Genomic DNA, 57671 nt, shown 5'->3' with positions numbered 1-57671 from the left:
CCACGGTGAGATTGAGGCTGAAGGTCAGGAGTCCCATGGCGGGCGAGTCTAGTGCCACTGGGGCAACGGATCGCTGTTTTACTGGGCTGGACACGTGTCGCATCGGCTTGCGACGGTGCCGCCACGGGCGGCGGCCGTATGCGCCTCGACACCCGCGACAGCGACCAGACCAATGTCCGGTTGCAGAGACTGTGGCCGCTTGACTCTCAGGCCGTTGGAGAGATCAGAATCAAGGTCGTGACTCGCGAGAAATCCCAGGAGTTGTGGCCGATCGGCAGGTTCGCGCTGGCCACGGGGATCAGCGTGTCAACCTTGAGACACTACGACGAGATCGGCTTGCTCCCGCCCGCCCATGTCGAGCCTGCCACGGGCTACCGCTACTACCAGCCATCCCAGGTCACGGTGGCATCGACGATCCGGTTGCTGCGAGGCATTGACCTGCCGTTGGAAAGGATCAGTCACCTTCTCGACCTCGGTGACGACGCGCTGCGCACCGTCCTTCGGAGCCACCGGGAGCGTCTGGCCGAGGGGGCTTCCACCATCGCGCGGCGAATCGGTCAGACCGACAAGCTCATCCTGGAGGGGCTCTTCGTGGACAACAACGACATCGCGTTTCACAAGATCATTCCGACGTTCCCGGTCCGCGATGTCTCATCATCGGTCCGGTTCTACGTGGATACCCTCGGCTTCACCCTTGGCGGGCAGACGGGTGAAGAGTTCGCATCGGTGTTCCAAGGCCTGGTCGCCGAAGTCAACATCTACCTTCGGCGCCGGACCGAGCACTTCACCCCTGCCGAGTGCTTCATCTTCGTAGAGGATCCCGACGCTCTGTACGCGGAGTACACCGGCCGGCAGGTACACGTGGTCGAGCCACCCCGGGACGAGGAGTGGGGCTATCGACAGTTCACGATCGCGGACCCAGACGGGCACCGGCTGCATCTGTTCCGCTTCCTTGAAGACTGAGAGAACTATTCACTCGACGTGCGTCGATGCGCCAGCTCGATCAACTCGTGATGTGTCGCAAATGGACGTAGCGGTCGCTCGCGGGTAGATCAACTGGTCTGTGATCACACAGAAGATCTTCGCCGACCGGCCGTCGCGGGTAGAGACCATGACGGGCCTGACCAGCGATCAAGTCGACCGGCTCGTCCTCGACGCCTACGCCGCCGGCGCCCTCGACCTGTCCGGTCGTCGCGCAGTCGGCCCGTACCGTTCCGTGCTGGTCGTACTGCTCTACCTACGCCACAACCTGTCCGAGGCCCTCATCGCAGAGTTGTTCGGCTGCTCCCAGCCGACCGTGTCCCGGCTGGTCGGCAGTCTCATGCCCACAATCACCACGGTGCTCACGGCGGCAGATGACCTTGTCTCCATGGGAGTCGATGGTCTCGCTTCGACTCCCCGCCTGCGTCCACCGCCGGTCGCCCCAGATCGGCACCTCCGCATCACGGTCCGACGGCCCATCAGGCGCCGCTCCTCTTCCTGGTCCGGCGCCTGATGGGTCGTTGCGCTACGCGAAGGCGGTGGTTTTGAGGACCGTCACCGAGTACGCCGGCAGCATCCGCGAGCTCCCGATCGGCGCGTTGTCGTGGTGGCTGCGCAGGCCGCTGTCACCGGGCTGAAAAGAGTGCACCGTGGTGCCCCGGCCGATCTTCTGACCGGCAATGTCCAGCTGTACGCGATGCGCCTGCGTCGGATCGGTGTTGACGAGCAGGACGGCGATGCTGCCGTCGGGCCGTCGGCTGGCGTACGCGAGCACTGAATCGTCCGTCGAAGCGGTCTGCAGCAGCGTCCCGCCACGCCCGGCGACCTCGGTCGCGAGCTGAACCCCGAAGTACGACGGATAGGGCGTGTCGTCGGCCACCTCGCAGCCGGTCGACTCGCACCCGCTGGCGAGCAGGCCAAGGTCACCGGTGGGGAACGACCAATTGTGCAGCGCCCACACATCGACGCTCTCCGCGCCGTTGGCCAGCAGCGACAACGAATGCGCGGCGAGGAACAGCGCGTTGAAAGGTGCGATCTGGTCCGGTCCCGCCACCGTGGCCGAGTTCATCTCGCCGATCATGATGGCCGTTTCCGGCCCGGCATACTCGTCGACCATCGCCCGGGTGTCTGGCAGGATCGCCGGGATCGCGTACTGCGCCGCGGCGAGCAGGTCCGCTGGTGCGCTGCCGAGGAAGCTCGACGGATACCAGTGCAGGTCCACGAAATCGATGGCCTGACCGGCGATGCTCAGCACCGTCTCGTTCCAGTCACGGAAGGGGCTGGGATCCGGTCCGACGACGAACAGCCCGACGCCGATCCTGATGCTGGGATCGACAGCCTTCATGGCCTGCGAGTACGCGACGACGTTGGCGGCGTACGCCTGCGGGCTGCGGTCGGCGTGGGCGTCCGGCTCGAAGTTCATGTCTTCGAAGTAGCCGTTGAGGTAGACCTCCTCGCCGATCTCCCAGTCGCGCACCCCATACCCCTGGACCTGGTTGGCGTAGTGCACCCAAGCGGCCGCTTCGGCGGGCGTCCCGGTGCCGTAGTTGACGTGGACCATCATGTCCGCGCCGGCAGAGCGGGCCACGGTGGCGAACTGGTCGAAGGTGAACTGCGGCGGCAGCGCCGCGTAGTCCGACGGGTGCTCCGCGATGTCGGGATCCGGGCTCAGGGAGCCGTCGGCCCAGTGGTAGAGGTCGCTGATGGGGCCGCCGTTGAAGACCAGCCTGCGCAGACCCGCCTGGCGCAGCAGGCCCGGGACCGCGGCGTGGGTCAGGTTCGGGTTCGACAGGTAGGTGTTGACGCCGATCGCATGCTGGTCGAGCGCCGCGATCGGCCGGTCGGCCCGGACGGTGATCTTCACTGATGTCGCGGCGGCCACCGGTGACGCCAGGCCCGCCGTCAGCGCCAGCACCGATGCAGCTGCCACGGTCGCGTGCATTATCCGTCTCATGTAGATGATCCCTTCCCTCGGTGTTCGCGGTGCTCTGCCATGGTCAGCAGTAACTGCGCAGCGAGCATCGGGAGAAAGAAGGCGCGGTATCCGACTAAAGTCTAGGGTGCGGCGGCCAAGCTCGGATCGAGACATCGCCGCCTGAGAATCGAACGCGACCTGGCCAAAAGGAACAGCCGAATGGACACGGCCCACGCGCCTACCGCCAGGGGGAAGTCCGGCCGGAGTTCGACGGACCGGGAGCGACGGCACAGTCGGCCAGCACGATGAACTGGGCGCTGAAACTTCAGCCCGCCGCGCTGACCGGCGAGAACTTTCGCTGGGACGCGTACAACGCCGCCGGCCGTCTGGGGGCCAATCCGAGTCGTGCAGTGAGACCGCGCCGCGACCGCCTCAGTCCTTGAGGCGGCCGCGGACCGCGTCGGCATCGGCATGCCCCAGCTGATCAAGGATCGCCACCGCGGCCTCCCATGCCGCGCGGGACTCGCCTGGCTGACCGGCGGCAGCGTACGCATCACCGAGGTGGGTCAGCGAATCAGCCTCGTTGAACAAGTCGTGCGACCGCCGGAACAGGTTCACCGCCGTGGTGAGGCACTCGATGGCTTCGGTGTGCTCGCCCAGGTGCAGATGGGCGTAGCCCAAGCTGTCCCAGATGGCGGCCGATCCGGCGGTGTCGTCGAGCGCCTGCGCCAGCTCCAACGCCTGTCCACAGTGGTCCAAGGCGCGACGGTAGTCGCCGAGCTGCGCGTACCCCCAGCCGATGGCGTTGAGGATTCGCGCCTCGCCCACGCGGTGCCCTGCGCGACGATACCGCTCCAGCGCCGTGAACCGGTCTCGTTGCGCAGCGCGATGCCGGCCTTGCAGATGCAGCATCCACGAGCGGCCCATCGATGTGTGGGCGCCGCCGAGCAGGTCGCCCTGCCGGCCGTACAACACCAGCGCAGCTTCGTAATGACCGCCCGCGTCCGCGTACTGGCCCATTTGCGTGTAACCGCGGCCCAGCAGCCGGTGCGCGTATGCTTCGCCGACCGGATCGCCTCCGCGCCTCGCCGCGGCCAGTGCGATCAGCTCCACCGCGATCCAGTCGCGCCAATGCCCTTGATTGTCGAGATAGTCCAGCAGCGTCCACGCCAGCTGCCAGGCTCGCGCGTCTTCACCCGCGGCCCACGCCCGCTCGACCGCCGCCACCAGGACCGCGTGCTCCGCGGCGAACCACGCCATCGCCTGCTCCGCGTCGCTGAAAGTGAGCACCGGCGCGCCTGCCACCACGGGCACCGGCACAATGGGCTCGCGGTGCGGATCCACGAGCATGGCCGCGCGCATCGCCGTGGCCCGATAATGATCGAGTACGCGCACCGAGGCGATCTGCTTCTCGTCTTCGGCCAGCAACTCCGACGCGTACGCGCGCAGCAGATCGTGCAAGATGAACCGGCCGGGCAGGTGCTCGACGACCAGATGGGCCCGGACGAGTTCACCGAGCGCGGCGCGGGCGCGGGCGGCTGGCCACGCCGCGAGGCTGGCCGCCGCCGGAGTTGCGAAGTCGGCGCCGGGCAGGGCGCCGCACAGCGTGAACAGGGTGGCCGCGTCACCTCCGAGGGCCCGTAAGGACCAGGAGAACACCGACCGGACGTCACCGAGCTCGCCTAAGCCGCCGCCGTCCGGCCGAAGATCGGCCGCGATCTGGTCGAGGGGAAACGCCGGGTACAGTGCGGCCCGGGCGGCGACCACGGCCAGCGCGAGCGGGAGCCGCGCGCACTGCGTGGCGATGCGTTCGGCCACACCTGGCACGGCATAGGCCCGGTGCCGACCGATCCGTTCGGCGAGGAGCCGGACGGCGTCGTCGGCGGGAAGCAGGTCGAGCGTGACCGGCTCGGCTCCTTCCGCGGCGACCAGGCCACGAAGCTGGTCGCGGCTGGTGATCACGACGCGGCAGCCCGGTGTCCCGGGTAGCAGCGGCCGCACCTGTTCGGCGTCCCGCGCGTTGTCGAGCACGATCAGGACTCGTTGGCCGGCGAGCAGACTGCGGTAGAGCCCGACCTGCGCCTCGAAGGCGACGGGAATGCGTGCGGCCGGCACTCCCAGCGCATCGAGGAACGCCCTTAGCACCGTGCCGGGATGGGCTACCGCTCCGGCCGGGCCGAAACCGTGCAAGTCGGCGAACAGCTGACCGTCCGGGAAACGATCTCGTACTCCGTGCGCCCACCGGAGGGCCAGCATCGTCTTGCCGACTCCGGCGGTGCCGGTGATGACGCAGACGGCCGCACCGGAATGATCCAGCTGCTGCAGGGCGTCGGACCGGCCGACGAAACCTGGGGCCGGCGCGGGCAGTTGCGCCGGGCGTACCCACGCTTCATGCTCCGTTCCGGCCACCTGCCGGTACGCCACCGTGAGCTCGTCACCGGGTGTGACACCCAGTTCGTCGGCCAGCCGCTCGCTGATGTCGGCGTGTGCTTTGAGGGCGGCGGCACGGTCACCGCTGCGCGCCAGCAGCGTCACCAGCCGGGCGTGCAGCGGCTCATGCAGCGGCTCCTGCGCGGACAGCGTCCGCAGCAGGTCGACGGCCGCATCGTCGCGATCGGCGTACGCGATCGCCGCCTGCAGCCGGCGTCGGCCCAGCGCCAGGGCCGCGGGGTGCGTCCGCAACCGGTCGGGTGCGTCGGCGAGCACCGGACCGCGCCAGCATTTCAGCGCCTCTTCCAGCCGTCCCGCTTCCAGGAGCGCCGCGAACTCGCCGGCGTCCACTTCACCGGCCTCCAACCGCAGCTGGTACCCGTGCCGTGCCGTGTACAGCCGTGGCTTCTCCGGGGCGTCGAGTATTCGCCGCAACCGGCTGACAGCGCTTTGCACCTGTCCGACTGCGCTCCGCGGTGGGTCCGCGCCCCACAGTACGTCCACGATTTCGTCGCGGCCGACCACCTCGCCGGCTTGCACCGCGAGCAAGCCCAGGAATGTCTGCTGAAGGGGCGGGCCGGGTGGGACGGGCGATCCACCGATCCGGATGATCAGCGGTCCCAGAACGCCGATGTGCACCCCAGACCGGCCCCGGCGCAACAGCTCCGTCACTTCCAGCGTCGACAGCCCGAGGCAGGCCGCCAGCCGGGACATCGACTCCGGACGCGGGGTCGCGACCCGGCCGTTCTCCAGATCGCGGACCGCCCGCACGCTCAAGCCGGCTCGCTCGGCGAGCTGCTGCTGCGTCAGCTTCGCCCGCCGGCGGTGCTCGCGCAAGAGCGCACCCAGCAGCTGCGGCCGTGCCTCCACAGCGGAGCCTTTCCTGCTCGACGAGATGGATATCCGGGGCCGAAGCGCCGGCACCGATACGACGCTGTGGCGGTCGTCGGTGGTCTACGACGACGTTCGCCATCGTAGCCGTCGATCCCTGCGACGGCACGTCGGTCTCCTGTGGACATCGGCCCCGCCGGAGTCGGCGAAAACGCCCTGGCCGCGGCCGTCATGCAGGGCAAGCAGCCTGAAGCGGAAGACAACCTCGCCGCGTGACCGGCGACGGCGTACCGGAACGCCGACAGCGCCGCTTCTACCAGTGCCTGGCCGCACTCCGCTACCGCCAACCAGCGGTACGGCACTCGCCGCTTGGGACTTCTGGATGACCATCACTGGTGGTGAGCTGGGTTCCGTCCGGACCGGGTGTCCAGGAAGCACGATCCCGCCGATCGGTGGAGCGCTGCCGGTCGAGACTCCGCGTACGCGCGCCGGAGCCTCATCCTCCCGAGGGCAGCCGCCGGATCATCACGCCGAGGACGCGGTCGCGGCGGACGAGTCCGAAGTAGCGGGAGTCCGTGCTGACCGGCCGGTTGTCGCCGAGCACCACGTAGCAGCCGGCCGGTACGCGGCGGTCGCCGAGCCCGTGCACGTCGGGCCGGGCCCAGTCGGCGGGCAGGTGCTCCCCCGCGACGGCCACCACGCGTTTGAGGAGCAGGGCGGGGTCGGCGGGCAGCCGCATGAGGACGACGTCGCCGCGGCGGGGCCGGCGCGTACGCCGGATGAGGACCCGCTCGCCCGGGCGGAGCGTCGGCTCCATGCTCGCACCATCCACAGTGGCCAGGACGAGTAGCAGCCGGGCCCCGAGGGCGAGGCCGCCCAGCGACGCCACGGCGAGCAGCAGGACCACGATCGCGGGCGTCGTCACGGTACCGCCTGGTATCCGGCCGCCTGCAGGCGGAAGAGCCGGGCGTAGGTGCCGTCCGCCGCGAGCAGGGCGTCGTGCGGGCCGTGTTCGGCGATGCGGCCGTCGGCCAGGACGGCCACAAGGTCGGCGTCCCGCACCGCGCTCAGCCGGTGGGAGATCAGCAGGCTGGTGCGGCCCTCCCGATGCTCCCGGATGCGTTCGTGCACCTCGTGCTCGGCCTCCGGGTCGAGGCCGGAGCTCGGCTCGTCGAGGATCATCAGGTCGCGGCCCGCGCGGACGAGCGACCGGGCGAGCGCCAGCCGCTGCCACTGGCCGCCGGACAGGACCACCCCGGTCTCGGCGTCCGGGCCGTCGTCTCCGTTGTCCATGCCGAGGATGAACGTACGCGTCAACGGCGTGTCGTAGCCGTACGGCAAAGCGGCCAGCCGCTCGTGGACGCCCGCCCGTTCGGCCGCGCCGACGAGCCGGGGGCGGTCCGCCAGTGCCGTCAGGTCGCCGAGGCCGATGTTCTCGGCAGCGGTCATGTCGTAGTTCATGTGTTCCTGGAAGACCGCGCTGATCCGCTCCCGCAGCGACGCCGGCGACAGGTCCCGGAGGTCGACACCGTCCCAGAGGATCTGCCCGCGGGTCGGGTCGTACATCCGGCACAGGAGCTTCACGAGGGTGGTCTTGCCGGCCCCGTTGAGACCGACGAGCGCCACCGCGTACCCGTGCGGGATCGTGAGATCGACGCCCCGCAGGATCCAGGGGTGGTCGTCGCTGTAGCGGAACCAGACGTCGCGCAGCACGATCCCGCGGCGCAGCGCGGGCGCCGGGCGGTCGGCGACCGTGGGCAGGTCGGGCTCGGCCCGTAGCACCGCGACGTAGTGCGTGAACGCCAGCAGGCGCGCCTGGCCGCCGGTCACGGCGGCCGTGAGCCCGGACAGTGCGGCCTGCACGCCGACGATCGCCGCCACGAACATCGACACGTCGCCGACCGTCAGCCCGCCGCCGCGCGCGGTGGTGACGGCCCACCACAGCCCGTACCCGGCGACGCCCGCGCTCACCGCCTTGAGCGCGCCCTGTACCACGGCCTGCCGCGCGTCCACCCGCCGCCGGGCGGCATCGGCCCGTTCCCGCTCCCCCATCATCCGGGTACGCAGGAAGCCGCCGATCCCGAACAGCCGGATCTCCATCGCGGCGTCGACCCCGGTCAGCAGATGGCCGTAGAAGAACTCGCGGCGGTGGAAGCGCTCGACGTGCCATTCGGTCGCCGAGCGCCGCCGGGCGAGGCTGAACTCGGCGAGCAGCACCGGTACCGCCGTGCCCAGTACGACGACTGTCAGCAGCGGGCTGAGGAGCAGCAGCGACCCGAGGAAGCCGGTCAGCCCGAGGACCCCGCTGACCAGGCTCCCCGCCCCGTCGACCAGCTCGGGCAGCCGACGGGCGCTGTCCTGGGCCAGCCGCAGCCGGTCCTGGTACGCGGGGTCCTCGAACCGGCGCAGCCCCGCCTGCCGGCCCAGCGCCGCGAACAGCCGATCCGTGGCGACCCGGCTCGCCGACCGGCCCACCTGTTCGCGGGCGAACCGGGCGGCGACCGGCAGCAGGGCGGTGGCGAGCCCGGCGGCGACCAGCCCGGCGGCCGGAGCCGCCACGGCTGCCCCCGTTGTCGCCAGCCGGTCGAGCACCGCCTTCGTCAGCCAGGCGGTCAGCACCGGCGCGACCGCTACGGCCGTCGTCATCGCGAGGAAGGCCGACAGCCGCACCGGCCCGCACCGCCACAGCAACGCCGCCGCCTCAGCCGCGGCCTCGCGCACCTGCCGGGCGCTGATCCGCCGGCGCGGGCGGGTCGTCGCCACCTCCGGTCAGCTCCCGCTCAACGCCGGCCGGCGGGGCAGATCCGCTAGCCGGGCCCCCGCCGCGACGATGTACCGGCCCGACACGACGTACAGCGAGGGCGTCCACGTGTTGCGGAACGCCTTCGCGACCGGTCCGCCGGGCAGGTCCGCCTTCACCACCCGGGCAACCTCGGCGAGCGCGTCCACCGTCTCCGGGTCGTCACCCGCAACGACCGCGAGGACGTTGCGCCGCCCCTGCTCCCGCGCGTACGCGACGAAGTCCGGCAGCAGCTCGTGGCAGGCCGAACAGCCGGCCGAGAAGAACGCCACCGTCCCCGTCAGCGTCTCCGCGGTGATCGGCTCACCGTCGACCGTGGTGACCTCGAAGGCATCGACGGCCGACCCCGGGCGCAGCCCCGACGACGAGTGGCCGGCGACCTTCGCCTCGGCCTCGGCCCGCAGCCGGCGCAGGATTCCCGCCGTCAGCAGCAGATTGAACACACCGAGCAGACCCAGCGCCACCAGAGCGGCGATGACGACCTGCATGGGCTCCTCCTTCGACAACGCGTACGCCGGGCGGCGGTACGAAGCGCCGCCCGGCTCATCGGTCCGGCTCGTCAGCAGCCGTAGTGGACGAAGGTGTAGGAGCAGCCGCTGTCCGGGCAGCAGTACCGCCAGAACGTGATTCCGCCGAGGCAGACGTCCGCGCCGCTGCACGCGGACGCGGTCGTCGTGCGGACGACCTTCGAGATCAGGCGGTCGACGATGCGCATCATGGCCTTTTCCTTCCCGTTGTGGACCTGGCCTCCGCCGCGGACCGGGATGTCCGGCGCCGTCGGCGGAACTGCCCCCGAAACCTAGACGCCGCCACCGAACGATCTCCTCATCGCGCCGCCGGCCGCCCTGAGCACGGACGGGATTTATGAACCGGCAGTTACGACCGGCAGTTGCGGTACGCTCCCGGCACATCTCACGGGGAGGTTCAACGCTGCAGCGCGTGACGACCGCGCTCTTCGTCCTGGTCGCCGCCGGGGCGGGCCTGCCGGCTCCCGAGCCGCCGACCGCATGGGCGCGCGAGGGCAACCGCACCGGCTGGACGATCTGGTGCCGTTCACACGGGTCCGCCGATCGATGTGATAGGCGGACGTCACCCGGCTATACGCCGCCCGCTAACCGCAGCAGCAGCGGGCGGCGCCAGGTGGGCGCCGGTCCAGGTGCCCCGGCCGCCGCGTGAGGCACAGTGCCTGGTGACCGCGAGGTGTCGGCATGTCGCGCGCCTGTGTAAGCCGTCACGCTGGCTGTCTCCGGGCGCGCCGTTTGGCCAGCGCAGCACGCAGCAGGAACCGCGGTGACGGGGGCACCCACCCGGCTTGTATGGCCATGGCGAGGTCGTCGCGGTTGGCCCAGTGCTCGACGATCATGCCGTCGCGGGTGCGGAACCAATGGGTCTGGGTTACCGCGAACGCCTTGCCGGTGGGCGGCATGACCGTGTCCACGGTGGCGGTGCCCGGCTGGTAATTGACGAAATCACCGGTGTGCCGGCCGGACATGGTCACGTGCAGGACCACCAGGTCGTGCTGCTCGACGGCATCGTGGACCTCGAAGCGCAGATCGGAGAACGCGGCGCGTAGCCATTTTGCGGTGGCGTAGAAGGCCGCTGGCCCGGGCCGGCGAGTGGCCGGCGGCTCCACTGCGGCCTCGCGGTTGACCGCTTCCGGGTGATACACGCGCTCGAACTCCTCGGGGCTGCCGGTGGCCATGAGGTGCATGCTGTGCGCGCACAGTGCGATCGGCCCCGTGTAAGTGCTGGCGGTCATGACCTCTCCTTCATCACGGACTATCTGATAGGGTTAAACCCTACCGAACTCCAGTAGGGACTGACCCTAACGAATATGAGCGAGCCCGTCAACACCCCTAAGCGCCCGTACCACGCCCCGCAGCGCGCGGCGGCCGCCACACGTACCCGACAGGCGGTCGTGGCCGCCGGCAAGGCGGCCTTCGAGAGGCATGGCTGGTCCGGAGCCACCATGCGCGGCATCGGCGACGAGGCCGGGGTATCGGTCAAGACCGTCGAGGCCCTGTATCGCACCAAGGCCGAGCTGCTCCACCACGTTGTCGACTACGCCATCGCTGGCGACCTACGCCCCATCTCGATGCTCGGTCGCGAATCGGTCGCCGCCATGACCGACGCGCCCGACGCATCGGCCATGCTCGACCTGCACGCCCGGCATATCCGTTCCATCGGCGAACGCGCTGCGGCGATCTTCTGGGTCGTCGAGCAGGCCGCGCCGACCCATCAGGACGTAGCCCAACTCTGGGCGCGAATGAACGACAACCGTCGTGCAGGGGCCCGCTGGGCCGCCACCACCCTGCTGGCGAAACCGGATGTGCCACTCACGGTCGACCAGGCATACGCGGAGGAAGTGTTCTGGATCGCGATGGATCCCGGCATCTACCGCAGCCTCACTCTCGGCCGGGGCCTCAGCCCGGCGGGCTTCGAGGCCTGGGCCCGCAACTTCTACCGCAAGATGATTCTGAACTAGTTCTGCTAAGAGCGCGTTCGCTGGATGATCATGCATGTCGGTAGATCTCCAGCTTGATGATCATCTCGAGGTAGTGTCGGAGCGGTCGAGCAGCCCGCAGTAGCCGGTGGACATCGATTCTGGCCGCGGTGCGCCGGTCAGGATCAGGGTGCCGTGCCACGAGCCGACTACCTGCACCGCTGCGTGGTCTCGACGCTGTCGGTGGTTATGGCACCGCTGGGGCTGCCTGACCGACTCCGGCGGCCATCTCGGCCACGGTGTGGGCACGAATGTCATCCTCGTTGCCGTCGCCAGTCCGGCGTACGACGTCACGGATGTGATTGGTGGCGGACTCCGCCAGTCCGTCATACACGGATGCGAACACCTGGCGCGCCCGCGCACGAGGCCAGTTGTGCGGTAGCAGCTCGATGGGCAGCAGCGGGTCAAGTCCCCGGAACCTGCGGTAGGCGTCCATCACCTCGGTCCGCGCTTGGACGGCGGCGACACCGGAGATGCGGCGAGCCGCGGCAGGGGATGCCAGGCGGTTCCACTGCTGGATGAAGTCCCGGTAGCGCTCGGCGATCGCGGGGAGATCCCAGGCTTCGATCGGCCTGCGGTTCGCCGATGTCGGCAGATCCAGACAACTGCTTCGCATGAAGGTGATGGCACTGGAGGCGGCGGCGGCCAGCTTGCGCTGTCGCTCCGGGCTCATCGGCTGGGGTGAGAACCACACTCCGTCATAGAGCGGTGCGAATCCGTGCCACCGCAGGTAGTCCCGGATCGCGCGCCGTTGGTTGCCTTCTTCCTGGGGCATCGAGAATGCAACGACCGTCCATAAGCCGTCCCACGAGTCCGGGCCAGCACCGAACAGGCCGGCCTCGACGCCTCCGGTCACGAGGTCGGCGGCTACCGGCGCGGTCAGACGATAGGCGCTACGCCTTCCGTCCCGCCGGCCTTCGAGGACGCCCCTGCGAGTCAGTCTGCTGATGGTCATTCTGGCGGCGTTGCTGGTCACGCCGAATTGGCCGAGCAGGTCGACGATTGCCGCCGAGGGGAGCCAGGCGCGCCGGCTCAGCGTGTAGTCGGCGATCAAGGTGATTGTCAGCCCCTGGGGGGAGCCTTGCTGGCTGCGTGGGAGCCGGACGGCTTCGGCCGCCCTGTCGGGCAGGATGTCGTCGACGTCGAACACCTGGGGCACGGGCACTCCGGCACGAGTGGGACTGGTGGACCGGTACCGACTGTAGCCGCCTGCAGCACCGCACACAGCCGCGCTCTGGCCGGTCCACTCGTGCCGATTCGTCCCCCGTGACCCGGCCCGCCGTCACAGGTGGCAGAGATTTTGCACCGTGTCGGCGGCGTCCATCCGCTTCTCCATGATCTTGTCCGTGAGCTCGCGCAGCTTCACCCTGTCAGCCTTCGTCGCGTCGAGATCTGCCCGTGCCTTGCGCACCAGCTCCAACTCTTCCCGCAGCGTCGCTTGGAGCTTCGGATCGGTGGCCGCGTCGGCAATCGGGAGGAGCTCCTTCGCATACGCCGTGAGCACCGTCGTCAGATCGTCGACCGCAGTCGGGGTGCCGGCCGGATCGGACAGCTGCTGCATCAGCCGATCGATGACCGGGCGGACGGCTGCAGTGGTTTGGGCCTCGACAGCTGTGAAAGCCTCGCAGGTTGCCTTCTTCTCCGGCGGCACCTGTTTCACCCCGCCGTCTCGGTCTGCCACAGCGGTCGGAGCCGATGGCGGCTGCTCGGAACCACACGATGCCACCCCCATCAAGGCGGCACCAAGAGCTGCGATCGCAGCAATCCGTCGCATGGAATCACATCCTCTCCGGAAAGCCCGGCCACGCAGCAACGTGACCGGGCAGACAGCCGCCGAGCCGCAATGGCGGTCAGCTGGTGGTGACGTCGAGATAGTCGACGTTCGGCGTGCCGGTCGCGGTGGTCGGATCGAGCCGGATCGTGTTGGCGCCGCTGATGAGCGGAACGCTCACGGTCTTCGTGGCCCAGGTCGACCACGCCCCGGTCGGCTCGAACGAAAGGGTCGTCACCGTCGATCCGTTGACGACGAGGTTCACCGGCCGGGCACTGGTCGTGCCGTTGGCGAAGCGGATCGCCATCGTAGCCGTGCCTGCTGCCGAGGCATTGGCGGTGAACTGGGCGTACGCACCGACGGCGTTGCTGCCGTTGCAGAAGCCGGTGCCGGAGTATCCGGAATAGTTGGAGTCGATCGTGCCTTGGCATACCGCCGGTGCCGTCTCGGCCTCATAGCAGGTCGACGGCGTCCCGCCGGAGGTCTTGACGAGGCCGAGGCCGTCGATGGTGAGGGTTCCGCCGCCGGTCCGGATGGTGACGGTCGCAGTACCGGCGGCCAGCGAGATGCCGGCGAGCTCGCGACGAGTCCAGCCGCTGGACGACGGGATGCTGAGCGTACGCGTAGCGCCGGCGGCGTCCGTGACCGACACTTCAGCGCCGCTGATGGTGCCGGCGGTCTTGGCGTACGCCGACAGCGTGTAGGTGCCGGCCGGGATGGTGATCTGCTGCCGCACGCCGGCCGATCCGGAGCCGAGCTGCAGCGCGAACCGGCTGCCGTTCGCGCCGGGGCTGACGTTGGTCACGGTCCCGCCGGTGTTGGCCCATCCGGTCAGAGTCGAGACGGTGACCCGGTCGGCCTGGAAATCCGGGTTGAGGACATAGTTGTTCTGCGGCCCGACTCGCCATTCGCCGGTGACGGCGTTGAACTCCCACTGGCTCACCGAACTCATCTGCGGACGCGATCCCGGCTTGGTCACCGGCATCCACTGGTTGTATCCGATACCGTTCCACGCGAAGTCGGACCAGCGGTCACCGGCGAAGATCACCGTGGTCTGCACGGTTCCCTTGACGGTCACGAAGAATCCGGTCTGGGTCACATGGCTGTAGTCCATCTCGGTGCCGGCCATCGTGTACTCGCTGCTGTAGGTGCCCTGGATGTTGCTGGAGGTCGACTCGATGACGTGGGCGACGGAGCTGTTCCAGCCGTGCAGGTCGGAGGTCGCCTGGTAGTACTTGCCGTCGAGTTTGAACATGGCGTTGCCTTCGCGGCCGGAGGCGTTGTAGCCGATCTGCACGGCTGGTTCGGCGCGAAGCGAGTCGGAGTCGCGCAGCTTCGAGACGAATGAGCGAGCACGACCGGATCGGTTGGAGAAGATGACGTAGTCATGGCCGTCGTCGTCGGTGAAGACGGTCTGGTCGCCGGTGCCGGTGGTGGGTGAGTTGACGATCTGGTTCTGGTAGTACCCGTAGTCGAAATTGTCGGTGGGCGAATCGCCCCGCAAGAAGAGCACGCCGTTGCCGTCCCCGCCGAGTGACGGCAGGTACACCTGCACGACGAGCACATACTTGCCGGTCGTTTCGTTGTAGGAGACGCCGAGACGCCCCACCCAACCGGCCTGGCCGAGAGTGGCTCCGTTCGCCAAGGCGGTCGACCGGGTGGCCACGTTGTTGGCGAAGGTCCAATGGACCAGGTCCTTGGAGGTGTAGACCGGGATGGAGACGAACGACACGTCGCCGCTGTACGCCTTCGTCGGGTTGGCCCGGTAGTACTCGGCACCGGTGTAGTGCACGCCATACCAGTAGTACGTGTCACCGAACTTGAAGACTCCCCCACCCTGCGAATAGATCGGGTTTCCGCTGGTGTCATTCCAGAACGTGTCGTTCGTGATCGTCTCGAACGTCCCAGTGGCGAGCGGTTCCAGCTCCGCGGCGGCGGTCACCAGAGCGGTCTTCACCGCTGCTACGTCAGAGTTGGTCGCTGATGGGTCCGCGGCCACAGCGGTCGCAGTCGTCAACGCCTTGGCGAACGGTGCCCAGGACTTGTCGGAGTAGTCCCCCGGGCGGCGTGCCGCATAGTCGGCGACGAGGGTCTTCAGTCCGCGTACCATCACCAGGCCGTCGGTGGCGGCCTGTAGGCCGGCCTGCGCCGCGGTCCGTGTGTCGCCTTGGTCGCCTTCCTGATCGAGCAGCCTGCCGGCCGCGTCTCTGCGAGCGGCGAACTCGGCCCAGGAGTTGGCGGTGAAGTCCGATGCCCGGTATCCGGCTGCCCGGCTGTACAGCTGGGCCAGGCTGTCGGTGGACACGGCTTGGAGCCGGGTCGGGTTTTCCGCGGCGGCGATGCTCGCCGAGGCCGGCGTGGCCATCGAGACGAACAACGTCGCCGCGATCAGCGTTGCCCATCGTCTCGACGTCGAATTTGATCTTGCGTCCATGATGTGCCTTTCTGGTGTCGATTGGCGCGATGCGGGTGGGGTCCAGGCAGAGATTTCGCAGGCGGCTGGGGATGTCTGGGCGTGATCGGCCGCGCCGCGCGCCCGGCGCGGCCGATCACTGTCGCTGCCCGGTTGCCGCTTTACTTGAGGTACGCCGCCAGGGGGATCTGCTGGTCGCGGAGTGCTCTGGCGACGACTCCGGCGATCTGCCGGGCTCCTGCTGCCTCGAAATGGGTGTGGTCGTTGCAGAAGAACGCGCCCAACGGGCCGGAGGTGTAGTCACCGTTGTTCGGGCAGAACCCGAGCGTGTTGTAGAGGGTGTAGCTGAGCCGATGCAGGTCGATGACCGGTGCGCCGTTGGCACTGGCGGCGTTGTTCGTCTCCGTCACGAAGCCGCGGTTGCCGACGGCGGTGCTGCCCGAGCAGGTGATCGCCGCGACCGGTGTGAGGAAGATCGGATGGGCTCCCCGGGCCTTGGCGGCGGCCGCCATGACGCCGAGTAGTTGCTGGTAGCGAGCCGAGCCGACGTGCCGCGGGCAGGTGCTCGACGAGTCGTTGATCCCGAACTGGATCAGCAGGTAGTCGCCCGCCTTCATGCCATTGGTGGCGTCGAGCATGGCCTGCCAGCGGCTGGAGTACGTTACCGGGCTGATGACGCATTCGCCGGACGAGTCCATGGTGCTGGTGACGTTGGGGTCGTACAACCAGGTCTGAATGCTGCGGCCGCCCACTGCGCTGTTGCGTACGGTCGCGTTGGCGGTGAAGTACTGGGCGAACTGATTGCCCCAGCCGACCGGGCATACTCCGCCCGACGGGTCCGCCATCGTCGAATCCCCGGCCAGCCAGACCGTGACCTTCGGCTGCCCTGCGGTCGGGCTCGCCGAGGGAGGCGCGCACGGCGACGGACTCGGCGTGGCGCCGGTTGTCACGTCGAGGTAGTCCACGTTCGCCAACCCGTTGCTCGTCGTGGGGCTGAGTCGGATGGTGTTCGAACCGGCGTCGACCGGCACGGCGACGGTCTTGGTCGCCCACGTACTCCAGCTGCCGGTCGGATCGAATGCCGAGCCCGAAAGCCGCGTGACGCCGTTCACCAGCACGTCGGCGGGACGGTTGACCGTCGTGCCGTTGGCGTAGCGGACACTGACGCTCGCCGACCCGGCCACCGACGCGTTCACCGTGAACTGCACAGCCGACCCGACCGCATTCGCGCCGTTGCAGAACCCCGAACCGGAATATCCGGGATAGTTGGAATCGATCGTGCCGTCACACGTCGCCGGAGCGACCTCTGCCTCATACCGGGCGACCGCCGCAACATCCACATCCGCATAGTCCACATTGGCCAGACCGTCGGCGGTCGTCGGGCTCAACCGGATCGTATTACCGCCGGCGTTCACCGCGACGGTGAACGTCTTGACGGCCCACGCATCCCACGCACCGGTCGGATCGAACCCGACCCCCGGCTGCACGACCACCCCGTTGACCATCACATCCGCCGGACGACTGGTCGTACCGCCATTGGCATATCGGACGCCCACACTCGCCATCCCAGCTACGGACGCGTTCACCGAGAACTGAACGGACGCGCCCACAGCGTTGGTGCCATTACAGAAACCCGAACCAGAAAAACCCGCCCAGTTCGAATCGATGGTGCCCGTACACACCGCGGGCGACGACTCCGCCTCATAACGCGTGGGTGCCGCCGAAGCCGTGGTCACCGAGAACGCTGTAACCGCCGCGACGGTGCTCGCTAATGCCGTAGCGCAGGCGAGGATCAGCCGAGTTTTCATGTCTCACTCCTGCCGCGTCAGATGTACTGGTCGAGGATCGGGCGCAGGCGTTGCGCGATCTTCACGTGTCCGGCCTCGGTCGGGTGGACGTTGTCGCTCGTGTCGGTCGTCGGGTCGATCCAGCCCGTGGTATCGACGAAGTGCACTTTGCCGTCCCCTGCCGCGGTGCGTGCAGCGACGGCGTTGCGGGTCTCGGTGACGTAGCGGGCTCGGAACACGCCCATCGCGAAGATCTCGGCGTTCGGGTACGCCTGCCTCACCCGTTCCAGCATCACGACGTAGCCCTGCTGGAACTGCGTACTCGTGACGCTGTGGCCGACGTCGTTCGTGCCGAGGTTGATGACGACTGCCGTCGCCTGGTAGGTGGCGAAGTTCCAGTCGTCGTAGGACACCCCGGCCGACGAGCGGCGGAACCAGTCCATCATGCCGTAGCAGTCCTGGCTGACCAGGCACGCGCCGCCCTGGGCGACCTGGCTGTGCCCCGCGCCGAGCCCCTCGGCCGTCAGCCACGGGTACGCCGTGAACGGACGGTCGGCGTTGGGCTGGCCGACGGTGATGGAGTCGCCGATGAACTCCACGAAGTTCCCCGGCCGCCCGATCGCCGTCGTCTGTGCTCCGCTGGCGAGGATGAGCCCGCCGAACACTGGATCGCCGGTGTAGGAACCGGCTTTCTCGCGGTACCCGATCCGGATGGTGTGCGAGCTGCCGGACAGCCCGGTAGCCAGCGAGACGTTGCCCGACACCCCGCGCCGCCATTGCAGGGGCGCCTGATCGATGGAGTAGTACAGGTCGATCGTGTTGCGCTGGCGTACGCCGATGCTGCTGCCGGTGAACCGGGCGTCCAGATAGCCGCCGGCCCACCCCATCGAGAAGTACGCCGGGTCCGACCGGTTCCACCGCCCGTAGTACTGGATGTTCGCGTCCGTAGGCGACCCGTTGCCGCCCACGGAAGTCGCCGTGTCGGCCTCGATGTAGTCGACGTTGGGCAGCCCAGCGCTGGTCGTCGGGCTGATCTGGATCGAGTTCGACCCGGGGTTGACAGACACTGTGGTGGTGGAGGTCGCCCAGGTCGTCCACGCACCAGTGCCGGCGAAGGCGACCGTCGTCGCGCGTACGCCGTTGACCAGCAGGTCCGCCGGACGGCCGGCGGTGCTGCCGTTGGCGAAGCGTACGCCGATCGTCGCCGTCCCGGCCGCGGATGCGGTCACGGTGAACTGCGCCGTCGCACCGACGGCGTTGTTGCCGTTGCAGAACCCGGAGCCGGAGAAGCCGGACCAGTTGGAGTCGATGGTGCCCGTGCACGCGGCTGGCGATGTCTCGGCTTCGTAGCGGATGACCGGCGGCGGGCTGCTGGTCATCTCGACGTCCAGGTAGTCGAGATTGGCGAGCCCTTCGGCGGTGGTCGGACTGAGTCGGATGGTGTTGGTGCCCGCAGGCACCGGTACGGACAGCGTCGTGGTGACCCAGGTCGTCCACGCGCCCGTCGCCGGGAACGACACGTTCTGGATGGTCGAGCCGTTGACGATCAGATCGGCGGGCCGATCCGTCGCACCGCCGTTGGCATACCGCAGGCTGAGCATCGCCGCTCCAGCCGTTGAAGCGCTCACCGTGAACTGGGCGTACGCGCCGGCGGCGTTGGTTCCGTTGCAGAACCCGGAACCGGAGTAGCCGGACCAGTTCGAGTCGATGGTGCCGGTGCACACGGCAGGTGACGACTCCGCTTCATAGCGGATCGATGCTGCCACTGCGGCATTGCCTGGCAGCACCATGACCGCTGCCGCGAGCAGGGTGCCGACGATGAGTGAAGCTTGGATCCTCATGGTTGCCTCCGTGGTGGTCCCGGATCGGAGTGCTCGGGGTGAGGGCGGCCCGGCCGGCTGGGGCCGGGCCACCTGATGGGTCAGCGCAGGTAGCCGACCAGGGAGAGGTTGCGTTCACGGATGCCTTGCACGAGGAGGTCGGCCATCCGGCCGGCGCCGTACTCGGAGAAGTGCGTGTTGTCGGTGACGCCGTCGACCGACTGCTGCAGATAGAGCGCGGCGGAGGCGGTCGGGCCAAGCGACTCCACCAGCACTTTGCTCTTGGCGGTCAGGTCGATCACCGGCACGTTGAGCGAGGACCCGAGGCTGCGCATTTCGGCCGGGAGGTTGACCCCGACGCTGTTGACGTGCAGCGCGGTGTCGGTGAGCTGGCTGCCGCTGAACAACCGCCGCACGGGTGGCGTCACCAGAACCGGGACGCCGCCCTTCTCGCGTACCTGGTTGATCATCGATGTCAGGTTGCTGCGGAAGGTCGACGCGGTGGTGGTCTTGTCGTTGTGCCCGAACTGGATGAACACCAGATCGTTCGCCTTGATCAGCGGTTTCATCGTCGGGAACAGCGCCGAGTTGCTCAGGAAGCTGCCGGAGCTCTCCCCCGAGTCGGCGTAGTTGGCGACGACGGCCCCGGCCGAAACGTGCGTCGGCAGGATTTGACCCCACCCGGTGTACGGAGCGGTCGGCTGGTCGCAGACTGTGGAGTCACCGGCGAGGTAGACCACCAGCGGACTGCTCGCCGGTTGGACGGTCAGCCCGGACAGCTTCGGCGCCGACCCGGCGAACGTGACGTCCAACCCCGGCGTTCCGGTGCCGCCCTGGCCGGTCGGCTGGCCCTCCGGCTGCCGGACGTTGATCGTGAAGACGTGCTGCGTGATGGTCCCGGCAGCGGTGGTGACGGCCGACAGGATCCGCCGCCGCGCCTCTACCGACATCGAGGTGTTCCCAGCCGACGACTGGTCACCGATCCACGCCGTGACGGTGTAGTTGCCCGGGTTGACGCCGAAGTGACAGGTGATCGGAGACGTCCCGGTGCACTGCGGCGGACGGCCGGGCGGGGAGGCGCTGGTCGACGGCGAGACGCTCGCCGACGGAGAGGCGCCGAGGCTGAGTTCCAGATAGTCCACGTTCGCCAACCCGTTGCTCGTCGTGGGGCTGAGTCGGATGGTGTTGGTGCCGGCGTTCACCGGGATGGTGAAAGTCTTGGTGGCCCAGGTGCTCCAGCTTCCGGTCGGATCGAATGCCGAGCCCGAGAGCCGCGCGACGCCGTTCACCAGCACGTCGGCGGGACGGCCGACGGTCGTGCCGTTGGCGTACCGGACACCTACGGTCGTCGACCCGGCCACCGACGCGTTCACCGTGAACTGCACCGCTGCACCAACCGCGTTGTCACCATTACAGAAACCAGACCCTGAGTAGCCGGCCCAGTTGGAATCGATGGTGCCCGTACACACCGCCGGCGAACTCTCCGCCTCATAACGGGTCGTCGCGGCGGAGGCGTTCACGGTCATGACGGCGGTGACGGCGGCCATGGCCACCGCGGCGCCAGCCGTTGCGAGCGCGACGCGCTGTCTGAAGGAAAACACGATGGAACTCCTAAAGTTAGGAGAAGGACTTCCAGGCTTTGTCTGAAGGACCGAACCGGGTTGGGCGCGCCGGCTCGCCCACGCCGGCGCGCCCGGTACCAGTGGGGTCAGCGAAGATAGATGTTCGGCTGAGGCGGGGTCGACATGCCTGCACCGATGAAGAAGCTCGGATGCGGCGGCTGGTTGTAGGCGGTGTTCTGCCAGGCCAACGCCACCCGGTACTGCGGATCGTGGAGCAGTGTATAGATCTTCGTTGTGGTCTGGCTGGGGGTGGAGTAGATGCGCAGCGCCGAGCTGTCACTGGTACGCCACACGACTTCTTCACGCCAGTCGCCGAACAGGTCCCCGGAAATCGCCGGGGTCGACTTGGTGCCGTTGTTGGACGCGACACCACTGCCGGTCAGCAGCCGGGTGTCGCCTGAGGTGCCGTACTTGTCGATGTGGGTGCCGTCGAGGAGCTCGCGCACCGGGTCGCCGTCCCACCAGGCCAAGAAGTTGATCGAACTGGGTTTGCGCCCGATGTTCGCCCCGGTCGCCCCGTTGCGCAGGCCATCGACCGCCGCTGACCAGGCTTCGGCTCCCGGCGATCCGGCGTACACGTCGTCGGCGACGCCACGGCCGTTGTCACAGCCGCAGGTCGGGTTGGACCAGATGATCTGGCCGGTGCGGGCGTCGGCCATCCAGGCGGCTACCTCACTGGTCCATTCGCTCGGCTTGAACATCTCCAGGCCCGGCCGCGACGGGATCAGGTCCCCCACGTGGTACGCGTCGCCGTGGTGCGTGCTGTTGACCCACAGTCCTGTGCCGTTGTCGTCGACGGCCATCGACCCGTACATGACCTCGTCGCGGCCGTCGGCGTCGACGTCGGCGATGGACAGCTGGTGGTTGCCCCGGCCGGTCCAGGTCGACCCAGCGGTGTTGCTGTCAAAGGTCCACCGATTGGTCAGCGCGCCGTTACGCCAGTCCCAGGCGGCGATCACCGTCCGGGTGTAGTAACCGCGCGCCATGATCAAACTCGGGCGCTGGCCGTCGAGGTACGCGATCCCGGCCAGGAACCGGTCGACCCGGTTGCCGTAGGAGTCACCCCAGCTCGACACCGTCCCTCGGGGCACGATGTAGTTCGCCGTGGCGAGGATCGACCCGTTGGTCCCGTTGAACACGGTGAGGTATTCCGGGCCGGACAGGACGTAGCCGGAGCTGTTGCGGTAGTCGGCCGACGAGTTGCCGATGACCTGACCGGTCCCGGACACCGTGCCGTCGGCGGTCTTCATGGTGACCTCGGCCTTGCCGTCGCCGTCGAGGTCGTACACCTGGAACTGGGTGTAGTGCGCCCCGGCCCGGATATTGCGGCCGAGGTTGACCCGCCACAACCGGGTGCCGTCGAGCTTGTAGGCGTCCACATAGACGTTGCCGGTGTAGCCGGACTGCGAGTTGTCGTGGGCGTTGGACGGGTCCCACTTGACCACGAACTCGAGTACGCCGTCGCCGTCCAGGTCCCCGACGCTCACGTCGTTGGCCGAATACGTGTACGCCACCCCGTCCGGCGTGGTGCCCCCGGCCGGGATCTGCAGGCGTACGTCGCGATAGCCGTTGGCGAACGCGAGCGAGGCTGGTGACGCCGCCTGCTCGGAACCGTTGAGCACAGCTCGGACCGTATAGGAGGCGTCAGCAGCTGCTCCGGCGTCGAGGTAGTTGGTGGAGTTGGTAATCGGCGACGCGTTCAGCTTGGTGCCACCGCGATACACGTTGAACCCGGTAGCCGGCGACTCCGTGCCCAGCAACCGCCAGCTCACGAGATTCCCGCTGCCGGAGTGGACACTGATCAGACCGCGGTCCAGGTCCTCCATCTGTTTGCCCGACGTTCCAGTGCCACCGCCGGTGTCGGCCTCCAGATAGTCGATGTTGGCAAGTCCGGACGCCGTGGTCGGGCTCAGACGGATCGTGTTGCTGCCCGCCGTCACCGCCACCGAAACGGTCTTGGTTGCCCAGATGTCCCAGGCGCCGGTGGCATCGAACGACGACGCCGTCTGGACGACCGCGCCGTTGACGACGATGTCAGCCGGCCGGCCCGAGGTCGTGCCATTGGCGTACCTGATGCTGATGGTGGCCGTGCCGGCAGCAGCCGCGCTGATGGTGAACTGGGCCGCGGCACCGACGGCGTTGTTGGCGTTGCAGAATCCGCTGCCGGAGTAGCCGGACCAGTTTGTGTCGATGGTGCCGTCGCAGGTGGCCGGTGAGGTTTCCGCCTCGTAGCGGGTTGCCGCAGCGGACGCCATGGTGACCGTGCTCATCACGGCGGCGATTGCTGCCGCCGTACAAGCCGACAGTAGGACGAGGCGTTTGTTGCCAATCAACATGATGATCTCCGTGCGTGGGCGGGACGGAAGGTCCATCTGATGGTCGGATTGACCTGGCATTGCGTGAGCGCTCACGGTGAACGTCGCAGGTCGGATCAAGATTTCGTGCTGGAATTGCGCGCGAGCAGCCGCATTGCGGGAGGCATCGCCGCCAAATGGCCTGGTGCTGGACATGCGTGATCGTCCACCTGTGACGGCGCGATCCGTCGTCACGGCGATGCGGCTGTGCTGCTTCCGGCCGGTGGCCCTGTTCGAGAACCGGCCGTTGTCGTCACTCGAGGCGAGGTGGCTGAGAGCAGACCTCGGGCGAGCGACGGGCAGGCCCGGGCGCTGCGTGGCGCGCAGGCTGGGCGATAGGAAGGTGCGGACCGGCGGTCGACGCTACGGTGACGATTCGGTTCATCCGTGGACTCCTGCGCAACGGTGGGAGCGGGCCGGGCCAGTGGGCGCTGGCGAGTCTCCGGCTCATCGGGACGGGCTGAGACGACAACTCGAAGTTTCGACCGCGTGCTGCCTCAACACAGCGAAGTTAAAACGTTTCAATATCGACGTCAATACCTTCTTTCGATCGTGGCACATTCTCGGGCCCTTTGATCCGACGCCAGATGGTCACGACGAAGACCACCCACGCAGACACGGCGGGCGTGCCACGACTCCCTCTGGCCCGCCCGGACCAGGGCAACTACAGTGCGACCACGGCATTTGACATCGAGGGCCATATACGAAAACGCCGAGCGCTACCCGCTGACGCTTGACAGTTTTTTGTTCGAACGTACCGCTAAGTGTCCACTTCAGGTGGCTCGCCGGGCCGAGGCCGCTCGGAGACCGCCGTTTCGGACCGTCAACGCCAGTGGCAGATGCCGCCGCCGTCACAGCGATGACCATCATCGTTGCGCAGCCCGTTGTCGCCGCTAGCGTCGGTCTTCGACTCCCCTCCCGCGCTCACCAGATCAGCACCTCCGCATCTGGATCCGACGAACCGTCAGGCGCCCGATCTTCTTTCCTGGTTCGGTGCCTGATGGGTCGTTTGCTCTACGCGAAGGCGCTAGTTTTCAGGGTGAGGTCCCATGTCGACCCGCCGGACTATGGTCTGGTCGGGCTCGCCGAGCTGCCGAACGACTGGGGCGACGACCGACCGAAACGCGACCTGAGCAAACAGTCCCGCTCACTTCCGCGTGGCCGTGGGAGGACGAGGACCGGCCCCAGGGAGGAGCATTGGAGCACAGTTGGCATGCCGATGCGGACGACCGGAATTGCGTTTCTCCGATTGCGTGCGCCCCATAGGATCTCCGGTGATCAAGGGAGATGACACGGTGGGCGATTTCGAGCAGTTCGTGGTGGATGTAACTACGCGTCTGTCCGCGATGTCCAAGGGCGAGTTGTACGTCGTCGGCGACAGTCTTGACCGGGACTCACTCTGGCTCACCTTCCTCGAGTCCTTTCCCGCCGGCACCAATCTCCGGTTCCGTGAGCGGTCCGAGTACGACTGCTCGACCTGCCGGGGCTTCGTCAAGAACCTTGGAACCGTCGTTGAAATCGACAACGGACAGGTCCGCACCGTCTGGTCCGGGGTGTCTGCATCCGACCCCGTCTTCTCCATCGTCGCCGCCGCAATGGACGAATTCGTTGGCTCGCTGCCGTTGTCCGGCGTCTTCCGGTCCACCGAGGCGCAGTACGGGGCGAAGACGACCCGATCCCTGCGCGACGGCCAGGTCGAGGTGTGGCACCACCTGCACGGCCGGGTGGAGAAGCGGCATCGCACCGACGACGTCGGCGCTGCACGGGGCGCCTTCGACACCGCGGTGCAGGTGTTTCAGCGTGGCCTGGCCGAGCTGACCCAGCACGCCCTGGACACCGTCGTCGACCTCATCGACGACAACGCGCTCTACCGCGGCACGGAGCATCGTCGGGCGGTGACCGAGTTCCGGTCGCTGCAGAACCAGTGGACGCAGGCGACCGACGGTCGGGCCTTCACTTTCGCCAACGCCATGAACCCGGCGGCCCGGTTCCGCAACACGGTGATCGGTACCCTCGTCCAGGATCTCTCTGCGGGCGTGGACCTGGAGCAGGCGGTCCGGTCGTTCGAGACGAAGGTGGCACCGCAGAATTATCGGCGCTCCACGGCGTTGATCACCCCGGCCATGGTCAAGGCCGCGATGAAGACCATCGACGAATTGGGCATCGAGGATTCGCTGCAGCGACGGTTCGCACGGCTGTCCGACGTGTCGGTCACCAATGTGTTGTGGGTCGACAATGACACACAGTCGCGGATGAAGGACGGCATTGAAGGGCTGCTCATGCAGGCGGCCACCACCAGGTCGTCAGGTGCGCGCCTTCGTGACGCGAAGCCGGAGGAGATTCCCGTGGTCGCCTTCATGAAAGACATTCTGCCCGGTGCCGCGGCCATCGACCTGTGGGTTGCCAACAGCCACGAACCGCACTTCGTCAGTCTCACCACCGGCCGGCACCCGTCCGCCCCGCGCCTGTTCACCTGGGACAACGATTTCGGCTGGTCCTACCGCGGCAACCTCGCCGACTCGATCAAGGAGAAGGTCAAGCGGGCCGGCGGCAACGTCACCGGCAAGTTGCGCGTTAGCCTGTCCTGGTTCAACCACGACGACCTCGACCTGCACGTGTTCGAACCCAACGGCGACCACATCTGGTACCAGGACAAGCGCAACAAACTGGACGTCGACATGAACGCGGGCGGGCCGTTCTCGCGCGAGCCGGTGGAGAACGTCACCTGGACCGACCACCTCCCCGACGGCGAGTACCGGATCGAGGTGAACCAGTTCAGCAAGCGGGAGAGTACCCAGGTCGGCTTCGTGATCGAGACCGAAAGCAACGGCAAGATCGAGCATTACAGCCACGAGCGGGCGGTCGGCCAGAAGGAAACCGTCGAAGTGGGCCGGATGACGGTCACCAACGGGGTGATCACCGCTTTCCAGCCGGGTAAGGACATCCGGCCGGGCAGCGCCGGCAAGGAACTGTGGGGCATCACCACCGAACAGTTCGTGCCGGTGTCCACCATCATGTACTCGCCGAACTACTTCGACGACAACGAGGTCGGCAACCGCCACTACTTCTTCATCCTGAAAGGGTGCGTGAACGACCAGCCCACGCGAGGAATCTACAACGAGTTCCTCCGCGGCGACCTGCAGCCGCACCGCAAGGTGTTCGAGGTGCTCGGCGACCGCACCAAATGTGAGCCAACCCCGGATCAGCTGTCCGGCCTCGGCTTCAGCTCCACGGTTCGCAGCTCTGCGATCGCCAAGGTGACCACGGTCGGCGGCCGGCGCCACCTGATCAACATCCAGTTCTGATCCCCTGCCCCAACGTCCCAGAGAGAACGCCGTGACCATTTTTGAAAAGGCCACGCGGGAGAAGTTCCGCTACCCGTCGGCCAAGGGCATGCTGACCACGGAACAGCTGTGGGAGCTTCCGCTGACCGCCAAGTCCGGGTTCAGCCTCGATGACGTGGCCAAGGCCGTCAACGCCGAGCTCAAAGCCATCGACACCGAGTCGTTCGTGGCCACCGAGACCAATCCCGCCAAGGCAACCTTGGAGACCAAGCTGGAGGTCGTCAAGCACGTCATCGCCTTCCGCCTCGCAGAGGACCAGGCGGCGAAGGCAGCGGCAGCCAAGAAACTGGAGAAGGAGAAGCTGCTGACCATTCTGGGCCGCAAGCAGGACGCGGTCCTGGAAAACCTGACCGAGGAAGAACTGATTGCCCGAATCAACAACCTGTAGCCTGCCGACGATCAACGTCTGTCAACGGGCCAGCACATCGCCGAGAAGTACGCCGCCCCGCGGCTCAGCCAGCAATGAGGTCGAGGACTGCGGGCGAAGCTCGGTCAGTGCCTCCACGCGGCTGGCCCGCCTGGAGCGATCGAGGCTACGCCTCCATGACTAGATCCTCGGCGAGCGCCGCCAACGCCAAAACCGTCCTGGTCGCGATCGAACAGGACGGTCCGAACGTCGTGCCGTCGCGGCTCGGACCGGGCCGGGCTGGCTTCGGCACGAGATCCCGCCCCTGGTCATGCTACGTTTGCGATCATGACGACCGAGCGGAACCTGGATCAGGATCTCGGCGTCGAGCAACGCTCGTCTGACTCGCCGTATGTCGAACGGCTTTATCGGGCCGGCGGGACGGTGGGGACGGCGCCGGCCCGGATGCGGTCGGTGGCGAACTCCAACTGGGAGCTGGTGATCTGGCGGGACCGGGGCGTCACGAGCGTGGCGGTCCGAGGTCCGGAGACGACGCCCGCCGTGGTGGACGTTCCTCCGGGCGACGGCGAGACCTTCGGGATCATCTTCCGGCACGGCGCCTACCTGAAGCCGCTGCCGGTGGCGGACCTCGTCGACACCGCGGTGCTGAGCCCGCACGTGACGGAGCGCTCGTTCGTCCTGCAGGGCGACGACTGGCAGCTGCCGACCTACGACAACGCCGACGTCTTCGTGGACCGCTTGGTCCGGGCCGGGATGCTGGTACGCGACCCGCTGGTCACCGACGTGCTCCGGGGCGACACGACGACCCTGGTCACTCCGCGGTCCGTCCAGCGCCGGGTGGTGGCCGCGACCGGGTTGACCCAGGGCACGGTCCGGCAGATCGAACGGGCCAGGCAGGCGGCGATCCTCCTGGCCCAGGGCGGGACCGCGACCGACGTCGTTCAGCAGGTCGGGTACCACGACCAGCCGCACCTGGCTCGCTCGTTGATCCGCTTCCTGGGCTGCACGGCGACTCGGCTGCAGCGCCCCGAGCCCGGCGAGGTGCTGTCGCTTCTGTACAAGACCGACGCCGAGATACGCCCCTAGCGTTGTAGATGCGGCCGGACAACACCGGCACGCGATGACGTTGAAGGAAGGCGCTGATATGGCGTACACGCAGATTTATGTGAACCTGCCGGTCGCGGACCTGGAGGTGAGCAAGAAGGTCTACACGGCGCTGGGCGGAACGATCAATCCGCAGTTCACCGACGACACGTCGGCTCAAGTGGTCCTGACCCAGGCGATCGCCGTGCAGCTGATGACCCACGAACACTTCGCGAACTTCACGAAACGGCAGGTCGCCGAGGGGCCGGTCGAGGTGATCAATGCTCTGGCCGCCAGGTCGCGCGAGGAGGTGGACCAGCTCGCCGAGGCGGCCCTGGCCGCCGGCGCGGTCGAGCCCCGGCCTGCGCAGGACCTGGGCTGGCTGTACAACCGGGCCATCGACGATCCGGATGGTCACTCCTGGGAGCTGCTGTCGTACGACCCGAGCGCGACCGGTGATGATCCGGCCGCCGGTCGCGACTGACCCGGGCCCCCAGGGGACCACGCCGCTGCGAGTGCTGGGCCGATCATGCTCACGTCCGCCCGCGGATTGAACGAGCGTGTTACCTGGTTGCGTTGCGGAATGCGACGCGGTCGATGTTTGGTGGTCTGCCGCCGACACGACCGCGCCGCTTCCGGCTGGCGATCTGGTCTTGGGCTCCGGGATGACTGATGTCTCGCGAACGCAGCAGCCTCCGGTTGGCCCGTGACGAATATGCCTTCTCGCCGACGCAAAGCGCCCCCACCAGGTGATGAGTGCCGTGCCGTTCACGGGGTTAACGTGTCCGAGGGGATTCGAGCCCCATGTGTCGCGCCCATGAGATCGTCTTTCGCCCGCCGAGCGGTGTCGTGGCGGCCGGTCGAAGATGCTGTCGCATCCGTGCGCGCCTCGACGGCCGACGGTATGCACCTCTGGGAGGTGGACGGCGTACCGGTCGCGATTGCAGCCGGAGCCGAACTGCGAGGCCATGATCGCAACTGCTGGAAAGGGACACCGGCGGCCGAGTGGGGGGCCGGTCGCCGATGTCCCTTCACCGTCCGAGCGTCGGACCTGGCGTCAGCAGGCGCCCATGACCGTCGCGCACCAGCCTGTGCTGGGGCAGGCGACGACGCACTGGCCGTTGTACGGCTTGTAGGTGCACTTGTGGCCGTACTTCAGCCCGCGCGAGCAGTAGCAGAACCGCCAGAAGGTCGCGGTCGAGCAGGTGATCGCGTGCGCCTCGTGCTGTGGGACGACGCCGGCGAGCAGCCAGTCACCGACCCGCGTGATCAAGTTCGACACGAACTTTCCCTTTCTTCAGCTTCAGCAGGAGCACGTCTGCTTGTAGATCTCGCACTTGTACGTGATCTGGCCGTTGCTTAAGAACGGGCAGCAGACCTGGAACTTCCGCAGGTTGTATCCCGAGTAACCGCAGCCGGCGACGCAGTAGCTGCCGTACTTGCAGTTGCCGGCCGATGCCGTGGCCTTGGGCACGACTCGCGTGAGCACCCCGTCGGTGATCCGTCCGAGCGTCTTCAGCACTCGTCGGCACCTCCTTCCTTCGATCGAGCTGAGCTTGCAGTGCGCCAGCAGACTGACAGCGACGGCTTGAACGGAAATTGCACTGCACTTGAATTCGCAGGCCACGGGTGGTTTCCGCGGGTCATCCCCAGCCGACCGGCGCAACGACGGCACCGTGAAGTCCGGCGTTGACCAGCGGATTCAATTCCGCTGCAAGAATGGCTCAACTCTCCTCTGCGACCGTTTCCCGTCGGGCCCGCGTACGCCTGGCGGGCCTGGAGAGAGAGGTTTGAGATGATTGCGTTCGTAATTTCGCTGGTGGTGCTCGTCGGTGTCGTCGCCGGACTGAACCTGCTGCTCACCGTGGGCGTGATCCGGCGGCTCAAGCTGCATACCTCGCAGCTGGCGAACCTGCCCAAGATGGACGGATCGAACGAGTCGCTGATGATCGCCGAAGGCGAGCGGATCGGGGAGTTCGAGACGGTCACGAGCGACGGCGAGGCGGTTTCCCGGGACAGTCTGTCGGGGCAGACCCTCGTCGGCGTCCTGTCTCCCAGCTGCAGCGCGTGCGAGGAACGACTGCCGGAGTTCGTGGAGACGGCCAAGGCCTTTCCCGGCGGACGCGGTCAGGTGCTGGCGGTCATCGCCGGGCAGCCTGACGAGGTGGCTGGGTACCTGCAGAAGCTCGCACCGGTGGCGCGGGTCGTGGTCGAGCCCCCGATCGACGGCCCCCTCGGCAGCGCGCTGAAGGTCCAGGGTTTTCCGACGTTCGCCCTGCTGGATGGGGAAGGCACCGTCGTGGCCGGTGGGATCTCCCCCAAGCAGCTGCCCATGCCCGCCGCGGCCTGAGCAGCGCCGCCGAGCCGATGACCGTCCACAACGGAGAGGCCAGGGTCAGCCGGGCCGGCGTGATCCGGGCGCTGGGACTCGCCTGGCACGCCGGCCGGTTCCACCTGCTCGGCTACGGAGCGCTGACGCTGCTGACGGCCGCCGTGCCGGTCGCGGTGGCCTGGCTGACCAAGCGCGCGCTCGACGCCATCGTCGAGCCGGCCGACGCCGGTCCCGTCCTGGCCGTCGCCGGAGCCGGACTGGCGCTGGCGGGCCTGATCGGCGGGGCGGCGCCGCACGCCTCGGGTTACCTCACTACCGAGCTGGGGCGCCGGGTCGGTCTCCTGGCGCAGAATCGGCTGTTCCTGGCGGCGGAGCGGTTCGTCGGGCTCCGGCCGTTTGAGGACCCGGCGTTCCTGGACCGGCTGAACCTGGCCCAGCAGGCCGGCGGTTCGACGCCGGGCCAGGTCGTCTCCGGTGCGTTCGGCGTCGCGGGGAGCACGGTCACGGTGATCGGGTTCGTCGGGTCGCTGCTTCTGCTCAGTCCTCTGCTGGCGGCCGGGGTGGTGGCCGGGGCGATCCCGGCGGTGTTCGCGGAGTGGCAGCTGTCACGGCAGCGAACGGCCATGATGTGGCGGGTCAGCCCGCTGCAGCGGCGGGAGTTCTTCTTCCAGCAACTCCTGACCAGCGTCCAGGCGGCCAAGGAGCTGCGTCTGTTCGGCGCGAGCGGCCACTTCCGCGAACGCATGCTCGGCGAGCGGCGTACGGCCGACCGGGAGAGCCGCCGGATGGATCGGCGCGAGTTGCTGACCCAGTCAACGCTCAGCCTGATCAGCGCGCTGGTCGCCGGGGCCAGCGTCGTCTGGGCGCTGCTCGCGGCCGGTCGGGGCGAGCTCACGGCGGGCGACGTGACCCTCCTCATCGGAGCGATCGCCGCCGTCCAGGGCGGAGTCGCGTCGTTGATCAGCCACATGATGCACACGCACCAGGAACTCACCATGTTCGACCACTATCTGACCGTGATCGACAGCGAGCCCGACCTGCCCGTACGCGAGCACACCGCGTGGACGCTGCCGTTGCAGTGGGACATCCAGTTCCGGGACGTGTGGTTCCGGTACGCCCCGGAGCAGCCCTGGATCCTGCAGGGCGTCTCGTTCACCATCCATAAGGGACAGACGGTCGGCCTCGTCGGGCGCAACGGCGCGGGCAAGAGCACGCTGGTGAAACTCCTGTGCCGGATGTACGACCCCGAGCACGGCTCGATCCGGTGGGACGGCGTCGACCTGCGCGACCTCGAGCCGGCTGAGCTCCGGCGGCGCATCGGCGTCGTGTTCCAGGACTACATGGAGTACGACCTGACCGCCGCCGAGAACATCGCGCTCGGCGACCTGGACACGCGGCCCGACCGGGCGAAGATCGTGGCGGCGGCCCAGAAGGCGGGCATTCACCATAAGCTCGCCGCCCTGCCCCGGGGCTACGACACCCTTCTGACCCGGATGTTCTTCGGGCCTGAGGCCGACGACGGCGACCCGGAGAACGGCGTGCTGCTGTCGGGCGGGCAGTGGCAGCGGGTCGCACTGGCGCGCGCGCTGCTACGGGACGAACGCGACCTGCTCATCCTGGACGAGCCGAGTTCCGGGCTGGACGCCGAGGCCGAAGCCGAGATCCACCACACCCTGCGCGCCTACCGCCGGGGCCGGACCAGCCTGCTGATCTCCCACCGGCTGGGCGCCCTGCGCGACGCGGACACCCTCATCGTGCTCGACCAGGGCCAGGTGGTCGAGGAGGGCGGCCACGACGAGCTGATGGCCGCCGGCGGTGTCTACGCCACCCTGTTCACCCTGCAGGCGGCCGGTTATCAGCGGCCGGAACTCTCGGAGATCGTGTGACGGCGTACCTGGCGATCGCGGCGGTCGTCCTGATCGGAGTGGCCCTGGCCTGGCTGCGGCGGCGGCTGTCCGTCGTCACCGTCGTGGGCGACAGCATGCTGCCCACCCTCCTGCCCGGCGACCGTCTCCTGGTACGCCGGACCCCCCTCGCCCGGGTGCGTACGGGTGACCTCGTGGTGCTGACCTATCCGCAGCTCGGCGAGGTCCCCGACGGCCTGTCCCCCGCGCACGAGTTGCTGGTCAAACGGGCGGTCGCGACGGCCGGCGATCCGGTGCCGGAGTCGGTCGCCGAGGTGCTCATGGTCGCCCCCGGCACCCCCGTACGCCCTGGCGCGCTCCTGGTGCTCGGCGACAACGCGAGCAACAGCTACGACTCCCGCGTCTTCGGGTACGTGCGCCCGGATCAGCTGGTCGGCGTCGTGCTGCGGCCGATCGGGGCACTCAGGCCGGTTTCCTAGCCACCACCAGTTCCCAGCCGGACGGCAGCACCTCGATCTGGTCGAAGCCGGTCTTGTCCAGCAGCGTGGTGTAGAAGGACACCTCGCGCGGCGGCTGACGCACATCGCTTGCCCCGTATCGACTCTTCACTGACTGCGGTGGGTGCGTATCTCGTCGGGCCAGGCGAGGGTGACGCCGAGCGTGCCGGTGAGCAGCCGCTGGTAGTCCGCCAGCTCGGTGGCGTCGGCGCGTACCTTGCGGGGTGGCGAGCGCCGGTCCAGGCAATAGGCCGCCAGCGCTCCGGCCGCTTCGCCGATGCTCCATTCGACCGGGTGCAGGCGGTAGCAGCCGTTGGTGATGTGGGTCGTGCCGATGTTTTTGCCGGCTGCGATGAGGTTGTCGACCCGGATCGGGAGCAGGGCGCCGAGCGGGATCTGGAACGGGTAGGACTCGATGTCGACGTAGGTCCGCCCGCTCGTGCTGGGGTGCAGGTCGATGCGGTAGTGACCGATGCCGACGCTGTCCGGGAAGACTTCGCTTCCCGCGCCGGCTGGACGGGCTTCGACGCCGACGTGCTGCTCCACGATGGTCAGCTCGGCCTGGATGCGACGCGATTCGCGGATGTACGGCGCGAGGGCCAGTCCGTCGGCGGTACCCATGACGTCCGGACGTAGTCGCAGGCCCGGATATCCCGCTTCGGTTTGCATCCAATGCAGGAAGGACAGCGACAGGTCGCGGGCACCGTCAAGGGCGGCGGCCCGGGTGGCGTGGTCGACGCCGAGCAGCGGTGCCTGCCAGTAGTCGATCTGCGGCCAGTTCACCAGGGTGATGTCGGCGAATCCGGGACCCGTGAACTGGCGGGCGGCCAGGATGCGCCGGTAGTGCCACAGGTCGTCGGCGGGTCCGCCGCCGGGTTCGGCGGCGAAGATGGGGCGGTGCCGGGTCTTGAGGCTGACTGGTTCGACATCGGTCCACGACAGTTGCGGGCCGGGCCAGAAGGGGGCGACCGTCGTACGCCAGAAGTCGTAGCCGGCGGGGCGGTCGATGGTGTGGTCTTCGCCAGGTCGATGCTCGATCGCGAAGCACCACGAGATCGACTGCTGGTCGAGCGGGTCGGCGACGGGCGGCGCATGGGGTTCGCCCGTGGTGTCCTGGCCCTCGGCCCCGATGACATGCTCGACACCGGCCAGCGGCAGCAGGTCGCCAAGCTCGGTGGCGTCGAGCACGTAGTCGGCCGTGATCGTGACTGCGGCGCCGTCGTCGCGACGCAAAGTGACCGCGGCGATTCGGTCGCCCGCGGTGTCGGCCGCGATCGGTTCGTGCCGCAGCAGGACCGTGACCCGACCAGCGGACCGCCACGGCGCCAGCAGCTGGTCGACGACGGCGAGGGCGGCGCGTGGTTCGTGACAGATCCGGCTCACATGACCGAGTCCCGGGTTGAGCAGCGGGTCGGCGGCCGCCTGGGCGGTGAGCGGGTAGTTGTCTCGATAGTAGCGGCGGATCCGCTGCCGGAACCCGGCATAACTGGCCGCGGTCAGCGGGGTCTCGATCCAGGCGTTCTCGTCCGGTGGCACCGCCTGGCTGGTCAATTGCCCGCCGAGCCACTCGGTGGGCTCGGTGAGGACCACGGTCCGGCCGAGCTTGGCCGCGGTGAGGGCGGCGGCCACACCGCCGACTCCCCCACCGACCACCAGGATTTCCGTGTGGAGCTGTGTGTTCACCCTGTCGGCTCCTTGTCGCGTACGACGCTCGGTCCGCGGTGGGCACCGATTCGCGCGAACCATTTCGCGGCGAAGTCGAGGTCCGGCACGACGCCCGGCGGCAGCGAAATGGATTCCGTGCAAGGCTCCGTAGCCACGTCCTGGGCACGCAGCTCGGCGATGACGTCGCGAACGCGTACTCCCACGGGCTTGACGGCGTTCGCCGCGTCGATCAGACCGAGCCCGTACTCCAGCTCGTCGAACCCGGCGAATCGGCGGTCGATGTCGTGCGACGCCCACCAGGTCACCGCGACGACCTCCGGGATCGCCGCGACGCGGCGCAGCATGCGCTCGGCGAAGTCCGGCACCGTGGTGTCCTGCAGCCAGTCCCCGGACACGCCGACTTCCTGCACCCACAAGGGTTTGCGCGGTCCGTCCATAGTGGCCAAGGCGACCTGCGCAAGGTAGTCGGGGATCGCCCACGCGCCGCGCTCACCCTCGCCGAAACGCTGCAAGGCCCCGGTGAAATACGGCCACGCGTGGATCGCCACCAGGTCGGAGATCGCCACCACGGTGTCCACGCTGAGCGCGCAGTCGCCGGTCATCCACGGCTCGTGGTCCACACCCACAGTTATTGGTACGCCGGGAGCCCCGTCGCGGGCGGCGGCGACCATGCGCTGCGCCCACCCGTCGCAGCTGCCCGGGCCGAGACCCGCCTTGCGCATGAGGACGTTGGGCTCGTTGGCGATATCGAGGCACCAGAAGGCGGGGTGGCCGGACACGGCTTTGCCGACTTCGGTGACCAGCGACGCGGATGCTTCGACGGCGGCCGGGTCGGTGAACGGATTGGCGTCGCGCAGCCAGGCGGGCCGGAAGTCGAACCCGCTCAGCCAGCCGTCGAGCACCGTCGGGCAGACCGCCAGGCCGCGCGCGTGCGAGAGGTCGAGCAGCCGGACGAGACGGGACGTCATCAGTGGGGAGACGTATCCGGGGTTGGGCTGGAACAACGGCCACAGGCACTGGATGCGAATGTGGTCGAAGCCGAGTTCCACGATGACGTCGAGGTCGCGTGCGATGTCGGTCTCGTTCCAGTCGACCCACGCGTACCACCAGTCGCGGCTGGGCAGGTAGTTGACGCCGTAGCGGACAGTGTTCACGAGGCGAGCCTCGCGGTGAGGAAGGCTGCCTGCCGTGGCCACTGGGCCGCCGAACCGCCTTCGTGCTCGTTGTAGTGATGAACGACGATGTCCTTGTCTCCCGCGTACGCGTTGTAGGCGGCGAACACGGTGGACGGCGGGCAGACCGGATCCAGCAGTCCGACGGAGAACAGCGCGGGCGCCGAAGCGCGGGCGGCGAAGACGGCCCCGTCGAAGTACGCCAAGGTGGTGAAGACCTGCTCGGTCATCTCCCGCCGGACGGACAGATATCGGACGATCTCCTGATACGGGTCGCGGCCCGTCATGCCGACAGCTCGTTCGAAGTGGCACAGGAACGGCACGTCCACCAGCGCGGCGATGAGGTCGTCGGCCAGGCCGGCGACGGCCAGCGTGATACCACCGCCTTGGCTGCCGCCGCCGACCACCACCCGAGCCGGGTCGACGAGCGGGTGCTCGCGGACGGCGTCGATCGCGCGGACGGCGTCGGTGTAGAGGCGGCGGTAATAGTAGATCTCGGGGCTTTCGATGCCCCGGGTCATGACACCGCTGGCTGCCGGGCCGCTGCCGTGCGGGTCCGGGGTGACGCCACCGACGCCCCACATCGCGCCCTGGCCGCGGCTGTCCATGACGAAGCAGGCGTATCCGGCGGCGACCCAGGTGAGCCATTCGTGGGGCAGGCCCCGGCCCGAGCCGTAGCCGAGGTACTGCACGACGACGGGCACCGGCCCTTCGGCGTGCGCGGGAACGAGCAGCCAGGCGGCGATCGGCTCACCGGCGTAGCCGGAGAACCGCACGTCGAACACGCGGCAGGCGGTCAGCGGCGAGTCGACGGGCGTGAACGTCGGCTTGTCACCGGCGGCGCGCGCCTCGGCGAGCGTACGCGTCCAGAACTCGTCGAAGTCCGCGGGCTCGCGGACCTCGGGCCGGTACGCGCGCAGCTCGTCGAGGCCCAGGTCGAAGCGGGGCATGGGGTCCTTCCGATCAGACGGGGTGGACGGTCAGGCAGTAAGTCCGTTGTGGATGGTGAGGGTGATGGCGACGGTGCGGGCGGCGCCCGGCGCGAGCGTGAGAGTGCCGAGGTCGTCCTCGGGGTGATCGTGGGGTTGAGACGCGGGCTCCACCGCGAGCGCGTCGGCAGCCGCGTACCACGGGAAATCGGGCGTGGCGCGGCGTTCCTGCCACACGTACGCCCGGCCGAGCACGGCGGCATCCCAGCACAGCCCGACGGACAGTCCATCGAACCCGTGGACGAGGGCGTGCCCGGTCTCGACCGGCCGATCTTGGAAGGCACCGGCGCCCAGCGGAACGATGGCGACTTTCGCCCCGTCGAGTTCGACGTGCCCACCGTCGAAGATCGCGGCGTCGAACGACGGGTGTTCGGCCCACCCGAGGCGGACCTCGGTCGGGCCCATGTTCTGGACGGTCGTGGTCACGCGGACCTCGTCGACGATGATCTCGACGGTGCGGTCGACGGCCAGGGGTACGGTCCGCAGCAGAACCTGCGCGCGGCAGGCCGTGGTCGAGGTCTGCTCGAGCCGCCATCGCCGCCAGGCCGCCTCGCCGTGGAACGGCTGTGCGATGCCGCCGACGACCGCCGGGCCGAGCGGGCGGGGCAGCAGCAGATGCCAGCCGCCACGGTAGCGCCGATGCCATTCGGCGACCGACCCGGCCATCGGCGGCCCGTCGTCGAGCCCGGCCCACGGCGTACGCAAGAGCAGTTCCCGGCCTCCGGCGCGGATCGAGGCGATGCATCCGCCGTCGGTGAGCACCTCGGCGTCCAGCCGGTCGGTTCCGATGCGGACGTTCATCCCTTCAGCGCCCCGGAGTTGCCGGCCGCGCGCAGGAACTGGCGCTGGAACACCAGGAACAACAGCACCGGGATGATCACGGAGATGAACAGCGCGGCCATGAACTGCGCGAAGTCGCCGGAGTTCTCCAGCCTGGGCAACGCGACGGAGATCGGCTGGTCCTGCGGATTGGGCAGCACCAGCAGCGGCCACAGGAACTCCTTGTACGCCCCGACCAGCGTCAGCAGACTCACCACGCCCAGAATCGGCCGGGACATCGGCAGGACGAGCGAGGCGAAGATCCGGAACGGGCCGGCGCCGTCGATCCGGGCCGCCTCGAACAGGTCACCCGGGATGGCGGCGAAGAACCGCTGCATCAGCAGGACGTTGACGGCGTTGGCCGAGGCGGGCAACCACACCGCCCACAAGGTGCCGATCAGGTTGGTGTGCAGCAGCGGCACATCCATCACGGTCAGGTAGAGCGAGACGAGCGAGATGACGCCGGGGATGAACAGCGTGGCGAGGATCGCGGCGTACACCGCCTTGGCGTACCGGGGTTTCAGCACGGCCAGCCCGTAGCCGCCGGTCGTCGCGACGAGCAGCCCGAAGAACAGTGATCCGGCCATGAGCCACAGCGTGTTGACGAAGTAGCGGGCGAAGTCGACCTTCGTCCACACCTGGCTGAAGGTGTTCCAGTGGACGCCGCTCGGCCACAGCGAAAACGGGGCGGACAGGGTCTCGGTCGATGTCGAGGTGGCCGCCTTGAACAGCCAGAACAGCGGCCCGACACACAAGACCACGAGCACGGTGAACACGAGTACGCGTACCGCCGCAAGCGCGACCCGTACGCCGGGGCGGCGCCGATCGATGCGCGACAGGATGCTGCGTTCGGTGTCGGCGCTCATGAGGTGCTCCATCGCTTGGTCGCCCGCAGGTAGATCCAGGACAACGCCGACAAGGCGACCGCCAGCAGCAGGCTCAACGCCGTCGCTCGTCCGTAGTCGCCGGAGACGAAGGCGTACCGGTAGATCAGCATGAGGATGGTGACCGTGCGGTTCTCGGGACCGCCGTTGGTCATGATGTACGGCTCGGTGAAGACCTGGAAGGTGCCGATCAGCTGCAGCAGCAACATGACCAGCAGCACGCCGCGCATCTGTGGAAGGGTGACGTGCCAGAACCGGCGGAACGCGCCGGCGCCGTCGGTCTCCGCGGCGTCGTACAGCTCCGTCTGCACGCCCATCAGCGTGGCGAGGTAGATGATGGTCGCCGTGCCGAACGATGCCCAGGTGGCCTGCAGCACGATGGAGGGCATGGCGAGATCGCCGTCGTTCAGCCACGCCAGCGGCCCGAGGCCGAACCACCGCAGCGCGGTGTTGAGCACTCCGGTGGGGCTGGGGTCGAAGAACGCCTTCCACAGCAGGACCGCCACCACCGGCGGGAAGATGACGGGCAGGTAGACCAGGACCGAGGCCAGCCCGCGGGTGCGGCGCAGCTCGGCGATGACCACGGCGAACAGGATGGGCACCGGGAAGCCGATCACGAGCGCCAGCACCGCGAACCACAGCGTGTTGAGCGAAGCGGTGACCAGCAGCGGATCGTTCAGAACCCGGGTGAAGTTCTCCAGGCCGACCCACTGGGTCGTCAGGAAGTTGGTGCGCTGGACGCTCAGGGGCAGCGACCGCAGAATCGGCCACCAGGAGAACAGTCCGAACGACAGAAGCATGGGCAGGAAGAACACCAGCGTCGTCAGCCCGCCTCGGCGTACCCATTGGATGGGACCGCGCGGACGACGGCTCGGCGCGGACTCCGGCAGGCCGAGCGCCGGCCGGGGCCTTGTGGGAGCAGTCAGCGGAATCACCTCGTGTCTTGGCGGGCGTTGTCGCGCCGCGGGCGCGCGGCGCGACAACGGTTGGTGCGATGATCAGCCGGCGTCGATGATCGCCTGGACCTTGCGCTGGGCGTCGGTGAGCAGCGCGTTGATGTCGGCGTCTCGGCGGGTCAGGACGGCCTGGACCACTGTGTCGAGGGTGCCGTAGGTTTCCTGCGCCTTGGTCGGCGGTTCGGGGACGAGAGCCACGGTCTGCGCGGTGGCGAAGAACGAGGCGTAGTTCTGGCGGGGGACGTTGATGTAGTCCTTGACCCAGCCGAGGTACTTGTCGGTGGTCGCCTGGTCGAACAGCGGCAGCGCGGGTGCGCCGACCGGCTGCTTGTCGGCGGCCTTCGCCTTGGCGTCGGCGACGGCGTCCTGCTCGCTGTTGTACTTGCGGAAGTTGTCGAACTCCAGCCACTTGAGCGCGGCCTTGATCTCGCCGGCTGAAGCACGCGGGTTGATGATCGCCACCGTGCCGCCACCCAGCGTGCCTAGACCCTGGCTGGCCTGCGGCAACGGCGCGAGGCCGAAGTCGTCGGGCTTCATGCCCATGGTCGACACGACCGTCGTGTACGCGTCGGCGCCCTGCACGAACATGCCGATCTTGCCGCCGGCGAACGCCTTCATCGCGTCGTTGTAGCCGAGCAGGAAGTTCGAGCCGAACGTGTTGTCGTCCCAGCGCAGTGAACGGTAGAACTGCAGCGCGCTGCGGGTGGCGTCGTTGTCGACGGTGGCCTTCTTGCCGTCGGCGGACTGGATCATGCTGCCGTTGGCGTAGCTCATGGTGGTGAGCACCCAGCCGCCCGTGTTGTCCTTCGTCATGCTGCCGAAGCCCTGCACGCCGGTCGCCGTCTGGATCGCCTTGGCCGCGGTGCGGACCTCGTCCCAGGTGGTCGGGGGCTTGTCCGGGTCGAGGCCTGCCTTTTTGAACAGGTCGCGGTTGTAGAGCAGGCCCATGCTGTACGCCTGGATCGGCACTCCGAAGATGTGGCCGTTGGAGTCCTTGGCCACCTTCAAAATCGACGGGTTGATGCGGCTGACGGCGGAGTCCGCGCCCACCGCGCTGGTGATGTCGGCGATCTGCTGCCGGGCGATCAGGCCCTGCATCTCGGTGAACGGCACGTAGAACACCGTGGGCAGTTTGCCTCCGGCGAGCTGCGCCTGGAACGTGCGGATGTCGAAGACGGCTTCGTCGCCGACGACTTTGATGTCGGGGTTGGCCGCGCTGAAGTCGGTGATCTTGCGCTTGAACGCGTCCAGCTGCTTGGGCTGCTGGCTGGTGGGCATACCGGCGACGGTGATCGAAACCGGTCCGGACTTCTCGTCGTCGGATCCGCTGCAGCCGGCGGCCAGGGCGAGTGCTGCGACGGCCAGCGCGGCCGGCGCGAGAATCCGTCTTCTGGTGGTCCTCATGAGTCTCCTCGCAGAATTCGTTGGGCTGGGGTCACCCCGTGGGAGCGGTGCGCGGAATCAGGGAGCGATGAGTCCCCCGTCTCGGCCGCGCACGCGCGCGGCCCAGGCGTCATGGCCGGCCAGGCCGGCGGGGTACCGGGCGGCGGCCGTCTCGTCGAGGTCGATGCCCCAGCCCGGCGCTTCGTGGGGACGCAGCCAGCCGCGTTCGATGCGCAGCGTGCCGGGGAAGACCTCGTGGACGGCGTCGCCGTACACGTGGCCTTCTTGAATGCCGAAGGCCGGGCTGGTCACGTCGAGGGCGACGTTGGCCGCCGCGCCGATCGGCGAGGTGTCGCCGGGCGCGTGCCAAGCGGTGCGCACGCCGACGAGCTCGGCGGCGGCGGCGATTTTGCGGGCGGCGGTGAGGCCGCCGATGCCGGAGATGTGGGAGCGGATGAAGTCGACGCCTCCGCCGAGCACGAGCCGGGCCGCGTCGGTGAGCGACGTGGTCAGCTCGCCGACGGCCAGCGGCACCGGCGAGGCCGCCCGCACCTCGGGCAGGCGGTCCCAGTGCTCGGGCGCGATGACGTCTTCCAGGAAGAACAGGCGGTACGGCTCAAGCGAGCGGGCGAGCACGACGGCCTGCTTCGGGGTAAGCCGCGAATGCACGTCGTGCAGGAGGGAGATGTCGGGACCGAGACGATCCCGGGCCGCCGCGAACAGTTCGGGCGTACGCCGGAGGTACTCCTCGACGTTCCAGCCGTCGGCGTACGCGTAGTCGGCCGCGGCCGGGCTCGGGGGAACGGCCGGCGCGCCGTAATGACCCGCACCGGGCTGACCGGTCTGCAGCCGGATGTGGCGCAGCCCCTGCTCACGAAGCCGCTCGGCGTGGTCCAGGGTCTCGGCGACCGTCGCGCCTACGGCATGCAGATACGTGTCGGCGGCTGCGCGTACCTTGCCCCCGAAGAGTTCGTGCACCGGACGTCCGGCCCTTTTCCCGGCGATGTCCCACAGCGCCTGGTCGAGCCCGGAGATGGCGTTGTTGCCGACCGGGCCTTCGCGCCAGTAGGACGAGAACCGGGCCAGGCGCACGAGGTCTTCGATGTCGCCGGGGTACCGGCCGACCACCAGCCGGGCGAGGTGCTCCTCCACGTAGGCGGCGACCGCCTTCCAGCGCTGGGTGAAGGTGGCGCAGCCCAGCCCGTACAACCCGTCGTCGCTGGTCTCGACCTTCACCACCAGCAGCGGGATGCCTTCGGGGGCGGTCGCGATCGCCCGTACGCGGGTGATGCGCACGTCATCGGGCGCCTCCCACGGCTGGGCGAAGGCGGGCGGGGCCGGCTGCGCGCTCATGCGGATGCCTCCACGTTCTGGCCGTCCTCGATCGAGATGGCGGGAGCCCAGCCGAGGACCCGGCGGGCGGCCGAGGTGTCGACCGGGGCCTGCCGGCCCGCGAAGGTCCGATGCCGCTCGACACCGTCGGCATACCGGTCTAGCAGGTCTTCGGTGGCTTCGGCCATGATCGTGTCTTCCGCGGCGACCAGCAAGGTGTGCATCCCGGAGAGCGGCTCGGTGAGGCTGCGGACGATCGCGTCCAGCGCGTCGGCCATCTCCAGGTACGCCCATCCCTCCCGGGCCAGCCGCGCCGCCTCGCCGGGCGCGGCGAGCATCTGCGGCACCGTCCGGCGGAGCACGTCGAGCTCCCGCACCAGCGGGAAACGCAGCGCGACGACGGTCATGTCCCAGCGGCTCGCGGCGTACGCGCCGATGTGCTCGTCGACCCACTTCGACAAGGAGTACGCGTCGTCGTGGGCGATCGGTGAAGCCTCGTCCAGCGGGTAGTACGCCGGCCGGATGTCGTGCCGGTTCATCGGTACGCCGAAGGCGTTGATCGAGCTGGCGATCACCGCCCGGCGTACGCCCGCCGCTCCGGCGGAGGCGAGCACGGTGAAGGTGGCCGAGGTGTTGCCGACGAACACCGCCCGCGGCGTGTCGAGGCTCGGATGGGCGGTGGCCGCCAGATGCACGACCGCGTCGACGTCCGCCAGCGCCTCGCGTACCAGGTCTTCGTCGGCGGCGTCGCCGGTGACGACCCGATCCGCGCGAGTCGGCGCGGTCCATGTTCGAGACAGCCCGGTGACCGCGATGCCGCGATCGGCGAGCGCCTCGACCGTGGGCCGGCCGAGTGTCCCGTCAGCGCCGGTGACCAACACCCGGGCGGGTCGGATGAGCTTCGGCACGCGTGTGAACCTCACGTTCGATTCAGGGTTGCGAAACTGCTTTCGCAGCAGAGAGAAGCACACGGCCGCGGCCAATGTCAACACCCGGTTTCAGCGGACGCACAAGAAAGCGAACGTCCTAATAGGAGGGTTGTGCGGACGAATCTCGCCAAGATCAGCGTCGCTCAGGCCGCTGGCTTCGCGCAGAACGGAGGCGTCGCTTAAGGCGTCGGGCGTCGCTCAAGGCCTGGGGCGTCGCGGACCGTCTCGGACCTCGGCGTCGCTCAAGGCCCGGGGCGTCGCGGACCGTCTCGGACCTCGGCGTCGCTCAAGGCCTCGGGCCTCGCGCACAGCCTCGGGCGTCACTCAATGCCTCGAGCCTCGCGCACAGCCTCGGGCGTAGCGCACCGTCTCAGGCCTCGCTCAGGCGGACGGACCGAGCACCAGTGTCGGCGGCACGAGATGGTCACCCGGGGTGCGGTCGGGCGCGAGCACGTCGGCGGCCGCCAGCCGGCCGAGCCGCTGCAGCTCCAGGTCGACGGTGGTGAGCCGGCGGGTGCTCTGGTCGAGGACGACACCCTCCCAGTTGTCGACGCCGACCACGGCGACGTCCTCGGGCACCCGGAGCCCCCGCGCTTGACAGACGCCCAGTACGCCCAGCCCGATGTGGTCGTTGCCGCAGAACACGGCGTCGACCTCGGCGCCCGAGTCCAGCAGCGCGGTCATGGCGTCGGCGCCCGAGTCGCTGGCCCACGTTCCGAACCGGGTCGGCCCGGCCTGCTTGAGCCCGGCCGCCGTGAGCTCCGCGCGCATCCCGCGCTCTCGCAGCTGGACCGCGATGCTGCCCGCTGTCCCGGTGATGTGCGCGATGCGGGTGCGGCCACGCTCGATCAGATGCCGGGTCGCCAGCCGCCCGGCACCCTCGTTGTCGGGCAGGTAGACGACGTCCTCGCGATGGTCCGACGCGGCGAACGCGTACGTCACCGGCACCCCGAAATGGTGCGTCACCGACGGCGACACCCGTTCGTGGCCGTCGCCGACGACGAGCAGTCCATCGATGCGGCGGGCCTGCAACGCCCGGATGCTGTTGGTGATCTCGCGTGGCACGAGCAGGTCTTCGTCGAACACCAGCGAGGCCTGCTGGAGCTCGCCCAGCTGCAGGACGGCCCCAATGAGCACCGGACCGGCGAAGGTGCTGGCCGCCCGGTAGGTCAGCACGCCGATGGTCCGGCTGCGGCCGAGGGCGAACGAGCGGGCCAGGGCGTTCGGCTGGAAGTCGAGCCGTTCGGCGATCTCGCGGACGCGCGCCCGGGTCTCCTCCGAGATCCGGTCGCCCCCGTTGAGGGCCTTCGACGCAGTGGACAGCGACACGCCGGCGATCGCCGCGATGTCGCTCAGCCGGATGTTGCGGTCCGAAGGCATGAGTCGAAGCATACCGGCGAGAAGCCGTTGACAGATGTCTGGGCCCCGCGCAAAATCGCCTCCATGCGAAACCGCTTTCGCATGCATGATCCGTCCATCTCACCCTCAGCATCGCGATCATCTGACGCTCTATGAGGAGTGCTCATGCCCGTCTTTTCCGAAAGGCCGCGTTCCCGCACGGCGCTGGCTCTGCTGTCCTGCCTGGCCGCCGTCGTCGCACTGACCGCGCTGCCACAGGCCGCAGCCGCCGGCACCGGCCCGGTGGTCGTCGGCGACTTCGAGAACGGCACCAGCCCCTGGTTCCCTGTCACCTCCGGCGGGGCCACCGCCACCCTCGGCACCACGGCCGACGCCCCGGCGAGCGGCCTCGCCTCCGCCCGCGTCCAGGCGACGGTGCCGAGCGGCACGGTCGAGATGGTGCGGTCGGTCGCGTCCCTCGACCTCCAGCGGCTCGACCTTTCCGTCCGCAGCGCCGAACTCACCGGTCTCGTCCTGCGCCTCGTGGACAGCACCGGCCAAGCGCATCAGCAGACCCTCGCGCTCATGCCCGGCACCAGCTGGCAGCGGCTTTCGGTCACCACTTTCGCCGGAGGCACGCAGTACAGCCACTGGGGCGGCGCCAACGACGGCGCGTGGCACGGACCGCTGACGAAGATCTCGCTGCTCATCGACTCGTTCCGGATCAAGCCCGGTCCGGTGGTGACCCTGGACGTCGACGACGTCGTGGTGCAAGGGCCACCGCCCGCCCTGGCGATCCGGCCGACCACCCTCGGCAACGCCTTCACCGCCGGGAACGTCGTCTCCTTCGGTGTCGACACCGCCGCGACCTCCCTGAGCTGGACGGCACGCGACGCGTACGGAGCTGTCGTCGCGACGGGTTCGGGCACTCCTGCCCAGCTCGGTGGCAATATCTCGCTAGGCACGCTGCCGGCCGGCTGGTACACCGTCTCGATCGCCGCCGTCCAGCCTGACGGCACGACCGTCACCGGCGGCACCGACATCTCGGTGTTGGCCGCCAGTACGCTGCGCGAACGGCGTATCGGCGCGTCCACCCATTACGGCGGCACCTGGCCGGCCGCGTCCGCTCCGCTGCTCGGGGAGGCGGGCCTCGGCTTCGCTCGCGACGAGGCGTACTGGTCGGAGGTCGAGCAGACCAAGGGTGTCTACGCCTTCCCCGGCCGGGTCGACAACGCCGTGACGGCGCTGCGCGCCAACGACGTCGACTCGCTGCAGATCCTCGACTACGGCAACGCCCTGTACCACCAGGGCGAGGCTCCGGCGACCGACGAAGGGCGCGCCGGATTCGCCGGGTACGCCCTGGCCTCGGCCGACCACTTCGGCACCGCACACGCCGCATACGAGGTGTGGAACGAATGGAACATCCGTGACGTCAACGGGCCGGCTGGGGCCACGCCACAGAACTATGTGGCGTTGCTCGCCGCGACGGCCGCGAAGGTGAGAGCCGCGCATCCAGACGCCGTGATCGCCGGGCCGGCGCTGGCGCCGATGAACGACTGGCAGACCTGGCTCGACGGCTTCATCGCGGCAGGCGGCTTGAACTACCTCGACGCCTTCACGACGCACCCCTACAACTTCACCGCCGAGCCGGAGGTCTTCGAGGCGCACGTGGCGATCCTGCGGCAGAAGTTCGCCGCGGCCGGACATCCTGACCTGCCGATCTGGTTCACCGAACAGGGCTGGTACACCACCGCGAACGCGCCCGGCGTGACGCCCGCAGTCCAGGCGCGCAACCTCGCCCGCGCTCAATTGCTGGCGCTCGGCGACGGCATCGGCAAATACACCGTCTACGACTTCAAGGACGACGGCACGAACCCGGCCGACCCCGAGCACAACTTCGGGATGATCCGCAACCAGTCCGACACCCGGGGTGCGTACGCCCCGAAGCCCGCGTTCACCGCCCAAGGCGTGCTCACCCGCCAGACGGCCCAACGCCCGGTACGCAGCGTGCTGTCGTTGGGTGCCGGCCGCTACGGCGTCGAGTTCGGCCCGCGTACGGGCGAATCGGCCGACACGCGGATGCAGGCGCTGTGGGCGTTGGCGCCGCAGACCTGGAGCATCCAGGCGACCGGGCCGGTCACCGTCACCAACCTCTACGGCGGCACCACCGTGATCGAGCCCGACGTCACAGGCCGAGTACACGTCTCGATCGGCCCCGAACCGGTTTATCTGCAGGGCGTCCTGGGGCCGGTCACCGTGACCTCGCCGTTCTCCCTGACGGTGACCGAGGCGGTCGGCGGCGTGGCGCCCGACGCCACCTGGCACATCGCCAATACGGGCAGTTCAGCGCGGACTCTGTCGCTCGTCTCCGAGGAGCTGACCACGCAGGCGACCGTGGCCGCCGGTACGACGCAGGATGTGGCCGCGCAGTTGGCTCCGGCGCCGGTCGGGCCGCGTACGTGGGCCGCCGTCGTGCGGGAGGGGGATCACGCCATCGGGGTGCTGACCGCCGCCGCCCTTGTGCTGCCCGCCTTGCAACTGACCGGTACGCACGCGTTGAGCGCCACCGGAGCCGACGTGCTGCGCCTCAAAGTCCTCAACCGAAGCAGTCACGAGGTACGCCTCGACGGCGTCGACTGGACCGTCGGCTCGGCGAACGGCACGGTGCTGACCGGGGTTCCGGTGGGCGGTGGAGCGACCGTCGTGCAGGACGTCCCGCTGACCACGTTCGGGTCGTGGTCGGCGACCGTGTCGGGACCGTCGACGGACACCGCGACGGGTGTGATCGCCTCAGCTGGCACGGTCGCGACAGACGTGCCGTTCCAGTCCGTGGTGGTCGACGGCACAGTGGATCACGACGTGCAGGAGCTTCCCGCACAGAGCCTCGGCGCGGCCGAGCAGACCGTCACTGGATGGGGCGGCCTGTCCGACTTGAGTGGAAGCCTGTGGATCACGCACGACGACAACCGCCTCTACGTGACCGCACGGATTACCGACGACGTGCACAGCCAACCGGCGAGGGACGCCTCCATCTGGCAGGGCGACAGCCTCCAGCTCGGATCCTCACCGGGCTGGCCCGGCGAAGGCGGCCAGCCCGTCGGTGAAATCGGCACCGCCCTGACCGACGCCGGACCGGTCGATCTGACCCGCTGGCTGCCGGTCAGCGGCGGCACGGGAGGCGTCGCGAGCGCGGTCAAGCGCGACGAGGCGGCGAAGACGACCACCTACGAGCTCGCGGTGACTTGGGCGGCGTTGGGCGTCGACCCGAACGACCGCGTTCTGGCCGCCACCGTCGCGGTCAACGAGAACGACGGCTCGGGTCGGCGCGGCTGGAGCAGCTGGGGCAAGGGCGTCGCCGAGTCGAAGAATCCAAGCCTGTTCCGGGCGTTGCGGCTCATGCCGCCGGGCGGCGACGAGGTCGACCTCTCCATCAGGGCCGCCTCGGTCTGCCTGCCCGCCGGCAGCGCGGTCCGGGTGGAGGCGACGAACCGGGAGGCGTTCGCCGCCGCGATCCGCATCACCACGCCATGGGGCACGAAGGACTTCCGCGACGTGCCACCGGGTACGCAAGTGTCGCAGACGTTCGCAGCCGATTCGGTGTCGCTTCCGCCCGGCAAGGTGACCGTCGACGGTTCGGTGGTCGACGCCGACGGCCGGCCGGCGTATCAGGTCCGGCGTGTCCCGTATCCGCCGCTCATCTGCCCCTGACCGGCCTCCCCGCGAAACACAGCCGAGCGGCGGCGGAGCAGGCCCGCCGCCGCTCGCACCTGTTCAGCAAAACCGAGATGGAGTGCATGGCATGACAACCGCAACGAGCTCGACCATCACGGCCGACGTCTGCGTCTACGGCGGCACGGCGGCCGGCTGCGTCGCCGCGATGACGGCGCGCCAAGAAGGCGCGTCGGTGATCCTCGTCGAGCCCAGCCGCTGGCTCGGCGGCATGCTGAGTTCGGGCATCAAACCCCGGCAGGACTGCCCGATTCCCCCTGCGGTCGGCGGACTGACCAGCTCCGTGATTCTCGAGCTCGGCGACGATCCGCTGGACATCAGGCGCAGGTTCCGCACATGGCTCGAAGACACCGGCATCACCGTCGTCTTCGAACGCCGGGTTCGCTCCGTCCGGCGCGACGGCAACCGGATCGCCGCCGTTCAGCTCGAAACCTCACACCCCGACCAGTGGGGCGTGCCCCTGCCGGCATCGGAGTCCGTTCTCGACGCCGTCGTCGAAGCCACGATGTTCATCGACGCTTCCTACGAGGGTGACCTGATGGCGGCAGCCGGGGTTTCCTATCGCACGGGACGGGAGTCGGCGGCCGCCTTCGGCGAGAAGGTCGCCGGCGTGCAGGCGGTCACCAACTGGACGCCCATCGACCCCTACATCGTGCCGGGCGACAGCACGAGTGGGTTGCTCCCCCACGTCGAGGCCGATCACGGTCGTCCGCTCGGGGCCGGCGACGACTACACCCAGGCGTACAACTACCGCTTCTACGTGACCACCGATCCCGCTCGCCGGGCCGAGATCACCCCACCCGACGACTACGACCCGCACGACTTCGAGTTGGTCCGGCGCTACGTCGTTCACCAGCGCGGCGATCTCGAGGCGTTGCGGGGCATCTTCCCCGGCTGGCTCAACTCAGCCGAGTACAACTATCAGCGCTCGTCCTTGATCAGCAACGCTCCGCTTGGGGTGAGCCGGGCGTACCAGGACGGAGACTGGGACGAACGGTCACGCCTCTGGCGGCTGCACATCGACTACCTTCGCGGTCTGCACCATTTTCTGTCGACGGATCCTTCCGTGCCTGCGCAGTTCCGCGCCGAGACGGCGGCGTACGGCGTTGACGCGGCCGTGTTCCCCGAGACCGGCGGCTGGCCGCCGCAGCTGTACGTGCGTGTGGCGCGACGGCTCGACGGGCGCTACACCGTCACGCATGACGACGTGCTGAACCGCACAGACCCGGGCGACAGCATCGGCCTCGCCCTGTTCGGGGTGGACGTCTATCCGGTCCGGCGAATCGCGTGCCCCGACCCTCAAACCGGTCAGGTCGGCGTCGCGACCGAAGGCGACATGTTCATCGGCGGCCACCTGGGCACCGGCAAGCCGTATCCGATCCCCTACCGCGCGGTCACGCCGAAGCAGGCCGAATGCGGCAATCTCTTGGTGCCGGTCTGCCTCTCCGCCACCCACATCGGTTACGCCGCCACTCGCATGGAACCGGTCTTCTGCGTACTGGCCGAATCCGCGGCCGTCGCGGCCGTGCAATCCATCGACCGGCAGATCGACGTCCAAGATGTGGACATTCCCAGCCTCCAGTCTCGGATCCTGCAGCGAGGTCAGCGCATCACGTGGGCGTAGGCTCCGACGGCCATGCGAGCGTGTCGTCCGCGGTGCGCCCAACCAGGGCGTGCTGGTTCACGCGGTCGCCCTATCCTTCAGGTCCAGCCGAACGGAGTCATCGGTCGCCTGGGCAAGCGTCGGCGCTTCGGCGTACCAGCGAACGGGATCCGGGCCGGCCGCGGCGTACAAGGCGGTTCACGAAGGAACCGTGAGACGCGACGGCCGGCACCGGATCCACGTCGCCGGGGATGGCCGCTCAGAGCGCGGGTGACGGCCCATCCTCGCGCGGCTCAAGCCCGACCGTGCTCGGACGTCGCGTTTCTCTCTCATCCCTTACCGACGAAGACGAAGACCGATTCCACCGGCCCACGACCATGCTTCGCGCGACGGATCACCGCGTAGCCGGACCCGACCGTCGCCAGCAGCAGGAATCCCAACGCCGTGAGCGTCGCCCAGTCCGGCCGCACCAAGGGCTGCGCCCGCAGTGCCTGCCAGGTCAGCAGCACCAGCATGCCGGCATAGCCGCTTGCCGCGACCCAGACCAGACGGCCCGCGACCCGCTCTCCGAACCGCCGGATGAACAGTATCGACAGCAGCGGCAGCAGCTGCAGTGCGTGGATGCCGATGAAGTGCGGAATGCGCAGGTCGCCGCCGGTCGTGCTCCAGGTCAGAAACGGCAGCCCTGGTCCTCCGTCCGGAACGCCGACACTGTGACCGCCGACGATCGCGAGGTGCTGACCGGCGTCGATGGCGGCTTGTTGCTCGGCGGTCGGCTTCACCATCAGCATGCCCAGGGCCAGCCCGATCACCGTGATCACCAGTCCGAGCCGCAGCGCCAGCGTCACGGCGCGGCCACCCAGCCTTTGGGTCATCGCCAGAATCGTGATGGCCAACGTCGCACCCCACAGTGCGTAGATGGTGAAGGCCATCACGATGGTGAAGTCGGTGTCCAGCGGCGTCGACTGGTTGAAGTGGAGCATCCGGCCGCGGTAGCCGATCTGGACGAAGATCAGGGCTATCTCGATGACCAGACCGGCGGCCACGACCGCCCCCATCGCCCAGGTCGTACGCGGTGCACGCCGAGTCACCGAGAGCAGCCACGACAGCGTACCGGCGTAGATGGCGAACGAGATCGTGAACTTCAACGGCTTGAGCCAGATCGGGGCGCCGACCAGGACCCGATCGTCCAGCATGAGCCCCGCCGCCGCGACCACGCTGAGTCCGGCCATCAGAAACGCGACGACCAGCAGCGGACGGTGCCAGCCCTGGGGGGTGACGGTGATTTTCATGATCACAAGCTTCGCCGTCAGGCGCGTTCACCAGAACATGGCAGCCTCGCAAAATGCCTGCTATGGCTAGCCCTACCTCGACTTCTCGTGGACGGTAGCAATGCTGAAGCGAGTGATGCTACGCGCGGGTGTGCATACTGCCATCACGGATCGGTGGCGTCGGCGGCTCTCGTGCTTCGGATGGCTGGCTGTACGGCCAGGCCGCGGCGGTGATGAGCGTGGTCGTGGCGGCCAGCCGGGTCGCCGGTCGAGGTAGGCCAGCCAGTCCTGGACCTCCGGGAACGTAGGACGGCATCGATGCGTCCCAGCGACATGATCGGGACTCCAAACGCGACAATCCACTGACGATCGTGGCGTCGATCGCCACCGTGGTCGCCGCCATGTGTCTGCTCGGGCCGCTGTTCGCGGTGTCTGGCATCGCAGCCGAGCACCGACAGCCCAGTCCCAAACGGTACGCGCCGATGATTGACAATCTCTTCCTCGGCGCCGACGTAGCGGTGGCGCGCGTGGCGGCCTCCATCGCCCGCTGGCGCGTGCCTACCCCAGCCGTGGGCGGATCGTCGACGCGCTCTGCCAGTTCAACATTCGCTGCGGCGACTCCGGCCTACCTGAACTCGAACGGCTCGCGACCACGGTGCAGATTTGGTGGCCAACCCCCGCGTTCCTACAGGCAAGATCACCAACGCCGGGTCGGAGGGCACCAACCGGGTGATCACGACCGTTGCCCCGGGACGCCTACGGATGCCGCAACTCCGTCAAGCAGCGGTTACGCACCCGCTGCGCCACAAACCGGCGAACCCCCGGTCACCTGGACCCCCGCGAAATTTCGTTGAGCCCATCTGGATCGCCGCTGGGCAATACAGAACACATTGGAATGTAGGCTGCATTCAGCCTGCGTTTGAGACCAGCAGACAGGTGGAGGCGACCCCTTCGATGATCCGCACTTTCGACGTCCCCCGTCGAGTACGGAGTCTGGCGTGAGGAGCAGCATCACATGGCGGTGTCATTCGGTGAGTTGCTTCGGACATACCGCAAGTCGGCAGGCCTGACTCAGGAGCAGCTCGCTGTGCGAGCGTCGATCAGTAGTCAGGCGGTCGGCTCGTTGGAACGAGGCACCCGAAGATTTCCACACCAGTACACGATCACCCGCCTGGCTGATGTCCTCGGGCTGACCAGCGAGCAACGGTCGGCCTTCGCCGCCGCGGCGGCCCGCCGGCCGGCGCCCATCGGAAACGGGGGGCCGGGCGACGCTCAGCAACCGGTTGGTAGCGAGGACTTGCCAACGACGGTCGCCGGATCGGCAGGCGGTGCCGTCCCGCGCCAGTTGCCGCCGCCGTCGGCGCTGACCGGTCGCGACGCGTTGATCGCCGAGGTGAGAGAGGAGATTCGTCGGGCTGACCCGGCCGGGCCGCGGACTGTCGTGCTGGTGGGCCTGGGCGGGATCGGCAAGACTGCGGTGGCGCTTGCCGTCGGACACGAACTACTCGGCGACTTCGCCGATGGCCAGCTTTTCGCAGATCTGCGTGGTATGCAGGACGAGCCGGTCGATTCGCATGCCGTTCTCGGCCGGTTTCTGCGGGCACTGGGCGTCTCATCCGCCGAGGTGCCGGAGGACCGCGATGAGCGGCTCGCTGCATACCGCAGCCACCTTGCCGGACGACGGATGCTCCTGGTGCTGGATGACGCAGCTGCAGAGGAACAAGTCCGGCCGCTGCTGCCCCCGGCCGGTGGCAGCGCCACGATCGTCACATCCCGACGGCAGCTTGGGGCGTTGGGCTGCACCGCGCGGTGGACCGTTCCAGCGCTGGCCCCTGAGGACGCGCTGAGGCTGCTGGCCCGCATCGCCGGGTCTGAGCGAATCGCCGCTGAACCGGCCGCCGCCGGCGACGTCGTGGAGGCGTGCGGCCACTCCCCACTGGCGATCTGTGTCGCGGCCGGCCGGCTGGCGGTGCGGCGTGATTGGAGTATCGCTGAGTTCCGCCGCCGGCTCACCGTTGAACACGGGCGGCTGGACGCGCTGTCCGTCGGCGACCTCGACGTCAGGGCCAGCATCGGGCTCAGCTATCGGGCGCTCGGCCCGTCTCACCAGCTGCTGTTTCGCCGGCTGGGACTGCTGTGGGCGCCGGAGTGGCCGGCCTGGGTGGCCGATGAGCTCGCTGAGCGGTCCGCCGATCCGTTGTTGGACGAACTCGTCAACTTGCACCTCGTCGAGCCGGTCGGCGTTGATACAGCTGGTCAGCAGCGGTTTCGCCTGCATGACCTGGTCGCTGACTTTGCCCGGGAACGAGCTCTGAGGGAGGATCCCGACGGCGATCGCGATCGGGTGATCGCCCGCCTCCTGACGGCCTGGCTCGCGCTTGCCGGCGTGGCCGACGACGGGTTCGGCCACGGATACGAGTTCGGCAAAGACTTGCCGGTCGGACCGGTCCCGCCGCGCGCCGTCGCGACAGTGCAGGCCACGCCGGCTGACTGGTTCGAGGTTGAACGGGCCAACCTGATCGCGGCGGTGGGTCACGCCTGCCGGTCGGATCGCGGCGACCTGGCGGGTGGACTCGCGTTGCGTCTCGCCGGCTTTCTCCGGGTTCGGGGCTACCCGGACGAACGCACGGGAACCCTTCGCGCCGCGCTGGCAGTCGCACGGGCGAGCGGACAGGACCGCCTGTGGCTGCGCCTCGCGCAGGCGCTGTTCTCGGCATACGTCGACAGCGATCGCGATGCGGAGGTGCCCGCACTGACCGCGGAGCTGCTGACGGTGGCCAGCGCGCTGGGCGAACGGGATCTCGAGATACGAGCTCTGCAGCAGGCCGCGTTGTACGCGAAGCGCCGCGGCCGGCTCACGGAGGCGATCGAATTGTACGAACAGGCCATCGTCGCCGCCAGCAGTGCCGACGCGTCCCTGCTGCGGCTCACTTCCGCGTTGTCCGGTGCGGCGACCGTCCACACGGAGGCGGGCCGACCGGAGCTTGCCGAGCCGCTGTCTACGCGAGCGGTGGCGATCCAGCGGACCGCGGGTGCTCCCTTCCAGACTGCGATGCGCCTTCTCACCCACGCCGATGTGCTGGCCGACCTCGGCCACGACGACGCAGTTGAGGATGCCCTCACGGAGGCGTTGACCATCTTCCGGACGACCGGGCACGAGGGCGCGGCCGCTTTCGCCGAGAACCGGCTGGGTGACCTTGCGGTGCGCCGTGGTCGGTGGACCGAAGCCGGCACGCTGATCGGCCGAGCCTGCGCTGAGTTCGAACGGCTCGGCGACTGGGGCAGCGCCGCGTACGCATTGCGGTCGTTGGCCGATCTCGCTCTGGCGCGGGATCGGCCAGGCGAGGCGATCGGACCGCTGCGGCGCGCCCTGCAGACCTGGCAGCGGCTTCGACTCCCATTGGAGGAGGCACGAATACACGCCCGTATCGACCGCGCTCTGACCCTGCTCGGCGACCCCGAGGCTAGAAGGCACCGTGCTGAGTGTCACCGCATTCTGCTCGATCTAGGGCTCGACGAACGATGCCTACGGCTGCGTACGGTGAGCCCGACCATTCGGGCCACACGGCAAAATCGCGCATAGGGCTGACCTTGGTGGCCCGCCCTGTGACCGGGCGGCCCGTTCGGAGGGGGTGTGGCGGCTCTTGGGGGTTCTGGGAGCCGCCACACCGGGTGTTACATGACGAACGGGTATGTGCTCCAGCCTTGGCCGAGCTGTTTGCGGGTGGTGGTGGACAGGGCGAGGTTGTTGTTCGGGTAGTACCAGAGGTCGCCGGTGCCGTCGACGCCGATGACGTCGGCGTGCTCGTCGCCGGAGAAGTCCGAGGCGAAGACGTGCTTGAAGGTGCCCCAGCCCTGGCCGAGCTGCTTACGGGTGGTCGTGGACAGGGCGAGGTTGTTGTTCGGGTAGTACCAGAGGTCGCCGGTGCCGTCGACGCCGATGACGTCGGCGTGCCCGTCACCGGAGAAGTCAGCGGCCATGACCTGTTTGAACGTGCCCCAACCCTGGCCGATCTGCTTACGCGTGGTGGTGGACAGCGCGAGGTTGTTGTTCGGGTAGTACCAGAGGTCGCCCGTAGAGTCCACGCCCAGGACATCGGCGTGCCCGTCACCGGAGAAATCGGCGGCCATGACGTGCTTGAACGTGCCCCAGCCCTGGCCGAGCTGCTTACGGGTCGTGGTGGACAGCGCAAGGCCGTTGTTCGGGTAGTACCAGAGGTCGCCCGTAGAGTCCACGCCCAGGACGTCGGCGTATCCGTCGCCGGAGAAGTCGGCCGCCATGACGTGCTTGAACGTGCCCCAGCCCTGGCCGATTTGCTTGCGCGTGGTGGTGGACAGGGCGAGGTTGTTGTTCGGGTAGTACCAGAGGTCGCCGGTAGAGTCGACGCCGAGGACATCCGAATGCCCGTCACCGCTGAAGTCAGACACCGTCCCCGTTAGACGCGACGAACTGCCCAGGTTCCACAGGGCGTTGACGATGATCTGGGCGTCACTCACCTGGACCGAGTACCGGTCCGGATAGGCGGAGCGCTGGATCGATTGGCAGATGTCACCGATGTTGCCGGTCGTCCACCCGTTGTTCGGGTAGAGGTTGAGCATTTCGGTGAGGAACCGGTTGGTGGCCCAGACCGCGTCGATGCGTTGCGTCGCACTGCCCCACCCCGACCGCTGCTGGTAGAGACCGATGCTGTCGAGGTCACCGCCGTTCAGGTTCTGCAGGTGTGTCTCCACGATGACGGTGGTCACCGCGATGACCGCAGCCCGGGAGGAGAGTCCCCTCGCCTTGACGGTCTGGGTAATCACCCGGGCGCACGAGGTTTCGTAGGCACCCATGTGGCCGCGCATGTCCTTGGTGAGTTGAGTGTTGAGCTGTTGGCCAATGCTCAGGTCCTGGGATGTCGGTCCGCCTGGGTCGCAGGGACGCAACTCGATGGCGTACGCATCGGGTGCGTAGACCAGAACCGCCAGAGCCACGCTGACGGTCACGGTAGCCAGGCCGGAAACTATCTTGCTGATGGTGCGTTTCACACAGCACTCCTCGGAATAGGCACAGCCGCACAGGAAAGTGGCGGCGAAGAATGGAAAGCCAGCGCATGACGGTCAGGATCGGGCCCAGCCGCTCTGTCGCTTCAGCGGAAGGGGTGTGGCGGCTCTTGGGGGTTCTGGGAGCCGCCACACCGGGTGTTACATGACGAACGGGTATGTGCTCCAGCCTTGGCCGAGCTGTTTGCGGGTGGTGGTGGACAGGGCGAGGTTGTTGTTCGGGTAGTACCAGAGGTCGCCGGTGCCGTCGACGCCGATGACGTCGGCGTGCTCGTCGCCGGAGAAGTCCGAGGCGAAGACGTGTTTGAAGGTGCCCCAACCCTGGCCGAGCTGCTTACGGGTGGTCGTGGACAGGGCGAGGTTGTTGTTCGGGTAGTACCAGAGGTCGCCGGTGCCGTCGACGCCGATGACGTCGGCGTGCCCGTCACCGGAGAAGTCAGCGGCCATGACCTGTTTGAACGTGCCCCAACCCTGGCCGATCTGCTTACGCGTGGTGGTGGACAGCGCGAGGTTGTTGTTCGGGTAGTACCAGAGGTCGCCCGTAGAGTCCACGCCCAGGACATCGGCGTGCCCGTCACCGGAGAAATCGGCGGCCATGACGTGCTTGAACGTGCCCCAACCCTGGCCGAGCTGCTTACGGGTCGTAGTGGACAGCGCAAGGCCGTTGTTCGGGTAGTACCAGAGGTCGCCCGTAGAGTCCACGCCCAGGACGTCGGCGTATCCGTCGCCGGAGAAATCGGCGGCCATGACGTGCTTGAACGTGCCCCAACCCTGGCCGATTTGCTTGCGCGTGGTGGTGGACAGCGCGAGGTTGTTGTTCGGGTAGTACCACAGGTCGCCGGTAGAGTCGACGCCGAGGACATCCGAATGCCCGTCACCGCTGAAGTCAGACACCGTCCCCGTTAGACGCGACGAACCACCGCAGTTCTGGCTGACGTACGTCTCCACGCCGGTGGCATAGTCGAACGGGTCACCGTGGAACGAGGCCGGCCGGATGTAGTCCGGGTAGCCCTCCCCGCTGCCGCGGTTGCGGTACTCGAAGTGCAGGTGCGGACTAATGCCGGGGCTGTTTCCGTCGGTGTTGCCGACGGTACCGATCGTCTCGCCCTGGGCGACTGAGTCGCCGTTGTGCGCAAACTTGGTATCGAGGTGGGCGTACAGGGTGGAGTAGCCGTTACCGTGGTCGATCTCCAGGTAGTTTCCGTAGTCCGAACTCTCGCCCCCCTCCCACCTGATCGTGCCCGCCGCCGCGGCCAGCACCGGCTTCCCCCGGTCCTCTGCGCCGGACGACAGGTTCCAGTCGATCTCGTAGTTTCTGTGCTTGTTGCTGTCGCCAGAGTTACCTGTCCACGAGGTACCGCAGGTAAATGGGAGCTCGAGATAGGGGCCCGCAGCACTCGCCGGCGACACGACCACCATCATCGACGCGGCGAGCGCCAAACCCACCGCCGGGGCGAGTACGCCGAATTGTGAACGAAGACGCATCTGACTCCTTCCGAAATTGCCTAACTGCCGGATGCAGCACTACAGCGACTGGTTGCAGATCACCTGGAGGAAAGGTTTGCCGCCGCCAGACCTAGGGCGGTGGCGCGCCCGAAACACCGGTGGCTGTGTGGCGATCACCCATCGAAGCGGTGATCTTCAGTCGCATGGCTGCAGAGTCTGGCTCGCACGGTGTCACACGGAACAGCGACAACCCACACAGTCGACCTACACATTTCCAATGTGGCGGCAGTGCGGCTCGACGGGGGACTGTAAGACGAACGGTGTAAGTCCCTCTCAAGGGAGCACCGATGGTCGATGTAGAACCCACGGTCGTTGATGACGACGTGGCGAAGGGAAA

The 57671-nt window shown here is 68.3% G+C and carries 44 protein-coding genes and 2 pseudogenes (1 of these 46 running past the window's edge); 15 read left to right on the top strand and 31 right to left on the bottom strand.

Annotation, left to right across the window (positions count from 1 at the left end):
* Positions 1-37: the start of a dihydrofolate reductase family protein gene (locus AB0H43_RS27580; protein WP_360003919.1), read on the bottom strand. Its footprint begins 521 nt before the window's first position; the window shows 37 of its 558 coding nt (coding positions 1-37); it begins with the start codon at positions 35-37; its stop codon lies off the left edge, out of view.
* A 101-nt stretch (positions 38-138) separates the two neighbouring features.
* Between AB0H43_RS27580 and AB0H43_RS27575 the strand changes: the two genes are divergently transcribed.
* Both AB0H43_RS27575 and AB0H43_RS27570 read left to right on the top strand, forming a co-directional pair.
* Positions 139-963, top strand: coding sequence for a glyoxalase superfamily protein (locus AB0H43_RS27575; protein WP_360003917.1), 825 nt, complete (start codon positions 139-141; stop codon positions 961-963).
* 100 nt (positions 964-1063) lie between these two features.
* Positions 1064-1495, top strand: coding sequence for a transposase family protein (locus AB0H43_RS27570; RefSeq protein WP_360003915.1), 432 nt, complete (start codon positions 1064-1066; stop codon positions 1493-1495).
* A 12-nt stretch (positions 1496-1507) separates the two neighbouring features.
* On the opposite strand, the gene AB0H43_RS27565 is transcribed toward AB0H43_RS27570, so the two are convergent.
* From AB0H43_RS27565 to AB0H43_RS27535, 7 genes are all read right to left on the bottom strand, one after another.
* A complete protein-coding gene (locus tag AB0H43_RS27565) occupies positions 1508-2911 on the bottom strand; it encodes a hypothetical protein (protein WP_360003913.1) in 1404 nt (467 codons plus the stop codon).
* Positions 2912-3328: 417 nt separating this feature from the next.
* Positions 3329-6163: a BTAD domain-containing putative transcriptional regulator gene (locus AB0H43_RS27560; protein ID WP_360003911.1), complete on the bottom strand. Its 2835-nt coding sequence runs from the start codon at positions 6161-6163 to the stop codon at positions 3329-3331.
* Between the two features lie 490 nt (positions 6164-6653).
* On the bottom strand, positions 6654-7082 hold the full coding sequence (locus tag AB0H43_RS27555) for a S26 family signal peptidase (protein WP_360003909.1): 429 nt from the start codon (positions 7080-7082) through the stop codon (positions 6654-6656).
* On the bottom strand, positions 7079-8920 hold the full coding sequence (locus tag AB0H43_RS27550; RefSeq protein WP_360003907.1) for an ABC transporter ATP-binding protein: 1842 nt from the start codon (positions 8918-8920) through the stop codon (positions 7079-7081). The genes AB0H43_RS27555 and AB0H43_RS27550 overlap by 4 nt, the downstream gene beginning before the upstream one ends.
* A 6-nt stretch (positions 8921-8926) precedes the next feature.
* Entirely contained in the window at positions 8927-9445 is a 519-nt protein-coding gene (locus tag AB0H43_RS27545; protein ID WP_360003905.1) for a hypothetical protein, read from the bottom strand.
* 71 nt (positions 9446-9516) lie between these two features.
* A complete protein-coding gene (locus tag AB0H43_RS27540; RefSeq protein WP_360003903.1) occupies positions 9517-9675 on the bottom strand; it encodes a hypothetical protein in 159 nt (52 codons plus the stop codon).
* Positions 9676-10188: 513 nt separating this feature from the next.
* Complete coding sequence (locus AB0H43_RS27535; RefSeq protein ID WP_360003901.1) at positions 10189-10716, bottom strand: ester cyclase; 528 nt, start codon at positions 10714-10716, stop codon at positions 10189-10191.
* 75 nt (positions 10717-10791) lie between these two features.
* On the opposite strand from AB0H43_RS27535, the gene AB0H43_RS27530 reads away from it, so the two are divergent.
* Positions 10792-11442 carry a helix-turn-helix domain-containing protein gene (locus AB0H43_RS27530; RefSeq protein ID WP_360003899.1) on the top strand — a complete coding sequence of 217 codons (651 nt, stop codon included), beginning with the start codon at positions 10792-10794 and terminating at the stop codon, positions 11440-11442.
* Between the two features lie 205 nt (positions 11443-11647).
* Here AB0H43_RS27530 and AB0H43_RS27525 read toward each other — a convergent pair whose 3' ends face one another.
* The 3 genes from AB0H43_RS27525 to AB0H43_RS27515 all read right to left on the bottom strand — a co-directional run bounded on the left by AB0H43_RS27525 (position 11648) and on the right by AB0H43_RS27515 (position 15536).
* Positions 11648-12610, bottom strand: coding sequence for a PaaX family transcriptional regulator C-terminal domain-containing protein (locus tag AB0H43_RS27525; protein ID WP_360003897.1), 963 nt, complete (start codon positions 12608-12610; stop codon positions 11648-11650).
* A 132-nt stretch (positions 12611-12742) separates the two neighbouring features.
* Positions 12743-13234 carry a hypothetical protein gene (locus AB0H43_RS27520; protein WP_360003895.1) on the bottom strand — a complete coding sequence of 164 codons (492 nt, stop codon included), beginning with the start codon at positions 13232-13234 and terminating at the stop codon, positions 12743-12745.
* 76 nt (positions 13235-13310) lie between these two features.
* Positions 13311-15536, bottom strand: a complete 2226-nt coding sequence (locus AB0H43_RS27515; RefSeq protein WP_360003893.1) for a family 43 glycosylhydrolase — start codon at positions 15534-15536, stop codon at positions 13311-13313.
* Between AB0H43_RS27515 and AB0H43_RS27510 the strand changes: the two genes are divergently transcribed.
* Positions 15529-15750, top strand: coding sequence for a hypothetical protein (locus AB0H43_RS27510; RefSeq protein WP_360003891.1), 222 nt, complete (start codon positions 15529-15531; stop codon positions 15748-15750). The two genes, AB0H43_RS27515 and AB0H43_RS27510, sit on opposite strands and share 8 nt — an antisense overlap.
* A 55-nt stretch (positions 15751-15805) precedes the next feature.
* Here the strand turns inward: AB0H43_RS27510 and AB0H43_RS27505 are convergent, their stop codons facing one another.
* From AB0H43_RS27505 to AB0H43_RS27490, 4 genes are all read right to left on the bottom strand, one after another.
* A complete protein-coding gene (locus tag AB0H43_RS27505) occupies positions 15806-17380 on the bottom strand; it encodes a carbohydrate-binding protein (RefSeq protein WP_360003889.1) in 1575 nt (524 codons plus the stop codon).
* An 89-nt stretch (positions 17381-17469) separates the two neighbouring features.
* Positions 17470-19272 carry a GDSL-type esterase/lipase family protein gene (locus AB0H43_RS27500; protein WP_360003887.1) on the bottom strand — a complete coding sequence of 601 codons (1803 nt, stop codon included), beginning with the start codon at positions 19270-19272 and terminating at the stop codon, positions 17470-17472.
* Positions 19273-19352: 80 nt separating this feature from the next.
* Complete coding sequence (locus AB0H43_RS27495) at positions 19353-20777, bottom strand: GDSL-type esterase/lipase family protein (protein ID WP_360004362.1); 1425 nt, start codon at positions 20775-20777, stop codon at positions 19353-19355.
* A gap of 182 nt (positions 20778-20959) precedes the next feature.
* Positions 20960-23209, bottom strand: coding sequence for a carbohydrate-binding protein (locus AB0H43_RS27490; RefSeq protein ID WP_360003885.1), 2250 nt, complete (start codon positions 23207-23209; stop codon positions 20960-20962).
* A gap of 1313 nt (positions 23210-24522) precedes the next feature.
* Between AB0H43_RS27490 and AB0H43_RS27485 the strand changes: the two genes are divergently transcribed.
* The 4 genes from AB0H43_RS27485 (at position 24523) to AB0H43_RS27470 (ending at position 28505) form a co-directional block, all read left to right on the top strand.
* The gene (locus AB0H43_RS27485) at positions 24523-26532 is read left to right on the top strand and encodes a hypothetical protein (RefSeq protein ID WP_360003883.1); all 2010 of its coding nucleotides are present in this window, start codon (positions 24523-24525) and stop codon (positions 26530-26532) included.
* Positions 26533-26563: 31 nt separating this feature from the next.
* The gene (locus AB0H43_RS27480; protein WP_360003882.1) at positions 26564-26959 is read left to right on the top strand and encodes a hypothetical protein; all 396 of its coding nucleotides are present in this window, start codon (positions 26564-26566) and stop codon (positions 26957-26959) included.
* A gap of 306 nt (positions 26960-27265) precedes the next feature.
* Positions 27266-28024: a helix-turn-helix domain-containing protein gene (locus AB0H43_RS27475; RefSeq protein WP_360003880.1), complete on the top strand. Its 759-nt coding sequence runs from the start codon at positions 27266-27268 to the stop codon at positions 28022-28024.
* Between the two features lie 34 nt (positions 28025-28058).
* The gene (locus tag AB0H43_RS27470; RefSeq protein WP_360003878.1) at positions 28059-28505 is read left to right on the top strand and encodes a VOC family protein; all 447 of its coding nucleotides are present in this window, start codon (positions 28059-28061) and stop codon (positions 28503-28505) included.
* 121 nt (positions 28506-28626) lie between these two features.
* On the opposite strand, the pseudogene AB0H43_RS27465 reads toward AB0H43_RS27470, so the two are convergent.
* The 3 genes and pseudogenes from AB0H43_RS27465 to AB0H43_RS27455 all read right to left on the bottom strand — a co-directional run.
* Positions 28627-28749: pseudogene (locus tag AB0H43_RS27465) on the bottom strand (IS5/IS1182 family transposase); the annotation flags it as partial.
* A 329-nt stretch (positions 28750-29078) separates the two neighbouring features.
* A complete protein-coding gene (locus tag AB0H43_RS27460; protein WP_360003876.1) occupies positions 29079-29303 on the bottom strand; it encodes a hypothetical protein in 225 nt (74 codons plus the stop codon).
* Between the two features lie 21 nt (positions 29304-29324).
* Entirely contained in the window at positions 29325-29543 is a 219-nt protein-coding gene (locus tag AB0H43_RS27455; protein ID WP_360003874.1) for a hypothetical protein, read from the bottom strand.
* 273 nt (positions 29544-29816) lie between these two features.
* Here AB0H43_RS27455 and AB0H43_RS27450 point away from each other — a divergent pair, with 273 nt between their 5' ends.
* The 3 genes from AB0H43_RS27450 to AB0H43_RS27440 are packed head-to-tail and all read left to right on the top strand — an operon-like array spanning position 29817 to position 32697.
* On the top strand, positions 29817-30371 hold the full coding sequence (locus AB0H43_RS27450) for a TlpA disulfide reductase family protein (protein WP_360003872.1): 555 nt from the start codon (positions 29817-29819) through the stop codon (positions 30369-30371).
* Between the two features lie 17 nt (positions 30372-30388).
* A complete protein-coding gene (locus AB0H43_RS27445; protein WP_360003870.1) occupies positions 30389-32239 on the top strand; it encodes an ABC transporter ATP-binding protein in 1851 nt (616 codons plus the stop codon).
* Entirely contained in the window at positions 32236-32697 is a 462-nt protein-coding gene (locus tag AB0H43_RS27440; RefSeq protein ID WP_360003868.1) for a S26 family signal peptidase, read from the top strand. Before AB0H43_RS27445 ends, AB0H43_RS27440 begins: the two co-directional genes overlap by 4 nt.
* Before the next feature lie 126 nt (positions 32698-32823).
* Here the strand turns inward: AB0H43_RS27440 and AB0H43_RS27435 are convergent, their stop codons facing one another.
* The 10 genes from AB0H43_RS27435 to AB0H43_RS27390 all read right to left on the bottom strand — a co-directional run bounded on the left by AB0H43_RS27435 (position 32824) and on the right by AB0H43_RS27390 (position 44224).
* Positions 32824-34398 carry an FAD-dependent oxidoreductase gene (locus AB0H43_RS27435; protein ID WP_360003866.1) on the bottom strand — a complete coding sequence of 525 codons (1575 nt, stop codon included), beginning with the start codon at positions 34396-34398 and terminating at the stop codon, positions 32824-32826.
* The gene (locus AB0H43_RS27430) at positions 34395-35534 is read right to left on the bottom strand and encodes a hypothetical protein (protein WP_360003864.1); all 1140 of its coding nucleotides are present in this window, start codon (positions 35532-35534) and stop codon (positions 34395-34397) included. The genes AB0H43_RS27435 and AB0H43_RS27430 overlap by 4 nt, the downstream gene beginning before the upstream one ends.
* Complete coding sequence (locus AB0H43_RS27425) at positions 35531-36502, bottom strand: acetylxylan esterase (protein ID WP_360003862.1); 972 nt, start codon at positions 36500-36502, stop codon at positions 35531-35533. Before AB0H43_RS27425 ends, AB0H43_RS27430 begins: the two co-directional genes overlap by 4 nt.
* Before the next feature lie 30 nt (positions 36503-36532).
* Positions 36533-37342, bottom strand: coding sequence for a hypothetical protein (locus tag AB0H43_RS27420; protein WP_360003861.1), 810 nt, complete (start codon positions 37340-37342; stop codon positions 36533-36535).
* Complete coding sequence (locus AB0H43_RS27415; RefSeq protein WP_360003860.1) at positions 37339-38226, bottom strand: carbohydrate ABC transporter permease; 888 nt, start codon at positions 38224-38226, stop codon at positions 37339-37341. Before AB0H43_RS27415 ends, AB0H43_RS27420 begins: the two co-directional genes overlap by 4 nt.
* Positions 38223-39179 carry a sugar ABC transporter permease gene (locus tag AB0H43_RS27410; protein ID WP_360003858.1) on the bottom strand — a complete coding sequence of 319 codons (957 nt, stop codon included), beginning with the start codon at positions 39177-39179 and terminating at the stop codon, positions 38223-38225. The genes AB0H43_RS27415 and AB0H43_RS27410 overlap by 4 nt, the downstream gene beginning before the upstream one ends.
* A 63-nt stretch (positions 39180-39242) precedes the next feature.
* Positions 39243-40604, bottom strand: a complete 1362-nt coding sequence (locus AB0H43_RS27405; protein ID WP_360003856.1) for an extracellular solute-binding protein — start codon at positions 40602-40604, stop codon at positions 39243-39245.
* A 57-nt stretch (positions 40605-40661) separates the two neighbouring features.
* Positions 40662-41936 (bottom strand): enolase C-terminal domain-like protein, encoded by a 1275-nt coding sequence (locus AB0H43_RS27400; RefSeq protein ID WP_360003854.1) that lies wholly within the window; start codon positions 41934-41936, stop codon positions 40662-40664.
* Positions 41933-42823 carry an NAD(P)-dependent oxidoreductase gene (locus AB0H43_RS27395; RefSeq protein ID WP_360003852.1) on the bottom strand — a complete coding sequence of 297 codons (891 nt, stop codon included), beginning with the start codon at positions 42821-42823 and terminating at the stop codon, positions 41933-41935. Before AB0H43_RS27395 ends, AB0H43_RS27400 begins: the two co-directional genes overlap by 4 nt.
* Positions 42824-43225: 402 nt before the next feature.
* Positions 43226-44224 carry a LacI family DNA-binding transcriptional regulator gene (locus AB0H43_RS27390; protein ID WP_360003850.1) on the bottom strand — a complete coding sequence of 333 codons (999 nt, stop codon included), beginning with the start codon at positions 44222-44224 and terminating at the stop codon, positions 43226-43228.
* Positions 44225-44368: 144 nt separating this feature from the next.
* On the opposite strand from AB0H43_RS27390, the gene AB0H43_RS27385 reads away from it, so the two are divergent.
* Together AB0H43_RS27385 and AB0H43_RS27380 are read left to right on the top strand one after the other, a co-directional pair.
* Positions 44369-47890, top strand: coding sequence for a hypothetical protein (locus AB0H43_RS27385; protein WP_360003849.1), 3522 nt, complete (start codon positions 44369-44371; stop codon positions 47888-47890).
* Between the two features lie 91 nt (positions 47891-47981).
* Positions 47982-49535, top strand: coding sequence for an FAD-dependent oxidoreductase (locus tag AB0H43_RS27380; RefSeq protein WP_360003847.1), 1554 nt, complete (start codon positions 47982-47984; stop codon positions 49533-49535).
* Between the two features lie 308 nt (positions 49536-49843).
* Here the strand turns inward: AB0H43_RS27380 and AB0H43_RS27375 are convergent, their stop codons facing one another.
* Entirely contained in the window at positions 49844-50806 is a 963-nt protein-coding gene (locus AB0H43_RS27375) for a hypothetical protein (RefSeq protein WP_360003845.1), read from the bottom strand.
* Between the two features lie 994 nt (positions 50807-51800).
* On the opposite strand from AB0H43_RS27375, the pseudogene AB0H43_RS27370 reads away from it, so the two are divergent.
* Both AB0H43_RS27370 and AB0H43_RS27365 read left to right on the top strand, forming a co-directional pair.
* Positions 51801-51986: pseudogene (locus AB0H43_RS27370) on the top strand (helix-turn-helix transcriptional regulator); the annotation flags it as partial.
* Positions 51987-52166: 180 nt separating this feature from the next.
* Entirely contained in the window at positions 52167-54368 is a 2202-nt protein-coding gene (locus AB0H43_RS27365; protein ID WP_360004360.1) for an NB-ARC domain-containing protein, read from the top strand.
* Between the two features lie 92 nt (positions 54369-54460).
* On the opposite strand, the gene AB0H43_RS27360 is transcribed toward AB0H43_RS27365, so the two are convergent.
* Both AB0H43_RS27360 and AB0H43_RS27355 read right to left on the bottom strand, forming a co-directional pair.
* A complete protein-coding gene (locus AB0H43_RS27360) occupies positions 54461-55813 on the bottom strand; it encodes a VCBS repeat-containing protein (RefSeq protein WP_360003843.1) in 1353 nt (450 codons plus the stop codon).
* 156 nt (positions 55814-55969) lie between these two features.
* Positions 55970-57313 (bottom strand): FG-GAP-like repeat-containing protein, encoded by a 1344-nt coding sequence (locus AB0H43_RS27355; RefSeq protein ID WP_360003841.1) that lies wholly within the window; start codon positions 57311-57313, stop codon positions 55970-55972.
* Between the last annotated feature and the right edge of the window lie 358 nt (positions 57314-57671).

It is taken from the genome of Hamadaea sp. NPDC050747 (assembly GCF_040654195.1).
Lineage (GTDB): Bacteria > Actinomycetota > Actinomycetes > Mycobacteriales > Micromonosporaceae > Hamadaea.
This window is presented reverse-complemented; position numbering and strand designations above follow the sequence as displayed.

What these genes read in the sequence shown, in the direction of transcription:
- AB0H43_RS27380 (WP_360003847.1), top strand. Translation starts at nt 47,982, where the DNA reads ATGACAACCGCAACGAGCTCGACCATCACGGCCGACGTCTGCGTCTAC.
- AB0H43_RS27490 (WP_360003885.1), bottom strand. Translation starts at nt 23,209, where the DNA reads ATGTTGATTGGCAACAAACGCCTCGTCCTACTGTCGGCTTGTACGGCG.
- AB0H43_RS27575 (WP_360003917.1), top strand. Translation starts at nt 139, where the DNA reads ATGCGCCTCGACACCCGCGACAGCGACCAGACCAATGTCCGGTTGCAG.
- AB0H43_RS27450 (WP_360003872.1), top strand. Translation starts at nt 29,817, where the DNA reads ATGATTGCGTTCGTAATTTCGCTGGTGGTGCTCGTCGGTGTCGTCGCC.
- AB0H43_RS27400 (WP_360003854.1), bottom strand. Translation starts at nt 41,936, where the DNA reads ATGAGCGCGCAGCCGGCCCCGCCCGCCTTCGCCCAGCCGTGGGAGGCG.
- AB0H43_RS27520 (WP_360003895.1), bottom strand. Translation starts at nt 13,234, where the DNA reads ATGCGACGGATTGCTGCGATCGCAGCTCTTGGTGCCGCCTTGATGGGG.
- AB0H43_RS27470 (WP_360003878.1), top strand. Translation starts at nt 28,059, where the DNA reads ATGACGTTGAAGGAAGGCGCTGATATGGCGTACACGCAGATTTATGTG.
- AB0H43_RS27475 (WP_360003880.1), top strand. Translation starts at nt 27,266, where the DNA reads ATGACGACCGAGCGGAACCTGGATCAGGATCTCGGCGTCGAGCAACGC.
- AB0H43_RS27500 (WP_360003887.1), bottom strand. Translation starts at nt 19,272, where the DNA reads ATGAGGATCCAAGCTTCACTCATCGTCGGCACCCTGCTCGCGGCAGCG.
- AB0H43_RS27535 (WP_360003901.1), bottom strand. Translation starts at nt 10,716, where the DNA reads ATGACCGCCAGCACTTACACGGGGCCGATCGCACTGTGCGCGCACAGC.
- AB0H43_RS27355 (WP_360003841.1), bottom strand. Translation starts at nt 57,313, where the DNA reads ATGCGTCTTCGTTCACAATTCGGCGTACTCGCCCCGGCGGTGGGTTTG.
- AB0H43_RS27415 (WP_360003860.1), bottom strand. Translation starts at nt 38,226, where the DNA reads ATGAGCGCCGACACCGAACGCAGCATCCTGTCGCGCATCGATCGGCGC.
- AB0H43_RS27425 (WP_360003862.1), bottom strand. Translation starts at nt 36,502, where the DNA reads ATGCCCCGCTTCGACCTGGGCCTCGACGAGCTGCGCGCGTACCGGCCC.
- AB0H43_RS27390 (WP_360003850.1), bottom strand. Translation starts at nt 44,224, where the DNA reads ATGCCTTCGGACCGCAACATCCGGCTGAGCGACATCGCGGCGATCGCC.
- AB0H43_RS27540 (WP_360003903.1), bottom strand. Translation starts at nt 9,675, where the DNA reads ATGATGCGCATCGTCGACCGCCTGATCTCGAAGGTCGTCCGCACGACG.
- AB0H43_RS27420 (WP_360003861.1), bottom strand. Translation starts at nt 37,342, where the DNA reads ATGAACGTCCGCATCGGAACCGACCGGCTGGACGCCGAGGTGCTCACC.
- AB0H43_RS27530 (WP_360003899.1), top strand. Translation starts at nt 10,792, where the DNA reads ATGAGCGAGCCCGTCAACACCCCTAAGCGCCCGTACCACGCCCCGCAG.
- AB0H43_RS27495 (WP_360004362.1), bottom strand. Translation starts at nt 20,777, where the DNA reads ATGACCGTGAACGCCTCCGCCGCGACGACCCGTTATGAGGCGGAGAGT.
- AB0H43_RS27385 (WP_360003849.1), top strand. Translation starts at nt 44,369, where the DNA reads ATGCCCGTCTTTTCCGAAAGGCCGCGTTCCCGCACGGCGCTGGCTCTG.
- AB0H43_RS27405 (WP_360003856.1), bottom strand. Translation starts at nt 40,604, where the DNA reads ATGAGGACCACCAGAAGACGGATTCTCGCGCCGGCCGCGCTGGCCGTC.
- AB0H43_RS27545 (WP_360003905.1), bottom strand. Translation starts at nt 9,445, where the DNA reads ATGCAGGTCGTCATCGCCGCTCTGGTGGCGCTGGGTCTGCTCGGTGTG.
- AB0H43_RS27445 (WP_360003870.1), top strand. Translation starts at nt 30,389, where the DNA reads ATGACCGTCCACAACGGAGAGGCCAGGGTCAGCCGGGCCGGCGTGATC.
- AB0H43_RS27375 (WP_360003845.1), bottom strand. Translation starts at nt 50,806, where the DNA reads ATGAAAATCACCGTCACCCCCCAGGGCTGGCACCGTCCGCTGCTGGTC.